The sequence below is a fragment of the Aliirhizobium wenxiniae genome (assembly GCF_014201355.1).
GTDB lineage: Bacteria > Pseudomonadota > Alphaproteobacteria > Rhizobiales > Rhizobiaceae > Neorhizobium > Neorhizobium wenxiniae.
Map to the genome: position 1 here is coordinate 114311 of NZ_JACHEG010000010.1, position 55944 is coordinate 170254.

The window sequence follows — 55944 nt, forward strand, 5'->3', positions numbered from 1 at the left end:
TTGGTCGGCATGTAGGAGGTCGCAGCGTCATCATCTGCTTTCGTCTGTTCGTCTCTGGTCCGCGATAGCGCAAGGATGTTTCCTGCTGGCGTCCGTTCTCGTGACATGGAGCTAGGCCGCCTCCGTCTGGAGCAGACCTATGAACTCGTTATTGATCCGCTTCACCAGATCGATAGCATCGAGAACACTTTCGGAGGCGCGGCGCTTGGCGGATGGAGCCAGAGCAGGATTGTTTTCTATGGTGGCCAATTTGGAATAAAGGGAACCGAAGCCGGCACCGACGTCACTGAAATGGTTCCTTTTGCGGACGACGGTTTCAACTATGCGGATCTTACCACTGCTCAGAATTGCATGTACCTCCGGAAGTGAACGGTTATGCTTCAGCGCAATCATGTCGACATAGTTCCAGATCGCGGCAAAGGGGATTGGTCCCGCTGCTCGTTTCTTCGAGATCTCCGTCAGGATCGTTGCGACCTTTATGGCCGATGTCGCCGCGGTCGGTTCGGGAATGATCGGGATTAGGACAGCGTCGCATTCATGATAGACCTCGATCGCCCGCTGATGGACATAGCCACCGACGTCATAGATACGGATGTCGGCTTCGGGCCCCTCGGCGAGACGCTCGTGGAAGCGATCGCCGGGTGCGACGCGCAAATGGAGCAATGTGCCGTCGGTCGGTAGAAGACCACGCTTCATCGAGACATTGTACCATCGTGTCGATGACTCTTGCTCGTCGCAATCGACGAGAAGCGTGCGATGTCCCTGATGTGCGAACTCAGCTGCGAGATTAACGTTGAGCGTAGACTTTCCCGCTCCTCCCTTGAAGGTCGAGATTGCCAATGAGAGTGGTTTGACTGCCATGATATTCCTCAATCCGACGTAGGTGATGTGCCGCGGTCAAAAATCCCAATACGACGGCGCCGGCTCATGAAGGTCACCGAGTGGTCCGCTAACTTTGGCGCGTCGTTCATTCTGTTGACGTGAGAGCATCACTGACATTTGCACCTCTTCATCAAGCTCACGCTGACTTTTCACAGGCGGTGAACCCGGCCAACCCGCCAGAATGGGCAGGCAAAGCAGCGTGAAACTCATGATCGTGGCTGCCTTGAACAATGGCGAATGAGCATAGAGATCTGAAGCCGATTGCCAGAGCGCCAGAGTCCACTCTGGAGGAAGGAAGGCATAGGAAAATGCCAGGACGCCCCAAAAGGTGATGAAACATGCCGGCATCAGAAAAAAGGGCGCTACGACCGCAAGATATGCAAGCAGAATGAGGAACCAGACTGCTCGAATCATAAACTTTGCGATCTTGAGGGCTGTGCTCAATGCCGCCATCCGCCTTCCTCCTTCCATTCATATGAGTGATTGTCACAAATTACACCGAATTTTTGACTTTCACCAGACTTGCACTGCAGTATAATTTTGTGCATTGTCGTCGCAGCAAATAGTTGACGGATGCGAGCATGAGACATGACGCATGGCGGCTATATCGCCCTGTTCTAATGGTACTTTCTGGTTTGGGGACCACGCTCTTCGACGTCACTCGAGCGGCAAGCGTGCAAGAAGTCATAGGGGCCGATCAGCGCGCCTATGCTGCAGGAACCGATTTGATCCTGTTGCCTCAGTCTTCGCTTGATACCACATCGATCGCCAAAGCTGTTGATCTTCAGAGCGTGACAGCTGCAGGGGTATTGAGCGGGAGCGTGTCTCTCGCCACCAATGCAACTTTTATCAGGACTGCCTGTGCACAGGCCCGCCAGACAGCTGCGGGCATCCAACTCGGCCATACGTGGGCGGTGTGCTTGACAGTCTCACCTGCTGCAATGATTTCCCTGCTCAACAAGGCTGGGCGCCATTCTGGAAGTGCGTTTCCGTGCCACAAGTTCAGTCGAACCCGGGGAACGACTGCCGCGCACGGCAGCGAATACATTTTTTCGGAAAATGGAACCGTTCAGTCGATGACCGAGAAAATGATCGGCAGAGGTATAGCGTCTTCGGCGCGGGACGGTGACGGTGACGGTCGCACCGCTTTTGTGAGCTACGCACGCACCGAAGATGGGGCACGCTGGGCCAAAGCCGGCATTTGGCAGAACCGATCCGTCCAATACCCATACGGTGAGCGATATCGCTCCCAGCATTTAACCATCTGATGTGGAGGAGAAACGTGATGTTTATTTCCACGATTTTTGCATCCGGCTTGTACGTGAGCCTCTACATGTCGGAGCGGATCATACCAACCGGTGGCCATTCCTCGCTGGTCCACACTCCTTTGATTATTCGAAGTCAGGCAGAGCAGGATGATGCAACCTCGTCGGCAGTTACAATGTCTAATACCGCCTTCACTCCATTCCCAGCCAGCGCGCAATTCGAGGCAGGTGACGCCTGGGTTTCAGGCGGACGTCGCTATCGTCTTTACGGTATTCAGGCTTGTCTAAGGGGAACCCTCATCACGGATGCGAATGGAATGGCTCGCGATTGCGGCGAGCTGAATGTTATCATGATCCAGGCGATTATCAGGGACACAAAGCCTGTCTGCCAAGAAGTGACAGACATCGACCAGAACAACGTCGTGGTCGTTTGCCAGACCACAACCGGTGAACGCAGATACGATCTCGCAACCTACCTTATCGCCCAAGGGTGGGGATTTGCGGCGATGAACGACCAAGGTCAACTTATCGTTCCTGGCTACAGAATTGCCGAGGATAGCGCCCGGTCCGCTCGCGCGGGCCTGTGGGCCTCATCCGACCTACCCCATCCTGTTTCAGTCCTGCAGCAGCAGGGAGGTAACCGCCGATGAAGGCTCCTTCCAGACTTCTATTCGCCCTGCTCCTCTTACCCTCTCCTTCAGTCGCCCAAACACGATCGACCGATCTTCCGCGCCAAATGTATGGGAGAGTTCAGGTTGTCGATAGCACGACCTTCAAATTCATTAGGAACAAGCAGCTCGTACGCTTAGCGGGATATGAAGCCCCTCGGATCAGGCAGACGGCAAACAGCAACGGTGTCTGTTGGCCTGCGGGCGAAGTATCTCGAGCATGGATGGTTCTGAGAACACTTGGCCGGGATGTAAACTGTGCGCCGATCGGGCGGGATCGCAACAAGATTCTGATCGCCCATTGCTTCGTCGGAGAAACGAACCTCGCCGCGACAGCGATCTCCGAGGGAATCGGATACGCGTTCAACTATCGCGATGAACCGCAGGTGCCGGCCTATTTCGATATCGAACGGAAGGCACGTGGATTGGGCTATGGCGTTTGGTCTTCGCCTGACCTGCCGACCCCTTGGCTCTACTCAGCGTCGCTGGGAGAAACTGTAACGCGGGATTCCGAACGGCCGGATACTCTGGCCGGTCTGCCCCTCCTCTCGCCGGTCGCCAATAAGATCGATGATGTCAACGATGCGCATGGAGGCTAGATGCTTCGCTTAATCAAGGTTCTTTCGATCACGATGTTCCTGGTCGCATCGAGCGAGGCGATCGTCCTCGCGCAAAGTGCTGCCACGCAGTCGCAAATCCAAAAACGCGACCCGAACGTTTGTGGTGCCGCAGGCGCTGCTTGCGACCCAGCAGAAGTCCAAGAATGGAAAGCGGTTGGCAACCGATTGGCGGATCTTTCTTCGGCCGATCTCAGTCAATACGCCTATGCATGCGTGGAGCATCGGGACTGGAGGCAAGAGTGCGAGACGGATCCGATCGCCGTTCTGAAACGGCTTGACATCAAGGGATATTGAATAATGTCGACGAGATCGTCCGTCGGATGGTTGATCGCTGTGGCGCCGGTCTCATTCTTGTTCGGTTCGGCCGGAGGTTACGCGGTGCATGATCAGCTCACTGAGGCTCAAGTCGCTGGACTCACGCTGGAAATCTCGCGTTTGAAGGAAGTGGCCGATCACCCAGCCATCGACAGGCCCACCGATCAAGAGGCGACCGCCGCGATCGCGAAATCAGGGCGAACGATGGAAGTTTCGGAATGTAAACCTCGCCAGGCAGTGCCTGATCGTCGGGCGCAATCCGCAAAACCAGTCCACAAGCCTCCGCTTGGCCTCTGCCGGCGATATCGAGACGTTCTACTGGATCGACGGCGATCTAGGTTATGCGGTCACCGGTGGGGTCACCTGCACTGGAATCATCACCACAACCGCTGGAACATTCTCCGGATCGAGGCAGCCTGGAGTGCTTTCGTTCGCGAAGATCCGCGGTCGCTGGGAGAAGTGCAATGATACAGGATGGAGGCATTGGATGAACCGGATGCTTTTTGCCTTCTTGGCGCTGGCCGGCTCTGGACTTGGACTGATCGCGACACCAGCCAAATCAGAGGAGGCGTCATGGGGATGCCAGATCCTATTATGCGCGGCCTCCCAAAATCCGTCTTGGCATGGTGTAGGCTATTGCATTCCACCCATGACGAGGCTCATCTCGGCGATGAAAAAGCCAGGCTTCTCATGGCCGGTCTGCCATGAAGCAAATGCTGACAAACCCGGCCATGAAGCCTTCGACGAGTGCCCGGCTGGTACGACGATCGGATATGGCGCCCAAGGGGAGAATGGCTGGCAAGGAGAGCCGGACCAATGCATCAAGACGGTCAACCTGTGCCAATCTTTGGGCGGTCGAGACACGAGCACATGGAGACGCGGCTCCTCCAGTGATGCTTTTTACGGTGACAGCAATAGCTGTATCCAGCAGAGCGGAACGCCACGGCCTCGTCGAGCAGATCCCTATTTCGTTGACATACCCAACGATCAGGGCGTGAAGCAGAGATTCTGGTTCAATCTTAACTACTAGGCGTTCAGATGTCGTATCAATCCGGGAGGTCCCTCTTCGTTTTCTTGCGCCGCGCGAGCAAAGCGGCAACGCGCGGGAGGTCGGTGTCGGTGACTGCTAACAGCTCCTCGATAGTGACGTTCCATTCCCGGGCCATTTTATCGAGAGTGGACAGTTTAACGTCACGCATGCCGCGCAAAACCTGCGACATGTATGCCTCCGTCACGCCGAGCTGCTCGGCAAGCTCCTTGGCCCGCGCCCCGCGATCGCGCTTCAGGCGATCGATCCCGATGGCAAGCCGATCTGGGAGTGAAAGATCGTCCAGGATCGAAGGGTCGATCGATTCGACAGCTTCGCGAGTCTTCACACGCGGCATTGGCAGTCCTCTTTCGAACGATCTGCGATCGCCGAACGGTGTTGAGCTGCTGCCCACAGATGGCGGAGGTTGGACGCTTCTGCAGATCGAAAAATTGCACGGATCATAACACGTCCAAAGTCGAGTACTTCAGGCGAGTTCTTACACCGGGGTGATATATTCCCGCAAGAGGACGGCACGACGGACCGGGTTCCAAACTTCTCTATTCCCGCACTGCTTGCCCTGTCCCGGAGGCCGCAGGGAATAAAACACAATCAGAGGAAATAAACTACGTTGTCTGATTTCCTGGGCCAATACCGCATTAGAGTCCGAAGCCTGCTCAGCGCCGCTGCCGTTCTGACAGCCGTCTTCATCTGCGCGAAGTTTGCCACTTCCGATGTGCTGATGTTGGGCTACACGATGGTGGTGCCGGTTTTCGTATTCCTCTCCGCCCTCATCGAAGATGCCAGTGTCCGAACGCATCGTAGCGGCTTGCTGGTTTGTCTCGAGATGGCGATATCTGCAGGTGGCGCAGCGGGCGTGGGATACCTTGGATATCGCCTTTGGCTCCTCGGCTATTAACTGTGTCGCTAGATGCGGATCGTTGTGCGCAATAGCCCCGGCCATGAGCTCGACACTCTCACAGGACAGGAAGGGGCCGCCCTTCGTGCGTGGTACGGAAACGCCGCATCAAAGGAGGACGAGGCTATCGCTCTTGCAGTGATCCAAAGGGCAAAGCTGATGGACGGCTGGATATCCTGCAACTGTGTCACCGGGCGGTTCCGACCATTGTTGGCGCCGATCCAGCAGGAACACACTTTCACTCTACGCCGGCTAATCTCAAGAGAACCTGGCGGTCGGCACGACGAAGAACGGCCGAACCATGCCCAAAGCTGCGCATTTCATATGGACAAGGACGGCAGCCCAGCGCTTATCGACCGCGATTTTCATATCCGTCCAATTCCGAAGTCTGAAAGGAGCTATGTCGATCCGCTTCCGGCTATCCCCGATCGTCTTGCCGATCTGTCAGATCGCGGGCTTGCTCGGCCGAGCGAGAGAAATGATCGCCCGTCGAGACTCGGTAGCATTCTGTGGCGCATCCTCGACAAGGCGCAGATCAACATCATCCCGCCGTTGCAGCAACGACCGCAATTCTCGCTTGGAAGCCAACTTTCCCGACTGCGCTCTGCCGCAAAGGAATTACGGGTGTTACGTACTTGGTCCCTCAACGCCCTGACATCGACATGGGCGGGAGACTACTGGGATGCCGCAAGCCGTTGGCAGGGCTTGCTTTCTCAATCGCGCCCGGATTGGCCACCGGCGGTTCGACGCACTGGATTTATGCTCCTATACGCGAAGAGCGTGTCCGCCCGTTCTATCACGCCGGTATCGACTGCGCGGACGATAGATCTCATGGGCAAGGTCCGCCAACCGCTGCGAGGCGACCCCGCCCATAGGGGACCGTATCTCGTTCTGCTCAACGCTGATTTCGGGGATGATGACGACGGACCGGCCAGGGCGGTCCACGCCTATGCCCAGCCCGTCTATAATTCCGATACGCTCTTCCCAATCGAGTCGGAGTTCGAGCGACACGTGTCCCATTTGCTGTTCTGGCTGCAGGATGCTCTGTTTGAAGCGATGCCCGACCTGCAGATAGGGATCATCAAACCGCTTTTCGCTTTGGAAACCGAGACCGGCCTATGCCGGCCGGACTTCATCCTAGAGGCGACCTATCGAGATAATCCGACTGTCGCGCTCGTTGTTGAGGCAATGGGCATGGAAACCGACGAATATAGGGCCGCAAAGGCGAAGACATTGCCGCGGATGGAGCAGATCGGACCGGTCTTTTTGATCACTCCCTTGGATCTTGCTAAGGAACACTCAGCCGGATCCGCTCAGCGCGTTATGCAGTGGGTCATTCACCGAGTTCGCCATGCGAAGACAGGACGGTAGTTCCACGCTATAGGTCTATCGAGTTTCCATCGCCGGTGTTTGCCCAATTCTTGCAGCAAACTTATCATCTGCTGGTCGCGAGGATGTTCGAGGAGGTTCACGTGCAGAACATCCGAACGAATACCTAGGTGATCGTTATCTCAATTATCACTCGCAGAAGTTTAGGAAGGTCCTTGTGCCACTCCCACTTTCGGTAGTTGCCTAGGCGTGATGCGTGGCTATACCTAACTTCATCGTTTGCGAAAGGGTAAAAAGACATGGAAACAGTCGTTTACGGGTTCCAGATTTCCCCGGACTTCGATGACGAATTTGTCTTCGCGGCAACTCAAGAGCGGTGCCAGGAGGAATGCGTGCAGCATCGCAACGATATCCTGACTAGCAGTGATCAATATGGCGCTCATAATCCCCTTGGTGCGATGGCCATATATCGATTTACTCTGAAATCACTATCAACAAACGAACTCCTAACCGTGCTTAACGACGAACACCTCGACCTGTTGAAGAATGCTGTTGTCGAAAGGAAACTGGTTGCGGTCGTTGCGGAATAAAAAATAGGAGGCCTCACCCCCGGGATCGAAGGGTAAGTCTTTGTAAGGGCGACATCGTCGCTCCCGCGTTGCAAATTGCGGCAGACCTAAGCTTCGATCGAACCGAAATCCTCACGTAGAGGATCACGCGCGGCGTCGGCGAATTCCATCAAATGTTCCCTTGATTGATCGTCCGAAAGTCGATCAGCTAGGTTTCGAAGCAGCAGCTCGACATCGTTGTTGAGTTCGACCGGATCAATTGACCCATCATCTGTTTGCTGAAAAATCGCCTCATTCAGGGCCTGAATGTCAGTACCGAAGACCTGCTTGACATCCTGTCGGCGCAGGAGCTGTGAACTCGAAGGTTTGCTTTTATTGGTGGAAGAGGCAGGCGGCGATTGCGCGTCGTCACCTAAGCTACCATGAGGTCCCGAGTAGATCCTCCTGTTTAAAGTCTCCTCATCGACTTCAAGATCAATTATACCTGTGGCTGGCGGCACTCGCTCCACTCTCTTCGGCTTTTCACGGCGTTTCGAAGTCCGCTTGGGCTGCGGACCGCTTACTGGCGTATTCACTGGTGGCTCGGTCTTTGCAACGCCAACCTCACGGGTCTCATCAAGATCGAGGCGCTGTCGAAGCTCATCGATAGAGGAGATGTAAACGTGGCGCACGCCATCTTTGGCGTTAAATCTTAGTAGTTGAGCAGTTGATGGAGATTTTGCGCCATGCTCGATCGTCCATTCCACCGGCTCCATCCGAGGCTTTGCCACCGGCTTGAACCTGCGGACCTTGGCAAACATCCGCTCCCCACCGGAATCGAGCTTCATGATCCGCATCAGCGGCATTCCGGTCACCTGCAGGATTGCCTCTTCTGGCTTCATCATCATCAGCGTGTTGACCGGAAGGAGATCGACCGACACAGGCACTTTCGAGATAGAGCGCTGCCTGCGGCCATGCCGATGCGAGTAAGAGGACTGTTCGACCCATTCGGTTGTCTTTCCCGCCGCAATGGACACTGCGGTCGCATCCTCCTGGTTCTGGAAATTCATGAACAGCTTGATCGTCGAGGCCCCCATCAGGATCTTCTGACCGGACCGTTGATAGAGCCGCTCGAGCTGGGCGCCATCTTGCAAGATAAACACGAAGCGAACGCCGTTCTTGCGAATGAGCGGCGCCAGCGTCAGTACCGTATCGATGCGGCCTCCATTGCCGAACTCGTCGAGCATCATCAAAACCTCATGCTCACCATTCGGCAAAGGCCCCAACTGCACCAGCTTGTCCGCCATTTGCTGGATGAACATCGAGATCAGCCGCTCATAAATCTGGATGGCGTTCCAATCCGCCTGGATGAAGATGGCAAGCTTGCGCTTTCTTATCGTGTCGATCGGGATCGTGGTGATCGACGTCAGTGCCTCGACCAAAGGATTCTGCAAGAAGTTGAGCTTGGCCACGATCTCCGCGGCGATGCCTTCGCCGAGCTTCTCGTGGCGACCTGCAAATTTGGTCAGCTGCATGCGGGTCTGGTCTGACAGTACGGCCTCGTAATTCTCGAGCAGCTGAACGATCGCCTTCCGCTCGTCGGACATGGAGTTGAGGATGCGATAGAGCTCGCTTAGCGATTTGCGCGTGTCTGGGCATTCCAGGACAAAGCCGAGCATCGCTGTCAGCAGAATTCTGGCGCTCTCTTCCCAGAAGTCGGATGAATCCGATCGCAAACGCTCCGGAAGCAGCATTTGCGTGAGCTTCTGCAGGTCGGTGATCCGCTGGTTCGGCTCGGTGCTGATCAGATCAAGCGGATTGTAGCCATCGGTGAATCTGGAACCGGGCGCCAGAAGGAAGATGTCATAGCCTTTGTCCTTGAGATAGCCCGAGGTCTCGTCGAAGAGCTCGCCGCTCATATCGAGAACGACCTGCGATCCTTCAAAGCTCATCATCGTGGGGATGACGAAGCCGCGCGATTTGCCCTGCCCAGGTGAGCCGATGACCATGACATGCTGGTCTCCGTCGTTGCGCAGAAGCAGGCCCTGTTTCAGGCCGAGCACGATTCCATGCTTGTCTCGCAGCCGAAAATCGGCGGCATCCTTAAGCGTCGCGAGCCTCGCTCGCCCCATGATCATTCGCTGACGCTTCTGGATGGCAAAGCCGATCGGAAAGCCCACCAGGGCACCGGCAGCAGCAATGCCCGAAAGCGCAGCAAAAACGGTCTGACGGGAGGGTTCGTGATACGCCCCGGCCATGTCCGTCGCACCAAAAGGTGCCTGATACATGGCCGCAAGATGATTGCCGTAATAGCTGGCGATTGCGGCGTGTTCCCCTGCCTTGGTCGCGACCATGTAAAAGGCGATACCGTAGACGGTGACGCCGGCATAGGCGGCGGCAAAGATCATCGCAGTCAGCGCGATCAAGCTGAACATCGACCGGACATGCAACAGATAAAGGATCTTGCGCGACAGGGCCTTCCCGCCTTTCAGCATCCATAGGCTCAAAATGAAGAACAAGAACGGTGACGCCAACACGAAGGCGAGAATACTCAGACCGACAGTGTTTCTGGTGTGGATGACCGACCACGTGTAGTGCATGGCATCGGCAAAGCGCACTGCACCGACATAGTCGAAATAAGACCCCTGCCCGAACGAGACGATATAGGCGTCGTAGATCGTCGCGAATATGAAAAGCCAAAGGCCGGCGGCGCCGAGGACCACGAATGGGAGGGTGATCGGTAACACCTTCTGTAGGCCAGTCCATTTCGGCCGCTCAATCTCGCTGTGTATGGACACGCTTGCCATCTTCATCGACCTCATCGGCAAAATAGATTTCGCTGACGCCGCGGCCGCCGACGGCGTCGCTCTTCTTCAGCTGGACCACGATTGGGATGATGGAGCGGATGTAGCGAATGATATCGTCCCGCTCCATCCGCACATTGCTGTTGAGCACCAGTGTCGACAGGCGATTGAAGGCATGGTGGGGCGAGTTTGCATGGATCGTCGACATCGAGCCGGGGTGACCGGTATTGATGGCATTTAGGAAGTCGAACGCCTCGTCACCTCGCAACTCGCCCATAAAAACCCGATCAGGTCTCAAACGCAGCGCAGTGGCGAGGAGATCGCCCATTGTCACTTTCGCCTCTCCCTGTCCGCCTTTGGAGACGAGCAGCGACACGACATTTTCCTGGCGCGGCTCAAGCTCGGCAGTGTCCTGCATGAGAATGAACCGCTCCTGATTGGGGATGGCGGTCAGCATCGTGTTGAGGAAAGTGGTTTTGCCGGTGGACGTCCCGCCCGAGATCAGCATGCTTCGATGATTGGTTGCGGCGAGCTCAAGGAAAGCCCGGACCTGTCGAGCTCGAAGCAGCCGGGACAGTTCGACATCAACGTCATCGATATAGTCGTCACCCGTGACTTTGGTGAAACGGAACGCACCAGCCCGCTCGTAGTCGTTCAGGTCGAACCGACGGATGAACTGCTTACGGATTGAAAACGCATGGCCGGTCGCCGAGGTTGGGTTGAGGACGAACTGGACACGCTCTCCGCCTGTGAGGGTTGCCGAAAGCAGCGGGTTCTGGGCATTGACCGTTTGCTTTGTGAACGACGCCGCACGGGACGCCATGTGGCGGATCGCCTCCTGGTCGAGGCCTTCTACCCGTTCCTTCACCATTGTGAGATGGCCGATCCTCTCCAGCCACACTTCTTCGTCGGCCTGGCAGGAAATCTCGACAACGCCAGGATCATCGAGGAAGCGTCGGATCGGCTCCAGAGCCTCGGCCAGAAAATGGTGCTCGGCCGAGATTGTAGGACGGGCGTTCATCTGCCACCTCTTTGCTTGCGCAAGCGGTCGAATTCCTCGCGGACCGGATCTGGATAGAGGCCGGCAAAGTCCAGGTCGCGTGTGACGAAGACACTGATATCGGAGCCCTGCGGGATATGGATGGTGGGCCGGATGTTGCGACTGTCCTGGAAAGCCTCGCTGCCCAATTGCTGGATGCCGGAAGCGATCGTCTCGGCGGCGATCTGTCGGGCGCGATCCTGGGAGGTATCGCCGCTATTTTGGGGTATCCGCGTGACGCTGCCGTCACCGTTGACGACGGTGATGTACTGGTTCTGCTTCTGACCAAGCTGGGCAATGTACTGGGTTGCCCCTCCAATCAGTGTCATCAGTGCCGGCGGACCGAAGCGCTCCCAATATTTCCGGTCGACGATCCCGGTCATCCCCGAGCGTCCGAGCCGGTCTGTTCCGTAGGAGCCGAGCTGTACCGAAACCCCATCTCCCCGGATCATTCTCGTCCAGATGATCAGGACCCGCTCCTGCCCACGATCGACACCGGATTTGTAATCCCCGATCAGGGACGAACCAGCGGGGATGAGGATACGTCGCCCGTCGAAGGAATAGACATCCTCCCGCACGATCCCCTTCACCATGCCTGCGAGATCGGAATTGATAGCGGTCTCCAGCGTGCCGCGGATCATCGTGCCTTGCGGTATCCACGCGTCCGTCCGGCGGTTTTCGGTAGCGACCGAGACCTGAACACCCTGCCCGCCCATCGCTTTTAGAAAGGCCCTGTCAGGATCATTGGCTCCATCGGCTGCGCCACGATTGCCGGCTGCCGACACTGCGTCAGCACCTGAAGCCGATCCCATGCCGAACGACGCAGCAGATACTCCGGTCACCGTGGCCTGAACAGCTCCTTGGGTCTGGTTGGCCTGGTCGAATACCATAGCCGAGGAGCGCACGCGCTCTAGCAGCTTGGCCTGGCGGGCGAGCTCGATGCAGTGGGGATTGTCCGGATTCTTGCCTCTGGTGCAATCGACCTCCGCTGGCGGAAGTGCGGGTGCAGCAGCAGGTATGACGGGAGCTGGCGGCGGTGGAGGTGGCGGAGGCGGCGCCTCCGGCACCTGCGCTGTTGGTAGCGGCGGCGGTGCGGGCAACCTAAAGCCCTCATTTCGAGGTGCCTGCACCGGGCGGAACTCTTCGCGCGGAGTGTTGTCGACAACTTGCTGCTGTTCGCCGCTCGAAAGCAGGAAGTAAAGGACAACCCCAACACCGGCGATCGCCGCAACCACTGCGAATGGGCGCATCAGCCCGATCCCGGCCCGTCTGACCGGCCCGCCGAGGGAAGTATCGCCTTCCAGCGAGCGATAATTGGGCGAATTGAAGTTGGGATCCGACATGCTGCCCTCCTATCGTGATTGCGATTGTTGCTGGCCGCTAGCACTGCCCATGCGCTTCGGGGCAACGGCGCCTTCAATCGGTGCGGGGATGTCAGCGGGCACGGTCCGCAGATTGAAGAGACACGTCTCTTCTTCCGTCCCGTAGCGTAGCGACCATTGTCGCGAGACCTTGTCGATGACAACGTAGTCCGCTTCCCGCCGATAGTTCACGAGGCTCTCCCTGCGCTTGGCATCAACGATGAAGATTGCGGGAATGTCACTAGTGAATTTCATGAAGGTCTTCAGCCCGTCATCGAAAACCCAGAGGGGCTTGGCAGCGTCGTTACCTTTGAAGCCATAGTCATAATTGACCTTGTCCCGACGGATGTTCTTGATGTTCGGATTGCGCTGAGCATCCTGTGCTTGTTTCCAGAGCTCCGCTGTTCCCTTCAAACCAGCGTCTTCCGGGTAGGTGAATTTCAGCTTGAATGTCTGGTTCTGCATCGCCTTGCTATCGTTGACGCGCAAATCGAAGGAATAGGTGCGTTTGGTCGTGACCACGGAGAGGTTGGTCGCAGCATCCTTCTCCATCGGCTTCAGGGTCAACGATCGCCTATCGGCAGAAGTGAGGATTTGCCAGGAGACCGTGTCGCCGGCGACGACCTGCGTGATTTCCTCGTCGGCCCCAAACAGGATGGTGGTCACCAATCCATAGGTGCCGGTCACCTGGAAGACCTGTTCGGCGGAATAGGGAAGCGAGCGTATCCGCGGATCGAGCCTGCCTGGTCGCGCCAGCAATTCGGCGCTCGCGATCGTCGGCTCGAGAAACGACAGGACAGTGAGTGCAATCATCCATCGTTTCATGGCACCAGCCCCGATGGCATGTTTTCCGGGACCTTGGCGTATTCCGTCACGACAAAACCGAGCGGATTGTAGAGACGGACGCGATTGCTTGCCGGAAGATTGATCTGCCGATATCGCACCGTCGCTGACCAGCGGTTGACCACATCGCCACCACGTTGCCGCTCCCGTGTTTCAAAACGCACCGACATGGTCGAGGCATTGAGCGGATTGACCGAAAGTATGTCCGGACGGATATCACCTGTCGCGCCCATGGTCTTGACCGGCCCCCTGGGATTGCTGGGGTTCATCCAATCCTCGTAGTCCTTGAAGGCAGAGGAATTCGGCTCCGACCAGAGCGCGATCATGTCGAAATTGTCGGAGAGGTAGCGGGGATCATAGGTCTCGCGGCGGATCACATAGTTTCCGACAAAGGACGCTTGCACTGCCTGAAGCTCAGAGACGCCCGAGCGATCCTTGTCGAGTGTCGTGACGGTTTCCATGTAGCCGGTATTCTTGTCGACGATCAGCGGCACGACCTCGGTGCGCACAAGCGGGAAGAGCTGTGCGACCGAGAACGACAGGATGCCGGCGACAGCCCAGCCGGCGATGGCAAAGACCAATAGGATCATCCCGATCAGTGTACGCAGAGACCGGTTCTTCTCGCCCCAGGAATGGTGTTGATCGTAAATGTCTTGAGGACCTACGACCCTATCAGTCGGCTCAGTCTGCACCTGTTTCTTGAAGAATGCCAAAATCTATCCCCGAAATATCTACTGTGAAAATGTTGTCGGCTGAGGGCTTGCGGCCATGGTTCCCGCTTCATCCGCCGTTGCGCCGTCGCGTGGTCAACATTCTACCGAGCCCGCCAGTCGCCGCCATTGTGCCACGGCCGACAAGCGCAGATGCCGTCAACGCACCTCGCGGCCCAGCAAGCATGCCAAGCGCAACAGCTGCGGCTTGACCGCTTCGTGACGAACTCGACAGGAGTGCATTTCGCGTCGCCCCATAGATGATGTCGGCACCACCGCCCCTCGGGATGTTCGCCATGGCTGCGCTGTAAGCGAAGGCTTTCGCAATCTCCGGCACCTGCAAAATGAAGTAAGCAATCAGCGCTAGATAGAGCACCATGGCGACCACGATCGCGAGTGCGTTTTCGCTTGTGGCCATGTCGTCGCTGATGGTGTCCATCATGCCGATCAGGAAGCCGAACGAGAGACCAGCCATGATATAGGTGAAGAGAAGCATGAACATGCCGAAGGCAATACCCTTCACCCAAGCCTCGAACACGAAACGAGTGATGCCGAAGAAATAACAAAGGATGGCGATCGGACCGATCGCCAGCATCACGGCAGTGATCATCTTGGCAAACAGCGTTACGCCGGTGAGGATCAGCAGCATCGGCAAAAGGCCGAAAACCAGCACAATGAAGACCACGACGGCACCCGTGACGTTCGGCAGCCATCCTGACTCGTAGGAATTAAACAGCTGCATGGCGAAGTTGTAGACCTTGCGCGCCATGGACGCGACCTGGCTGGCAAGATCCGAGCCTGCTGCCTGTCCACCCATCGCCGAGGAAATCGCCGAGCCAAGATCCTGTGGTGAGAAGAGCACGAACTGGCCGATATTGTCGTAGAATGTTGCCCAGGACATGATCAACGCATAGGCAAGTGCGACCTTGAATCCCGCAATCGCCATGTCGGCCAATGAAATTCTGCTCTGCCCGAGGGCTGCCATCAGGAAATACAAGGCAAGGAAAATCGCCAGAATGGCGCTGACCAGGTCGCCGTTTGCGGCGAACAGGCCCCACGCCCGCTCCAGCGATGCCTCATTGATCTTGTCGAAATATCTGAGCGCATCGCCATAGAAGTTGATCGCGTAGCTGACTGGATCCATCTCGTCCCCTGACACCCTGTGGGTGGGCTAGAATTCCCGGCTAGAAGTGATTGACCGGTCGCATCGGGCCGCAGTCGTGCGGCAACACCGCATCGAACGCTGGCGCTGATGTGTCAGGCTTCGGCTCCGTGCCGTAGCCGAGCGTAGGTACTGGGCTGTCGTCGGCCGAGCATTTCGCCAGTTGCTCGTATTTTCCGGCACAGCCGCAGAGAGCGATTGTAATGCCGACCATCATTGGGAGAACCTTCACTGGGACTGCTTCTCGAAGGCCTTCAACTGATCGCGCACGGACGCGGTCTCAGTGCCGGTCTCGCCATTCCGGAGGACGCTGTCCGGGAGTGTGGCGAAGGTCTTCAGGTTCTGCGACGAGGTCGCTAGCGCTGCCCTGTATTGCTGGTTCAACAGCATGACCTGGTTGTTGAGCGAACCGACGGCCTCATTGGCGGTCTGATTTCCCTGCAGAACCATCTGTGTGTTCTGCTCCAGCGCGCCTTTCAGGTCCTGCGCCGAGCCGATCTTTTCGGTTGCCTGCATGAAGGAGTTCTGGCGGTCTTTCGTCGCGCTGTTCATCGCTTCTGTCAGAGCCGTCAGGGTGGTCAAGGCATTGATCCCCTGGGAATAAGCCTGATTGGCGCCGGATAATTCACCGCCTTTGGCCGTGTCGACGACCATCTTCACAAGGTTGAGACCATTGATCAGTTTGGCGGCCGTGTTCCGGAACTGGCTGCTGATGCCGCCGAACACAGCCTGGTTGCTAGAGAGTATTGAGTTGAAGTCGGGAGCCTGCCCCATGCTGAAACCGTTTCCGGTGGCGAGCTTGGCGAACTGGCTGGCGTCCTGCGTGCGGTCCCCGACAATGGCCTGAAGGGTTTTCGTCGTGTTGTCCATGACGACCGACGTGTCCTGCTGGATCTGCTTCGACAGCCGCTCGATTTCCTGTGCTGCCGCGATATTGGCCGAATCCTTGACTGGGACCTGTGCGAAGGCGTGTGGCGTGGCAACCAAACCGAGCCCGACGGCAAGAACAATCTTTTTCATGAGCCTCTCCTTTGCTGTTTCGTTAGTTGACTGTCGGCCGAGCATCGACAACGGTCACCAGACCAAGCGCCGGATCCTGCAGTGCCGTGAAGGTCGCGGTGTCACCGTTGGCGCGCGCCGCATCCTGAAGGTCCTCGAGCCAGCGACCTATCTGTTCGGAAGTGGCATTCGCCGGAACGGCAAAACAGCGCGTACCGCCCGTGTCGATGATCGTCGTGGGGCACTGGATTTGCGCCATGACCAGCGATCCATCGCTATCCTTGGAATTGCCTCCGCCCGAACCACGCAGGCTCGCCGAAGACGATTGCAGCCCGGACTGGAGGCGCTGGAGATATTGCTGATTTGCTTCGAGCGATTTCTGGGCGAACGCATTCCACGTCGTCGCGCGTTCGACCTGCGCCTTTGTATTGCGGTCGACGGCCTTCTTTAGCTGTTCACCACAGCTCGTGGTATCGCTGACCGTTTCCGGTTCGGTCGTCTCGGTTCCAGTTGGCGCCCGGTCGCCATTTTCAGCCTTGTTGCGCTCATAGTAGGCCGAGACCTTTCTGACGTAGTCCTGGGTCTCCGGAATGTCCGGGATCTGGCCGTTTTGAAGCGACTGGCGATACGGACCGGCATTGTAGCCTGCGGCGATCAGGTCATATCGGTCGCCGAACATGCCCTGCAGCTGCTTGATGTATTTGACCCCGCCGCGGATATTGTCCTGCGTGTCGTAGGGGTTCACACCGAGCCCCGATGCGGTCCCTGGCATCAGCTGCATCACGCCGGTCGCTCCTACTCCGGAACGTGCCGAATGGCGAAACCGCGATTCCTGTTCAGCGATTGCCATCGCAAAATTCGGATCGACACCCTGCCGGATCGCCTCGCTCTCGACCATGCGGGCGACTTCCTGTTGGCTCGGGGTTTTCTTTGAGGGGCTTGCTGGCGAGGTCGCACCGGCCATTCCCTGTGCGGAACAATCAGCCGGCGCACCGGATCCCTGCCCCGGAGCGAGGCTGTCGGTGGTCCCGCCGGACGCCCCTTTCACGGCTTGCGTATCGGCCTGGTAGGGTCGGTAGCTGTCGCGGGTCGCCTCGTCGCTTTTCAGGCGTGTATCGTCGAGCACCGGGACCTGCGCGCGCAACGCCGAGGGCACGACGATGGTCGCGAACGCAAGCACGCCGACGGTTGCCAGTTCAGGAAGCCTTGGCGTTGTCATCGGACACGTCCCCCTCCCAGTCGCAGAATTTTGACAGCCAATCCTTCGGATCGTCGCCGTATTCGTCGCGGAGCATCTCGACTTCGCGAACCGTATCCTCCCGCCCGGAAAGGACCTTTATGAACTCAGGCATGTGGGACATGTCGACACGCGCGATGACGCTGCTTTTGGCCTGTTTGATCAGCATAAAGCGAGAGCTCGGATCGCCGTTCTTGACCCATTCGAACTCAGCCCTCGATAGGCCGAAATGCTCCATGTAGGAGGTTTCATCCGCCTTCGGATTGGCGAAGAAGATGTTGGTGGAGGTCTGTTCGATGATGGTGCGGCTGACACTGGACTGGACGACATCGTCGGCCGACTGCGTCCCGAAGATCACAAGACCATTCCGCTTTCGGATGGTCTTGAAATAATCCTTCATGGTTCGCTTGAACTCGTCGTCGTCGAGCAGCTTCCACGCCTCGTCCATCAGGTTGATGATCGGCGACTTCCCATCGTAGATCTTGTCCAGCCGATGGAACATGTAGAGAAGTGCCGCGGTGCGAACCGTCGGGTCGTCGAGGATCGAGGTCATGTCGAAGCCGATCATCGGACGGGAAATGTCGAGACTGTCGTCGGCATTGTCGAAGAGCCAGGCGTAGGGCCCCTTGTCGACCCACTTGTCGAGCCTTGCGATCAAGCTGCCTTCGGTGCGCTCGCTGCCGGCAAGGAGCGCCCGCAATGACGAGAAGCGCCGGTAGGATCGGTCCTTGGTCTTAAGAACGGACTTGATGGCATTGCGGATGATCGCCTCTTCCTGAGGCGAGAGGTTCTCTCCCTCCTTTGTCGGGTTCAGCATGAAGCTGAGCAGACCGTAGAGAAAGACGCGGTTTTCCTCGGTGTCGTCGAGAAGCAAGGGGTTCCAGCCCGAGGGCTCGCCAGGCTCAAGCGCCATGTAAGTGCCGCCCGCCGCCCTGACCATGATGTCGAGGCCCCGATCCTTGTCGAAGACGATGGTCTTCAGCCGCGGGCTGACCCGGTAAGCCTGAAGGATCAGGAAGGACATGATGACCGTCTTGCCGGAACCTGTCGGCCCGAAGACGGTCGCATGTCCCACATCGCCCTGATGGAAGTTGAAGAAGAATGGCGTGCCGGACGTCGTCTCGAAAATCGTGATCGCAGGGCCCCAATGGTTGCCATCCGGCTTTCCATAGGGATAGGCATGAAAACTGCTCAATCCGGCGCAGTTCAAAGTGGAGATCATTGCACGGCGAGCGATATAGGCCTGGTTTCCGGGCAGCTGCGCCCAGTATGCCGGTTCCGCGTTGAGATCTTCTCGCACATAGGATGCCCCCAAGGCGCCAAGCTCATTGCCGATCAGTGCTACCGCGTCGTCGAGCTGCGCGATGGATTTGGCGATCGGCATGACGGTCAGATGATGTTCTGTGAAGGCGACACGCTTGCGGGCGAGCTCATCACGGGCGATGTCGAGATTGGCCTGGACACTCGAACCGCCCTCATCCGCCTTCGACATCTGGCGATCGAGGCGCTCGATCCTGCCGCGCGCGGAGATGTCGTCGACGAAGGACATCGATTGGGTCAGCACCATCTCGAATGGCAGTTTCAGGACATAGTCGAGCATCCCGGCCCCGGTCTCGGGTGGATACTCCTTGAGCGATACCATGGCGGCAAACCGATCGTCGCCAGTCACGTCACCCTGCAGATGAATGATGCGATTGCCGATCGAGGTGCGGCGCGCCGGCAGCATTTCATCGATCGGGATATTGCCGAGACGGACAGGACGCACCCGGCCCCCGTTCAACAGCGTATAGAAGAACTCGCATTGCTCTGAGAACCAGACCTTGCGAGCGCCCTCCTCGAGGACGGCATCGTCAGCAATCGCCTTGTAGATCGTTCGACCGTTCCCGAGATGGGCCTCGATACGCTGGACGTCTCGCAGAACCTTCGGGCTGTAGACCGCAAGAGACTTTTCCAGCGCACGGGTTCCCTCGACCAGCCGGTCGCGCATCGCCCGGAACTGCTCCTTGCGGACGACATTGCCGCCGATGCCCATGACGCGAGAGAGCGTCGAACCCTTTTTGAACAATGGCCGGACGACCAGCGAGACATAGGTATCGTTGACGAACATCTCGTTCCTGGAGATGCTCGACTGATACACGTCGTCGAGGCGTTGCATGAAGGGGTCGGTAAAGGTCGATGGTAGCGATGGCGCAACCTTGCGCCTGACAACATGCGTATAGAGTGCGAAATTGCCGATCGACGAGATGGCGCGGAAAGCTGCGTTGCGCTGGCGCTGCAGCATGTTGATAGTTTCGATGTCGGCGGTCTCGAAGGAAAATCCGGTCAGTTGGATGGTCGAGACGAGGCAGTCGTTCTTCAGACGGATGATACCGTTTTCGATCGGGACATAGAAAGGGACGTGGGTCGCCACGTTTCTGTCGGCGAAGATCTCCCAACCTTTCGACAGACTGCCCTTCAAGGATCGTGCCATCGTGCTCATCGCCTAGACTCCATAGGTCCTGGCGCCACCGCCCAGCCGACGACCGAGGGGATTGACGCCGCACATGCTGAGCCGCCCGACAATGTCGAAAAACCACAGGTCGAGCTTGACGGTAAGCACGTATAGAATGCCGTGAAGGATGATGAACGTGGCCGGAAACCAGAGGATCGAGCCAAGGATCATGAACACCATCAGCGAAACGAAACATTCGGCGAGAAAATAGGTGTAGGGGATACCCATGACCGTCGGCGGACGTGTCAGGGCAAGGATGACGGGATAGGACTCGATGGTTTCATCGGTCCCGTCGATCGTGGTCCCGGCGCCGGCCATAATCAGGCCCCTCCGCCAGCGATGAAGTCGACGAGTTCCGCTGCAGCAAACATGCCGGCAAGGCTTCCGCCGACACGAAGCAGGGCGCCCCAGGACCAGAAGCCAAAGGCAGCGGCCATGAACATGCCGATGAAGGCGACTGCGCCAACCGACCGACCGAAAGACCCGGTGAAAAACTGGACGAGCCTATCGGCCGCATTCTCCAGAGCATCCAGGTTTTGAGCCGCCGCGGGTTCAAACTGCACCAACACAAGGATCGCGCTGGCTGCGACGACGCACGCCGTGTTGCCAAGAGCCTTGCGCTTTGCAAGCCAATACCAGGCGGCTCTGCCGTTAAACATGCCGATCTCGATAGCGACTGCGGAGTTTTTCATGGGACTACCTCTTCGTTGACGATCTTCACGGGACCACCGTCAACGATGTGGCCATGCTCCTGCGGAGCCGGCCCAAGCGCTGCCGATGGTTCTGCGACTGAGAAAATAAGCATGGGCGACTTGGCGCGATCGGCCCGGACCCTGTGGGCAACTGACGAAGCACTGGCCTGGGACTGGATCCCGGCATGAGCCGTCGGGGGAACTGCGGGCATCCCGGTGTAATATCCAACGACGCGCGTGACATAGTCGGCGGTCTCCTGGATCAAGGGAAGCGAATGGTTGGCATCGACGCGCAGCTCACCAGCGTTATAGGCCGACGCGATCAGCACAGGATTGCGGTATTTGCCGATCAGAAGACGCAGGAAGCGTGTTCCCGCGCGGATGTTCTGTTCGGGGTCCGTGAGATCGGTTGCTCCGAAGGCGCTGCCGATCTGCGGCATGACTTGCATCAGGCCGATGGCACCGGCCGGACTGGCAAGCTGCCGATCGAAGCCGGCATTCTCGGCACGCATGACGGCGAGCACCCAGTTCGGGTCGACCTCTTCTTCGGCCGCGATCCTGACAGCAAGGGCAGCATAGGCTTCGGGTATGCCATCCAGAAGATCACTTCGTGGCGATACCCTGTGGGCTGCCTGCAGCCCTCCTTTATCCACCTCGGGACCCATTTCGGCCCGCCCATCCCCGAGTGAGAATACGTCGATCGAGGAATAGGCGGCGCGCCGGCGTTCGCCACCCTCATCGTCACTTGGCGCCGGAGGGAGAACCGACTGATACGACGCGGGGCGTGCCGGTGTGTCTGCGATCACAAGCGGTGGATATTTCGAGGCGGGCGCCAGTTCGCTGAACCGCGCCACGAGGCTCTCCGCGTTGACCGCTGGGGCAGAAGCAAAGACCGGTCGGGACGCATTCGGGAGGCCCGTGGATGTCGGCGACAACCTTGTAGATTTCGGCGCTACGCTTGACTCCGCTGGAGGTCTTTCCGCGCTTCTACCGGGCCGGATGTCATGTTCGCTCCCGAGGCTCGAGGCATACCCTGTGAGGAGAAACACCGAGGCGATCGCGGGCCAGATTGAGCTCCGTAACCTTATCCCTTGCGGTAACCTCTTGAGGTAAAACGAGCTGCGATCCATTTTCGAACCAGTTCAAAATTACACTGCGGTATAAGTTTTGAACTGCATTCCTGCACGGAAATCAACCTAAAATGTCACTTGCGTATAATTTTAGCACCATCGACTTTATGACTGACCTCTAAAAACAAGGGGATTTCAATCGCCTACGCGCGACCATCGATCCGCTGTCCAACGGTACCGAACTTGCTCCTGATCCCCGAATATCTTGGAGAGACGGACCGCCGCGCCGCCCTTGACCAGCACAGAGCCAGCATCTGCTCCTGATCGCGCCCCGTAGATTTCGCAGACGTAGTTTGGCAGCTCTTTTTGAATGCGCGGCGCCGGAAAGCAGGACGAAACCTGATAGCGGTGGTCGTCACCAGACGCATATTCGCGCCCAATCTGTTGAACGGAGCCTAGCCGATGGCGCACAAAGTCGGTGCCATATTCCAACTGGCAGTCAACGATCGTCGCGCCGTGGTGCCTGCAGGCCGCGAGACTCAGATAGGCGTAGGGTGCAGGAGGAAGCGGACGCTGGGGCGGAATGGTGCTCGCGCATCCTGCCAATGACGATGTGAAGGTCGAGACAAGAAAAAGCGTCCTTAAATTCTGCATGTCGTTACTCCTGGGTTTCCCGGCGATAGCCAGCGTCGGTCAATGCGTCGATAAAGAGGTCGCAGGCGAGCGAACAGAAGGGAGATGCGAGCTGAGCCAGATGAAGCTCGGTCAGGACAAGACCGAGATCAGAAATGGCGGCGACAGCGCTTGCCAGATCGCCGCTTACGCCATCACAAAGCATCTCCTGCCCCTCGTGACCCTTGATGATCAGCGCGTAATCGCCTCGAGCAATGCTGTGCCAGAGCTCGACAGTGCCGGTCTCTCCGGCGCGGCTTTCTGCGTCGCAGATGAGCATCAGCGAATAGTCGGGGTGCGGTATCCGATGTTCCTCGACAGTCGTGCCGACCCTGAACTCGGTCAACTCCACATGAGAAGAGAAGATAAGGAGGCCTTCGTTGACCAGCAGGCGCCGCGCTCCCAGCCGAACGAAGCCGTTCATCGCTGCCGCCCGAATTGAAGCTGAAGGAAGCGCATCGCGGCAATGCTGACAAATCGACCGCATACCGCCGTCTACCATGACGAAGGAAGCGTGAAAGCGATCGACGATGAACCGTTCTATATTCTGGGTTCGACCGCCTAGGCTTTCGACAAGGGCGTATCCATCGAGCTTTCTCCATGGCTTGGAGAGCAAATCAACGTCGGGCCTGAAACCAGCATCGTTTACGAGAGAGGCTGGTCCAGCGACGATCGCGGCCGATCTCGTCTGGGCACCGCAACCCGTGCAGTCGATCGCGACAGGGACCTGGAACCATTCCTTCGTCAAAACAGATCGAGCGTTTGTCAGTTGCGGCCACCACCAAGAAATTACACTGCAGTATAATTTCTATCATCGTGACTTCTGTCTCTCAAGACATTTGCGCGTCGAATATGCCGGGTAGCACTTTTGGATCTCGCCGACTTGGTAAGGGCCCTCACCTTTCCGGTCGCCAAGTCGCTCAATGGGTAAGGCACTGAATGAGCGATAGCCTCATTCGCTCATTCACCGATACGCTCAGACGCCAATCGGCGTATTTACCTATAACCCGGTTCGCTCAATAGGCGCGGCACCGATCCGCCGATGCACCGAGACGCGCATTCACCGAATCTCCGATTGCGGTATTTGCTCATAGCCCTATCCGCGGATGCCTCGTTCGCATCTTCACCCGTTCGCCTACTCACTCCTTCACCCATTGACGCATTCGGCGAATACGCGCCACGCCTATTCACCTATTCACCTATTCACCTATTCACCCATTCACCGACTTGCCGACTTGCCGACTTGCCGAAACGCTCAACCACGCATTCGCCGATCGCAATTGACGACGGGACCCCCGTCTCCCAGCCGCATCTTTGCCAACTGCTGCAGCATTGGAAAATGGTCCATCAGCCCCTCCTCCTCAGCGGATTTCTGAAGGCCACTAATGCCACCCACAAAAGGCAACGTTGCACTCGCCCCTCGGGCGAAACGGCTATGGGTATACCCATAGCCTATCCTGCCATCTTACCCAGCCATCTTACCCAGCGATCTTACCCAGACCGGTCAGACAGCGTGCCCGAGACGCAAATGCTGTTGCAGGTCGTCAGACGATGCAACAGCGATCGGAGGTATCACCGACGATCCGCGTCGCAGGAACAGCGCGATGTCTGACCGGTCTGGGTAAGTTTCCGAAGCGAGCCGTGGTCGCGAGCAGCCGGGATGTTCGGGCCGCAGCGATCAGACATCGATGGCTGCTCGCGACGAGACAGCGAGCGCACCGCGGGAGGAGATGGGCAGATCGAGCGGATACCCGAAGGATGAGGGTGTAGCGAAGGCTGCCCATCTCCTCCGTATTGTTTGGGGAAGTCGCGGCAGCGTCCGTCTACCGGCCCGAAGGTCGGGCGGGTCTCGACCCGCTCCCCAGGGAGAAGAGACCACGGCCCCACCGGGACTGTGCCCATATCCGGCGATCAGCCGGCGGGGGTGCGCGAGGGGTTCCCCCTTGCGATGAGGCGGCCGGTCGATCCGGTCGTATCATCTGGCGAGAGTGATCGTTACCGGAGGCGGAGACCGCGAAGCGGGCTCTGTGAGAGGTGCTGCGCGCCGCGAATAGAGCCCGGTCGGCACAGGCCGGCTCGCTTGATCGGAACACCGTCTCTCTGATGCGGCCGCCCCATCACGGAAATGAATCGATCATTGCCGACCGATTCATAACTGTCGTTGGACGGGAATTTGCCAATCGACGATTCTGTCGACATGATCTCACAACCATACCAGCTCTATGTCGAGCGATCTGATACGCTGAAAAACATGGCCCGTTACTACGCCATGGATATCTCAACGACATTGTTCGGCCACGCCTGCCTGACGCGGCGATGGGGCCGCATCGGATCTCGGGGCCAATCGAAACTCCATATCTTCGAGGATGAGAAGGACGCGGTTTCGCTGTTCCTTGATATTTTGCACCAGAAGCGCCGCAGGGGCTACCAGCCATCCCGGCGATAGCTCCCGTGCTTTGTCCTGAATGCCGGACGCATCGTTGCCAAGCGGAGCTTCGTGCCCGGTAAGTCGGTCGAACCGACGGACCGGGCAAGGCCTGACGGCGAAAGCCTCCCTCAGAAGGGAGGCTCAGCGGAGACCTGCCCCTCCTGTTCGGCAATGATCACTGAAAGCTCGGCGCGTGCCAGTTCCAGTTCGAGCTCGAGATCGCGGCGCTCGACAGCGTCGACCGATGCATTCAATTCCAGGCGCAGCTCTTCAATGTGTTGTTCCAGAAGCATCTTCGTCTCCTTGACGTTGTGAATGACGACGCCCGCGGTCATGAGGGGTCGGGTCGGGTCAAGGTTCGCGTCAGCGACCGGCGGAGCCGGCGTGCGGAGGAGCCGATTTTGTTGAAGCGGAGGGAACCGGAGTGGAGGCAAAATTGGAGGTGCCGCGCGACCTTGAGGCGGCGCGATCGCTCATGGCATCCTTGGCAAGACTGAGCAGACATTCCCTCACCGTATGGCACCCATTCAATGGGCACGGCCGGAAACACCCCCTGTTTGGGTGCTGGTGGCCTGAAGTTGTGGACATCCGGCATTTCCAGGCTTTTGTGCTGCACTGCGCCAGTGACACGCCGGAATTCCCCTGCAAGGGATTTTGGATCAATGATGCGGAGACAAGAACATGACGACCACAAACGAAATTGCAGACAAGATCGCTTCCGACCATAGCCTGACCAAGGCACAGGCCAAAACCATCGTAGAGTCGGTGATCTCCTCAATCACCGCTGCTGCCGTTGCCGGCAATGAGACAAGCCTGCCGGGTTTTGGGAAGTTCAAGGTGAAGGATACCCCGGAGCGTGAAGCACGCAATCCGTCGACCGGCGCGACCATCAAGGTCGCCGCCGCTCGGAAACTGGCATTCACGCCGGCCAAGGCTCTGAAAGACGCCCTTAACAAGTGATGGCACCGAAATCATAGCCAAGAGGCCCGGTTATCCGCGGTGCCTTCTTGGCTGTGAAAGGACTACCTACCAAAATTCAGCCGCGCTCCAGTCGGCACCACAAAGTCCGGGTCAAGCTCGGTCCGGTCCGGCTTAGCTGAACGACAAAGGAGAAGCCCCGCCTTGGCCGGCGGGGCTCGATATTGTGCGGATCAGATCTCGCGCTTCGGGCGGTTCCAAATGAGAGCGTATTCGCCGTCCGTTTCGCTTGGCCACAGGGCAGCTGTGATCGGTGCGTTGAAGCTCGGATCGTCGAGCTTTACGGAGATGTACTGCTCGCCGTCATTGGAAACCGCCTTCCAGCCGGCGCCAACCTCGACGCCGTTGCCGGCGGTGATGCGGAAATCCGGGGCGTCCCGTGAGACCCGTTCGATCGGGTTAAGGCGGGCCTTCATGCTGACGGTGAGGGTGCGAACGTTGCCGATGATGGAGTTGTTGCCGCTGGTGGTGAATTCGCCGATGACTGCCATTGTCGTGTTCCTTTTCCGGTGTGTTCGGGCCGCGCCCACCGCGGCCTCGATGGCGGTGTCAAGACCGATGGCGATCGCCGCCGCACCCTTGGGCCGGAACGTCAGTGGAGGGCGGGCGGGAGCGGCTTTATTGCCTCGCGAGGAATGCGAACCTGTTCGCAGGGGAAGAAAGTTGCGGACGGCCGTTGCGGTCCAGGCGATCGAGACGAAGTCGGCCCTCGGTCACACCAGTCCCATCGAGGTCTGCGTGGGTGTTGTCCGTCGTTGCGGATGGGCAGGCCACGACCTGTGCTCATCGGCAGGCTCGCGACCGGCGTGATACGCAAAACCATGGCTCCGTGCCCCCCCGCGACTGCCTGGTAACGCTGACCGGTCGACATGAGACCGCACGCCACTGTTTTGCCTCCACGAGAATACCGTTGCGCTTGCGCTGGTTCGCCGGGCTCCCCCGTTCGCGGAAGCCTCTCGACTTGTAACGCTAGACACCGCACAGGCCTTATTGCCGCCGGATCATGCCACCGGATCGTCGCGGGGAACAAGGTCTCGGTCGTGGTCCGGCGCGAAGCGATCTCGACCTGAGCCCATGGTCGTGGATTGGACCCCGGCCCCGAGCGACAGCGCTCCGAGCCGGATCGTCAATGTTGCGGGGTTATCGACAAACTCGGGCTTGAACAACCTTACGCCGCCTCCGGTTCGGACGCCGCCTGCGGCTGAAGGTCGTGGAGATAGGCGACGGCGCGCTGCGCATGGGCAGCAGCCTGGAAGATTGCGCGCTTGTCAGAGCCAAGGATTGCAGCCCAACTCTGGATATAGGCAGCATGATCAGGCCTCGGCTCCAGTTCCGGGACGATCCCCAGATCGGCACAAATCATGGCAGCTCCGAGCTCCACGAGCACCTCTTCGAAGGCGCGTTCGCGCCGATCCTTGTGATAACGGGACAGATCCCGGTTCAACCGATGAGCTGCAGATGTCCAGTGCAATGTCTCATGCGCGCGGATGGCAATGAATGAGGCCATGTCGCGGAATTGCGCCGGCTCGGGAAGTTGGACGTGATCGGTGGGCGGCGAATAATAAGCCTGGTTGCCGCCATAGCGGACGACCGCACCGGTATTGTCGAAGAAGCGATCGGCATGCTCGATGCGCTCAAGCGGTTCGGCAATCGCGTCTGGAGCGCAGTAATAATGGTCCGGCAATCCTTCGATTTGATCACAATTGAAAACTGTGTAAGCCTTCATAAACGGGATATCCCGCTCGATTTCGCCACCGCGTAAATCGGATTCCGTCTTGGTGAAGCGGCTCGCATAGACAACGCTGGCACCGCTTTCGCCCTTGCGAACATGGGCACCCAACTCGTTGGCCTGACGCAGGGTCATCCAGGTCGCCGAATTGAACCCGTAAGCGACGCTCTCAGACCATAAAAGCAGGACATTGAGACCGGTATAGGCCTGTCCGTTATGGCGGAGCGGTCGGCTGACCCGGCCCGTCATATTGCAAGCGCTCCATGGCTTGATCCAGGGGCGCACGCCGTTTTCCAGATCGGCGACGATCCGATCGGTAATGCGGGCATAGATGTCGATGCGGGTGGTTTTGGTCTTCCTGCTCATGTTCGAACCTCCATTTACCTGAGGTCCCGTCGGTCGCGACCCCGTCACGGCGGGCCGTTTGCAGGAGCGGTCAGGGGGCAGGCGCACCGGAACGGCCTCAACGTATGTGGAGGACGGCGAAGCCGTTGCGGCCTGCATCCGGCTCCTGCAGGACCGAGACCGGGACGGGGTTGCGAGCGACGCCCGGGACCATCTGTCTTCCTTCTTCCCCTTTTTGCCTTAGTCATGATCATGGTCGCCGACATGGAAAAGCCGCCCGGGGTTGGGCGGCCGCGCATTTCAGAGCTGCATTGAAGGGCGGAGCCTGAGCTCCGCCGGTGGGATCGCCTCAGTCGAAAGCCGACATCTGGGCCGCGGCCGCTTTGCGGTCGAGCGTCTGGCCGGGATTTTCGACCGGTCGGTCGAAGGGCTTCCAGACCTCGCCGACAATCTGCTCGTAAGCGGCGACAGCGCCTTCCGCCGCCATCCGCAGGGCGTGGGCCTGGATGCCCATGTCTGCGGCGAATTCGCGCTTGCGCTGGGCGGCGCTGTCATAGCCGACCGGGCCGTCGAGATCCTCGTCGCGGGCTTCAGCGGCACCCTTGGCGGTGGCGTCGCGCGCCTCGGTGACCGCGCGGGAGTAGAACTGGCCGGCGCCATGGGCCGAGCCGACATAGGCGCCGACGATCCGCTGGAGGTGGATCTGCATCGCCCGTTCCCCGAGGCCATCCGAGAGGCCGCTGGCCGTCTCGATGATCAGACGCTCGTGCATGTCGCGGATGCCGTCGCTATCGAGGATGGCAGCGCCGAAGCTCTCTGCGATCTTCAGTGCCTGGGCTTCATCGGGGCAGGTCAGGCGGACCATCTCGACGGTGGCGCCCTTACGGAGCTGGAGGACGCGGGCCGATGGATGCGACGCCTGATGTGAGGATTGCCGGGACTGGGTTGTGGGCTTTGCCATGATGGTTTCCTTTCGTTATCTGCCGAGGCGGTTTCGGCCCCCTTGGCCGGCCTGTCCTTCGGTGCGGTCGAAAGGGGCCGACGCAAGCCGGCCGGTTCAGGGTCCGGGCGCGCCAGATCGAGCGAAGCTGGGGTGCGGGCAAGCGGGGCTAAGGCCCTGCGATGATCCGCATTCCTGCTTTGCGACAAGCGGCATGACCGGCCGCCCCGCGGCGCGATAGCGGCCTTGAAGCGGACGGGCGTTGGTCCAGACCGCCACGAAACCGAAGGGCAGACCGACCAAGGGAGCAACCTTGCCGGTCGAGATGACGGGGCTAGCCCAGCACATGCATGACGACCATGCCACGATCGGACAGGATCGCCGATGACGACGAGGCAGTCTCAAGCACGGACAGCGTCAGCCCTGTAGCAGTTCCTCATGCCTGGACGATCGCTCATGCCACAGCCCTCCCCTGCCCCGCGTTGCTGGCGACCTCGTCGGCGGTGACGTCCTCCAATACGGCGGAGGGATAGCCGTGCCGGGTGAGCCACTCTTCCGCTGCTTGGCGGCTGGCGGCTAAATGGACGAGTTCGGCATTCTCGCCGGCTCGGTCGAAAACGCGGCAGCTTCCGATGGCTGGGACTTCGATGATGCTGAAGCTCAGGCTGCTGTCTAGCGAAAAACTCCGATAAATGCGGATCGCAATGACCCCGCCAGCCCCATGATCGCCTTCGTGCAACCTGAAAGTGGCCGGCACGATCATGCTGCCGCGCCGATATTCGCCCTGACGGCTGACCAGTTGGCCGCTGCTGTTGTGGCTTCGCCATGCGGACAGCCTTTTTCGGTGACGTTCAGGTGGGCGAGGCGTGCCGTCGGACCAGGCCAGAACGGAACCGATCGGGGCCAGAAATGCAGGATGAGTTGACATGGAAAACTCCTGGATGAATTTGGTCGGTGGAGACCGAACCGCCGCCAGTGGCGACCACGGGCGGCGGTTGGGTCGTGGAGAGAAGCGTGCGTGCAAGGCCGCTATTCGGCCGCGATACCGTAAGCGCGCTCATCCTCATCGAGATCGGGTTCATCGACGCCGGCCTCGGTGGCATCGCCATCATCTGTGGCCTCACTTACAGGATCTCCGTCGGGATCACCGGCGCCATCGAGGTCGGCGTCATTCGAGAGGCTATCCTTATCGGGCTCGGCCTTGTCGAATACCTCCCCGTGCTTTTTCAGGTTGATGATGTCTGCAGGGTCGGGCGCGAAGAGCGCCGAAGCGTGGACAAAGCGGTCTTCAGCAAAGTGGCTGGCGAGTTCGGCCCGCGTCTCCCGCACCCTCTGACGCGGCGTCACATTCGCATCCTTTGCGACCGCCTCGAGCGCCTGCCTCGACAGGCGCAGAAGGAAATCCTCCGATCCCATATTGGGAAGGAAGCCGTCGGCGCCGATCGTGTCACCGGCAATCCGGGAGACGACGCCGCTGTTCGACATGCCACGCCGGCAAGACAGGACGTCGATCAGCATGGAGCGCGCGACAACACGGAGCGTTTCCATGGTTATGTCGAGCTTACCGTCATCCGAGATGAGGCGGGCGGCATGCCGCCGGAGACGGCCCGGTCCGATCACCGTATCGCTCGCGCCGGAATCGACCCGGACATTCAGGCCCGCGAATGCGATAACGAGCAGCCCCATCAACGTGTCGTCCTCGATCGGCGCCCGCGATAGAGCGTCGTGCAGAGCATCGGTGCGGAAGTCGCCGATCATGTCCTGCCCCTTTTGCGTCACGTCGGGGCGTGCTTTCGGATTGTCGATCACAGCACTACCGTCGCTCCCACCGCTGGCCGCAGTGCCTTTGGTCTTCTTCTCCTCGGGCATACGATACGCGACGGACTGCACCTTGCCTTCACGGTCGAGATACATGCCGACATGATCTGACTTCGAAGGCTTGCCATAGACCCGCTCAGCCTTTTTCGGGAGCTCGGGCTGCCCCCAATTGTTGACGTCTACGATCGCGCCCTTCTTTGGAAGATTGACCGTCATCCATTCTTGCTGTGCTCCGAGAAACGCCTCGACATTCGTCGTGTACCGGCTGTCCTGGTCGGCGGGTGCAAAGAGGTCCTCGACCCATTCGATCCCATAGGCGCTTGCGAGATCGTCGCCGAAGCTCGCATCCTTGGCGAACATGCGGGTTTTCGAGAGAGCGCGAGCGATATTGTACCAGTCGGCACGCTCTGTCTTTTTGGGCTTGTTCGCCTTCCAGACTTCTTTCTGTTCATCGAGCGACGCCGCGGCAATCGTGCGAAGCTGCTGTTCGTTCGGCATGTCGCCGAGCGCCATGTGATCGAGCATGGCGGCCAGGACATTGGCGAGAAGCCGAAGCTTCCGGATCTGGCGAACCGGAAGCGCCAGCGCTACGCCGATCGCCTCTTCGGTCCAGCCGAGGGCCACGAGCCGTTCGATGCCACGCCATTGATCGATGGGGTTGAGGGGCTCGCGAGCGATATTTTCGACCATGGACTGCATGGCACCGTTGTCGTCGGCGGGATCTTTAACGAGGACCTGGATTTCAGCGAGATCTGCTGCAATGGCAGCACGCTTGCGCCTATGACCTGCCTGGATGACATAACCATTGCCGCCGTTAGTTTGCGGCGAAACAACGGGAGGCTGGATGATACCGACGGCCTTCACCGTTGCCAGAAGCAGCGCGTCGGACTGGGGCGACGTTTTTGTCTGGCGCGCGTCGTCGGGGTTGTCATTTAACGCACGTGGGTCAATCGTGATGAGATGCATGTGTTTTGCTCCTTGCGGGTTTCGGAGCGGCGGTCGCCACCCCTTCCTGCTTTCAGTTCTTTCCGAAGACATCTCCCGGACCGCGGGGCGAACGGTCCGGCGCAACTGCGCCCGAGCGGCCCTGCCCGGCAGGAAGAGCGGGGCCTTAAGCCCTGCGAGACCGACGGGCAGGGTTGAGGAGGGGGCGGTTGAGCGAAGCGACGCCGGGACAGGCGATCTGCGAGAGGGTTTCTTCCCCTTTCCTTTTCCCTCTTTCATTCCCATGGAGCTTGAACCGGCCGCCCCAATCGAGCATGTCTCGGTAGCTAAGTCGGCGCACTTGGCGGATTGATTTTTTACGAGGATCTTCGTATATATGCCGAAGACAGGTTTCAAGGAAGCGAAGAGAAAGGTTATCACGGCGCTGCAAAGCGGGACTTTCCAGCATGAGACGACGCGCTCGAATGTATCGACGAAGAACCTGCTTCATGGGATTGGTAACGGCAGAGCAGATTTGTGACGTCCTCAAGCGCTGCCAGGAACAAGACCATCAATCTTCACCGCATCACCATGCGCCGTCGATCGAAGTCCACATCATCCAGCGTGATGGCTGGTACATCAAATTCTACTTCGTTGACCCGGATACGGTGTTCATCAGCGTGCATCAATGAGGCTACCCATGAAGCTTTATCAGCCCGGCGACACGAGTAATGCGATCTGCCCTGACTGTGGCAAGCTCGTTTCGACGACCTTCGCCTACCGTGATGTGCCGTTCGATGACGGGACAGGCGTGGTGAAAGGGATCCTCGCGGCAGTCTGCGACGAATGCGAGGCCGTTGTGTCGATCCCCGCACAATCCACGCCTGCCATCCGGCGCGCGCGGGAGGCAGCCGATATCCCGCTCGAAGTCAGCATCCCAGCTCCCGAGATCGAGATTATCGATGCGGCTGCCTACCGGATCGATCCGGATGCAACGACACGATTGAGAAAATCGCTGTTCGCTTTCTACCTTCAACGCCTTCGACACGACGAAAGCGCTGCCGGAATGCTTCGACGCGAATTCGAAACCTGGAATGCGGCGAAGATCGAACAGCGCAATCGGGTCGGCAAGGCTGTGAGGATCCCACAGCGCAGACTATCGTTCAAGATCTCGCCCAAGACCGATCGGGACGTCCAGTGGCTCATGAAGGCGATTGGGATGAACAAAACGGACACGGTCAGGAGTGTGATCATGGAGATCGAACGGGATCTTCTCGCGCCGAAAGCGCCCAACGGCCTGCGCCATCTGCAGGACATCGCCGCGGTCGTCAACGCGTAGGCCTGCGCTGAAATCCTGCGCCGCCTGCTGTTGCATTTGCGATCATCGCGCGTGACAAGACGTCTTTCATTGCTCGTGCCAGACGACGATTTGGAATATATTCTAAGAGTCAGGCGGACGTGATCACTGAATCCGGCATCATGTTCAAGGAGAGATAGAATGGCATCTGCTGTACAGACATTGCCGGACGCAATGGTCTCACCAAAAACAGGCGAGGTTCTGCGTCGCGACGTTCGCCCGTTCATCGTCAGCTACAAAGGACGGAGCAAAACGGTCGACTTGCCCGGTTATTATCGAGCCAAAGAGGATGACGGGGTCCATGTTGGTGACGACATGAATGTGACCGACATTGCCTTGCGCGCACTCAAGGAAGACGTGGAAGGCATTCCCGCGCCAACGGCGATCAAGTGCGTCAGCCACTGGCCGAACCTGTCGCTGCGCAAGGCCGGCGGCATCCTGAAAGTCGGCGAGGACGCTTTCGACAAATACACGCGCGGCTTAGTCGAACCAAGCGGCCCGACCAGCCAGTTGCTGGGGGTTCTGGACCGCCATTCCAAACTCGTCGATGAACTGTGCCAGCAGGCGAGTTAAATTGGCACGACATAGGCGGTGTCCAGGCAAAGCCTCCCACGACGCTTCAGCAGTTGGCACGACCGAAAGAGGCATCGACGCGACACGATGCCACTGAATTTCTGCGAAAACGCTGATTAAAACTCTCGCCACTCCGGATTGGACGCCGCTCCCTTCCGGATTGGACGGGACGATTTCCAAATAAGAAGCGCTCTGACGAACCAAGAAAAAAGGGCCGACGGAAAACCGCGGCCCATAAAGTGTGGAGATCTTGAACCTCCAGAGGGGAACAGCTGTTGCGGCGGAACTGGGAGGTGACCGCCATGTGCATCAGCTGTGAGCGTTATGATCAATTTCTCAGCATAACGCACCTAAATTTTGCGCATTCCAGCTATGCAGCATTGTCCGCACCGTCACCGGTAACGTCGGAAGCAAGCTGTTTTTCGATCTCTCGCAAAGACGTTCTCTTTTCGGCCAGTTCATCCGCAAATGCGAATTCTCCACCCTGCCTCGACGTGTAGGATGCAAGCCTGCGCCGATAGTCGTCGAGCCGGCTGAGATAATGCCCACGTTCCTCTTCGAACCCGTCGAGCGCATGTTCGAGCCGGGAGATCGCGCCAAGCGGCGTGACGGTTACGGGAACGTCGATCTCATAGTCTGCGCCTGTGCGCTGCAGAACCGTCTGATAATGGTAGTTGTCGCTACGCCCGAATTTCTCGCCCTCGTAGACGAGATCAAAGCCGCCGATTGAGGCGAGGAGAACCTCACCCTGGCTCTGAAGTTGGACGAGGGTCAGGATTTCCTTCATCAGCACCCGGCCCGCGTCCTTGCGTTCGGTCAACGTCTTGCCTTTCACAAGCATGGAAAACGCGTCGCCGCCCGTTGGATGACGTCGCGCGATGTCCTGGCCGATTTCCTCGATCCGCCGGCTCGCCGTGGCGATCTCACGTTCCGCGTCGGAAACCTGACGGCGCACAGCAAAGAGATCGTCGTCATGGGCGGCGCGCAGTCGCTCAAGCCGGGCGATATCAGCTTCAAGGCCCGCCTTTTGCATCAAACGCTCGTCGCCGGAGGCGATCGCCTTCGCCATGGCGAACTGGTTAGCCTGTCCCTCGTTCAGATCGTCCAGCCTACGGATCGAGGTATCGCCGGACAATGCTGCTGCAATGAAGCGCGCCTTGCGCTCGTTATTCTGCCACATGGTCGCGTCGAGCGAGCCTTGTGTGGCATAAGCATAAATATCGACCTCATCGTGCTGATTGCCTTGACGAACGATCCGGCCTTCCCGCTGCTCTATCTGCGAGGGCAGCCACGGCACGTCGAGGTGGTGCAAGGCTTTCAGCCGAAGCTGCGCATTCACTCCGGTTCCCATGGTTTCGGAGCTGCCGATCAAAAAGCGGACCTTGCCGGCGCGGACATCACCGAACAGGCGCTGCTTCGCCTCGGTCTTTTTGAAGTCCTGCATGAAAGCGATTTCCGATCCTGGCACGCCGAGCCGGATAAGCTCATCGCGGATCCAGCGGTAAGCAGAAAATCCCCTGCTCTTCTCGACATTGATCGTGCCGAGATCGGAGAAGATCATCTGCGCTGCGCCGTCCAGCTCATAGGGCTTGCCGTCCGGTCGACGATAACTGTTTTGCGCAGTCTCCTGCCATATGCGGTGGGCATTGCAGATCAGGAGATTGAGCTTGTTCTGGGCCTCGTCGTCCATTGCCGGCATGACCAGGCGCAGGTCGATCGCGGCGTGGCGGCCATCGGTGATCACCGACAACAGAATGTCGTCGCCAGGCTGAGCCGGCCCCTCGCGCATCTCGATCGCCTTGATCCGGCCTTCCAGCATTTGCTGGTAAGCCTTGAAGGCGAGCGTCGGCGCTGCGGTCACGATCTGGCGTTTTCCAGTTGCGATCTCCGGGACCTTTACATATTGGCGCAGGTCCTCCGGCATCACCACATCGGCAAAAGCGCGGAACATGGCGATCAGCTCGGGCACGTTGACGAAGGAAGCGAAGCGCGACACCGGCTTGTATTTGCCCGACGGCTGAAGTTCGAGCTCGGTTTTCTCGTCGCCAAAATTGCTCGCCCAGGCATCGAATTCGTGCAGGCCGCGCTCATGCAATGCCTCGAAGCCGAGCAGTCGCTGGATCGAGAACATCTCCCCAAGGGTATTGGTGATCGGTGTGCCGGAGGCCAGCACGAGTGCCCTGCCAGGGTTTTTCGTTTCGATATACCGGCTCTTTACATAGAGATCCCAGGCTTTCTGCGATCCATTCGGGTCGATCCCCTTCAGCGTGCTCATATTGGTCGCAAAAGACAGCTTGCGGAATTCCTGCGCCTCATCGACGACGATTTGATCGACGCCTATTTCCGAGATAGTCAGAAGATCGTCCTTGCGCGTGGCGAGCGCCTTCAACCGCTCCTGAAGCCCCTCTTTCAAGCGTTCGAGACGTTTGCGCGAAACATGATCTTCGTCAGCAACTTTTGCGAGTATATCTTCGTAGAGCTGGAGTTCATCCTGGATCATCTGTTGCTCGAAGGCAGATGGCACGCCAATGAACTTGAAGGCTGAATGGGTGATGACGATCGCGTCCCAGACCGCAGTTGCGGCCCGCGACAGGAACCGGGCTCGCTTGTCCTTGGTGAAGTTCGTCTCATCGGCTACGAGAATATTGGCCGAGGGGTAGAGAGCAAGAAACTCCCGCGCCGCCTGCGCGAGGCAATGTCCGGGAACGACCAGCATAGCCTTGGCGATCAGGCCGAGACGCTTCTGCTCCATGATCGCTGCCGCCATGGTCATCGTCTTGCCGGCGCCAACGGCATGGGCAAGATAGGTAGACCCGGACGAGATGATCCTCCAGATGCCACGCTTCTGATGGCCATAGAGCGAGAACGCGCTGCAGGCGCCGGGGAGTTGGAGATGCGCGCCATCGAACCTGCGGGGCGCGATGTTGTTGAAACGATCGTTATAGACCCGCGCCAGCCGATCGGTCCGATCAGGTTCCGACCATACCCAGGTCTGGAATGTCTCCTTGATCTTCTGAAGTTTGTCGCGAGCAGCTTCGGTGTCAACGACATTCAGCACCCGACGCTCTCCATCGGCGTCCTTGAATGTATCGAAGATCTGTGGGACCCGACTGTTGAGGGCGTCGGCCAGAAGTTCGCCGGCATGACGGCGGCTGGTGCCCCATTCCGATGTGCCGGCCGCACTATACCCGAGCTGTCGCGCCTCTACCGTCCAAGAGCCGAGTTCCGGCATGTGATGGATTCGGATCTCCGTGTCCATGGTCTCGCGCACAAAATCAATGACATCGGGTGCCGGGATCCATGGTGCGCCAAGCCGGGCGGTGATGTCAGATGGGCGCAGATCGGCGGGCTGTACTACCTCTAATGCCGCGACATTGCGCTGAAACGCCGGGTCGAGCTCGGCTGCAGACTGCGCAGTGGTAAGCTTGGTGCGAACCGGGCCGGACAGGTACGCGTCGGAAGTCTGCCACGATCCATCCGCAGGATCACAGAAGATCGCATCACCAAGGTCTGAAACCACTGCATCGCGATTGCGATGCATAAGCTCGGCAATGTGATCGATATCGACGCGACCTCGCTCATTCAGCACCACGGCTAGAGCATCCATGGCCGAGGTGATGACGGGTGCGGCCGGCGGTGAAATCACCCGCTCGGAAAAGATCGGGCCCGGTCGGGCGGTGTCGGTTTCGAGGTCATAGTCCTCGATCGAGGCGACCAGCCAGCAGTCCGGATCGTCACGGAACGGTGTAAGGTTCGGCTGGCGATGGGTCTCTTTGACTTCGCCGGTCCCGGCATCTTCCAGAATGGAGACGACAGTGTGGTTGATTGGCCCGAAATCGCGCACGAAACTCGACCAGGCGATACGCAATCGCACCTGAGGATCGCGCCACGGCTGATCGGTTTCCTGCGCCTTCAGAACCTCGCGAACGGCATCGCGGATCGGGAGCAGCTTGCTGATGATCCGCAGATGTTTCTCAGAGATTCCATCGCCTGCGCGGCCCTTACGGACGGTCACCGGTACGGCCGATCCGCCGAGCATCTGCATCAGGCCCTTCGACCGGTCGAGGAGGAAGCTGCCCTCGCGGACAGCGCGATCCTCCTGCTGAAGGTCGACGATCTCGCCGAGCTCGTCCTCCAGATCGAGATCAATGGGCGTCGGCTCCCCGTCATAGAGATCGATGGGCAGCAGATCGATGGCAGCGGCAAGAGCGGCTTCGAGATCCGAGCCCGCGAGCGGCTGGCATGTGTAGGTCTCGCCGAACGGCCCGGAGGTGAGGGCATGGGTGCCGAGCACGAAATCGGGATGGCGCACGAACCAGCGATTCACGCGGATCGCCCCCTCGTCGCCGGTTGCGGTCTGAACCTCACCGACATCGAGCCAGGTCTGATCACCCTCCGCCTCACCAACCTTGCGCTTGCGGAAGAAGAGGACGTCGACGACGACATCCGTGCCGGCATCGCGACGAAAGCTGCCCTCGGGCAGCCGGATTGCCGCAACCAAGTCCGCTGATTTGGCGATATGTTCGCGTGCCGTCGTGTCGCTCTTGTCCATCGTGCCGTGTGAGGTGACGAAGGCGGCGAGCCCACCGGGCTTCAGGAGATCGATCGACCGGGCGATGAAGTAATCGTGTAGGCGAAGGCCGAGTGGACGATAGGCACGGTCCGAGCGGACAGTGCGATCGGAGAAAGGCGGGTTGCCGATAGCGAGATCATAGATGGGCGCAAGCTCGGTGCGGGCAAGATCACCCGTGATGATCCGAGCCTTCGGCTGCAGGATCCCGACAATACGGGCGGTGACCGGATCAGTTTCGATGCCGGTGACATAGGACTTATCGCGGTAAACCTCCGGCATCAAGGCTGGGAAAAGCCCCGTGCCGATGCCTGGTTCCAGCACCCGTCCACCCCGCCAGCCGAGACGCTGAAGGCCGGCCCAGATCGCCCGAATGATGAATTCGGGTGTGAAGTGGGCATATTGGGTGCAGCGGGACAGGCTCGAATAATCGCGACCCGAGACGGCGGTCTCCAGCGAAGCGCCGAGATCGTCCCAGCCCTCGCGAAACTCCGCCTCGCCCGGACGGCGGAACATGCCATTGGCAAGCTCGCCTGCACCAAAGCCGGTGAACCGGACCAGGCGCTTCTGCTGCTCCCGTGTTGCCGGGATGTCGAGCTTTTCGAGTTCGTTTGCAGACAGAATTGCCGCAACATTGATTTTAGCGCGCTCTTTCCACGATGGAGCCAAATCGCGGGCCTCACCAACTTCGAAATAGAAGTTTGCTCGTTGGCCCTCTCTCCTCGTGCGCGCGGCGGGACGGAGTGCCGCTGCGGGCGCTGTTGGTGTCGGGTCTGGATCGTCGTCCTGCGGGCCAGTCTCAAAATCGCCGGCGAAAGCGGTCACACCAAGGGCGATCCCGGAGGATAGCGAGGTGTTTCCGAACATATCGAACGTGAAGGGATCGTCATGTGCCATTGCGGAATTCTCCTACGGTTGGACATGCGCCGGCATCCGCAACGAGGTCACGGCAAAACAGGCGCTAAACTGTGAGGCGGGTGACCGTAGCGGTCGGTGTCAGAGGCGGATGAGGTCGATCGTCATGGCCCGGTCATCCCTGCTGAAGCGCATATGCGTTGCGTCGGGCGCGGCGCTCATCAAACGTTCGAGTTCGACGGCGTCGAGGAAATCCACGCCGTCGTCGCCACCGAAGGTGCGGCGCTTGATCTCAAACCAGTCGTCGCTCCGGGTTGGGTCGCATTCCCGCGCGTAGACAACGAGCGGACGTACCCCGGCAAGTCTGCCATTCGAGCAGAGATAGACACCGTGGTCGCCGACCAGCCATAGCCCTGGCTTACGGTTGTCGATCTCGGAAAGCCCGCCATGCGGGTCGCGAAACCCGCCATTGGCGTTAGCGTCAGCAATGCCTCGAGCAATGACATTGCGCACAGCCTCAATGGAAAAAGTCAGCATCGTCCCGCCCCTCACGCTGCAATCGCATCGGGAAGATGGCGAAGCTGGACCGGGACTTTGGCTTTGATCTCATCGGTCGTCAGACCAGCAAGCAGCTTCAGGATGGTCCCGCGACCAGGGCTCCATAGCGTGACGGTGCGTTGGCCTCTATCCGTTTCAGGCCAGCGATCGCCCGCATATCCGCGATAATCGTCCGCGGTGCTGGACCAGATATGCTCCAGACGTTCGTCACGGGTCATCGTACGGACTGCTTCACGCTCGACGATGGCGGCACGCATGCGATCAAGAGAGCCTTGATCGGACAGATCGCAATAGGCATGGAAGTATCGCATCGTTCCGTCAATCCAGAGCTTGAAAAAGACGCTGGTGATCGAGCCGGTGAGATATTCGCGCAAAGCAAACAGATCGCCACGCATGAACAGTGGCGGCAGGATCTCGAACATATAGTCATGCGAAGGCTGGTTGATTTCAAACCATTCACCGCGATAAAGAGCGCAATCGTCACCCGCCCATTGGTTGGGGCGCTGAATGTGGCGGTCGAACATGCGGAACATTTGCCGGCGATTGGCGATGCACTGATAGATCTTGCGGATGGAAGTTTCGCTCATGTCGGGCTCCTTTGGGCTCGTCCGGGCCTGAAACGCAGCCGATCCTCGCGGTCGCCATCTTCTCTTCAGCCCTTCTGGACCCCTCCCGTCAGGCCGCCTCACCGTTCCAGCGGGTCAAGGGCCGGCAAAGCCGGGCGGAGCTTCACCCTTGACGCGCACGGCGGGCATGCGGCAGAACTCCTCCGCGCCCCTCCCCTTCCCTCTCCATTCTTCTTTCCCTTTTCTCTTTTTCCCGGGCGCGCAGCGCGTCATTCCAGTCTTCCTCCGGCGGGTTCAGGCGCAGCCAGTCGCAGCCGGCCACGTCTGCGATATCGCGCAACCGGCTGGCGAATGTCTCGCCCTGGCTATTGGCATCCGTCGCAGCGATGAGCCGGACACCCGGACGAGCTGCAAGCCTTCGTATCGCCGTGTCGGTGGTCGGCGACCAGCCGCCCCCGGTGCTGAGATAGAGACTGCCCTCGCGAAAGCCCTCGAAAGCTGCGAGGCTCATGGCATCGATCGCAGCTTCGGTCACGCAGAGCCGCAACGCATCCTCGGCACCAAATCGGAAAAGCACCTTCGAACCGCCTGTGGCAAATCCACGCCAGAGCGGACCGCGTTCTTCCCAGCCTGACACGGCTCCTTGGTCGTTGAAATGTGCCGCCCATATGCTGCCATAAGGCCCCTCTCGAAGCAGATCGGCTCGCACTGCGGCGCGAATGATACTGTCGGGAAGGCTGCGTTCGGAGCGAAGATAATGCCACGCCGCCGAACCTTGCCACAGCTGGCGTCGCTCGGCCCAGCGGGTTTTAACGGAGGCGGCTCGAAGGCTGCTTTGCGCAACCCGGGGAAAGTTGGCCCTTGCCCGGCCTGGTCGGGCCATCACAAACCCGATCAACCCCACCACGCGCTCGACGGCGTCACTGAAGGACAGGCCATCCAAGTGTTCCGCAAGACGAAATACATCGCCCTTGGCGTCGGAGAGGGGATCGAACCAGCCCCTCCCTTCGTGGATGACGATGAAATATCCGCGCCGCGCCGATATTTCATCGCCCGCCGCGTACTCTCCCTTAGATCGATTGCGAAATCAGCCTGTTCGAGCACAACAGTGCATGGGACACGGTCCCGTAGGTCTTCCAGTTCCTGTCTCTCCATTCTTTTCCCGGGCCAGAGTCCCGCCTCTCCTTAATCTTCCTTTTCCTCACATTGCGTGGGGCCTCTCTGCTTGCCGCGAAGAGCAAAGGAGGCAAGGGCGCGGATGGCGGGTCTCAGGTCGGGCAACATGTTCCAGCGGACAATACCAGCCGCGGCGAAGCCTCCCTTGCCACCTGCTGCTCGCAAGCGGTACCAAGGGTAATTTCATCGGTAAACATTCACGCAATATCAATGTGTTACAGTGATGACCGCGGTCAACCGGCTGCCCGTGCTAGGTTTGCATTCATGAAAGTGGGGCCATGATCGACGATCTTCTCGATTAGTTTCGAAAAATGACACGATCATGCCATTCAGTACGTTTCCGGGTCCAAATATGTCATTTAAGTAGGAGGAAAACAGATCGACCCTATGCAACACCTCAAAAACCAAAAAAATCCGGCATCCCGTTGGATATAAGTTCGGGCTGCACCCACTCTGACGGCTAGAGGCTCACCCTCCCAATACGATCGCATTGGCTTATCGGCAAACTTAGCGATCCCCACAAGACGAAGCAGAGAAAGATGCTCTCTTCAGCCGCGCGCGGAATTGATAGTGCCGGGCATGTGCGTGGATAGACGATTTCTCTATCTCCCTTGACCAATACCCTATCAGCTGTAATGGCCGGCTATAAGGAAGGCGCCCGCGCAAAAAATATCTGTTTCGATTGCGATCTGATTGACGGACCGCTCCTCGGTCTATCAATCGCTGAGCAGGCCTCAGCGTCCCGCTCGTCTCCGGACTATTTACAGATCTTGCAGCGTGGTTGTGCAATCACGGCGCTAAACCGATGACTTGAGGTGGGCGGATCCCCCAACATGCCGTACCCCGTCCCCACCCTGACGAGCCACAGCCCACCATGCACGTTGCTCACCAAGAAAAACCAAGCGCGTTGCGAGCCGTTTGAACAATCATCACAAACCACCTCGCGGTGTAGAATTTCCATCCGGGCATCTTCGCGTCTACAGTCTCGGCAACGCTCTTGCCAATTCTCCCTCACGGAGACCTAGACATTCGTACACAAGCGATTGACGAGATGTGGCCGTTTCGGAATTTCGAAAAGGAATAATTATCAATCAGTTAGGTTGATGACCGCGGTCAACTTCCTCGTAGGGCTTCTGAAACGAACAATGCAGAGTAGATCGCACTAACGCTGGCTAGACCTAACCGTTCGCACAAATTTCAACTATCGGCCGGCGTCCAATCATGCTGCGCAAAACCGCCATTTGAGAGACGATGGGTAACTCGGTCCGTTTTGGAGAAAAAAATCCCGCCGTCTTCCTCATCGCGTTGCTTGGTTTCCGTTCCACACCAATTCACTTTCGCTCGTGCAGGTTTGCCGGTGGTCGCTTTTCTTGCCTCATCAGTGTAAGTATCATGGTTCAGGCTGGCCGCCTCATCATCGACGGCATGCTTTGCCGCGATCTGTGTGGATCGCAGTCGGCCCGACGCTCGCCGGGATCACGACGGACAGCATCCGCTAAAGCGTCAACAGAACCACGGTCCGCACCGACGTTCCCGCCGCTCGGGGGCGGGTTACCAACCAAGCGTCAAAGACGGACCGATGCCCCTGGACGACGAGTCCCCTTCCACGCGGCACCCCGCGAGGAGTTTATAGCAAAGCGTATTGTATACCCCGATCGGCCTTCCCCGAGCGCGCGGCCGATGCCCTTCCTGCAGGCAAGGTCTACGACGTAGACGCGGTCTGCGACGTTCCTACTAAACAAAAGGTCGAAGCTGTCATTCCGTTCCGCCCAACCGCCGCGTGAAGATCGGACATGAACAGATCCTCAATAGCCAGCCCAACCGCGTCCTCGGCATGGTCCATCTCGCCTCTGCCGGGTACTGGCTCAAATTTGACTACACTGCCTAGCCGCCTCAACATAGTCATCGCCTTACCCGGCTTTAAGGTACGTCTGATTATTCGCCTTTAAGGCAGCCATCACCATAGGCCCAATTGAAAACTCGGCTCGCTCTGCGCGTCTTGTCAGGTCGCGAAGGTAGGCTCCCGCTGAATTGATCATGTTGGCGCGCTCGAGAATACATCCCATCACCACCGCGGCATTTTCAGGCCCAATAACCTCGCAGGCATCCTGGTAAGCAGAGGCACTTACACCGAGCATCGATCTGATCACCACCGCGGCTGACATGAGTTCGCGCCAACTGCTAACCGTGCCGCCCGGTGCATAGTCCGATACTTGCGGGCAGGCCTTTAGCACGAGGGAAAGCGGGAACGACTTCAGCGGCTCCCTCGACGTTTCAGATACCCTCAGCTTTGCGCCCTGCTCCTTTTCAGAGCTAGGTTCAAATTCAATAATGGAGTCTGTTTCTGAATTCTGTATGTGGCGCTCAAATTGAGCATCATTGGTGCTATGATTTACAGAATTATCTCTGCTTTCGAGACAGTTAAGGATTTCATCTTTCAGCATTTCCATCTCATCGAGGATATCAGTCAATTCTGCAGTCGTAGGCGTTCTGGGCAGTCGTCCGACAAGGTTGATATAGGTATCTTCGATGAGTTTCCAATCGCCGTCAGCTCCTTCTTCCATCGCCGCCGTGATGAGTTTACGAGTGTCGCGCCGGCAAATTGTCAGCTTTTCTTTCGCTCTGCGGTGGGCGGCGCGTGCTGCGATGACATCCTGGGCAAGCATAGCAAGTTCTTCAGAGCGGAGGAGGAGAGGGGACAGATCGAAGCCAAAGGCTTGATCAACATCTCCCGCCGCACTCTTTCTGGAAAAGCGCTTACCGTTGGCGCTATCGCGACGGACGATAAGCCCCGCTTCAACAAGGGCAGCCAAGTGGCGTCTCAATGTCGATCCCGGCATCGAGTGCGCGCGCAGCGACAATTGCATGTTCGATGGGAAAACAATCAACTGCGCATCTCCGCGCAATTCATTTTCAGGGTAAAAGCTCAGTAGGGCATCGAGAACAGCGAGGCTGTTCGATTGGATTCCCAGCGCTTCCATTGCTGCGGATGCGTCTCTAAAAACTTTCCACTTGTCTGCGATTTTGCCGGACTCGATTAGCTTGGCCGCTTGCTGCCGCCTCACAAGAGCGAGCGTCATCGGTCGCCGCCCAAAAGGCGTCGTCACACTTTCCGTTTGCATCGTCTTTCACCTTTGAGCAGGCAAAAGAAATTCGTTCGCCAAAATGGCGCCTAGACTCTTGACGATGATTCTCGGAAATGCGATTCTATCTTTGCTTAAGAGATAGGGGCTTCCGAGGCGGCGACGTTTTGGGGCCTCTTTTCTTTTGCGGTTTACGCTTCCTTCTTAAGTTGACTGTTTGCGCGACGCTCTTCGAAGAGCGCAACTGCGTCGTTTAACAAGAATGCAGCGAAATCAGCTGCTTCCGTTCGATCGATCGTTATTTCAAGTTTGGTTTTGCTCTGCTTTACGTGAGCAAGGCGCTCCCCAGACTGTGCAGATAGCACCTCTGGCAGTCGCACGGTGCGACGCGGTTTCAGCGTGGCAACAATAGCTTTAAAACGATCTTGCGACGGCATTCGCTGCATGTCCTCGCCGCGAACGATCTCAATGGCATCCTGGCCGGAGGACTTCTGAACGAGTTCCGCCAACTCCTGCCAACTACGTCGACCTACGCCCGGAGCCGGTCCAATGGCGTCAATCAAATCCACGGGAATTTGGTCGATAAGGGCAAACATGCGAGAAATCTCCGCCTTGTCCAGTGACATGGCAGAGATGATGACTTCGCGCGGGAAACGTTTCTTGAGGTGGTGCGCAAAACGAGACTTCTCTATGTACGAAAGGTCCTCTCGCTCATTGTTTTCCTGACCCTGAGCAATGACGAGCTCTTCGTCGGTGAGGCTCCGCACGATTGCTTTGACGTGCTGGCCAAGCTCTTGAATCGCACGCAAGCGGCGGTGACCAAAAGCAACTTGATAACGGCCTGCTTCTCTCGGGTGAGGGCGCACTAGGATCGGCACTTGCTGACCCTGGTCTCGGATTGATGCGAGGAGTCCTGCGATGTCGCCCGGCATGCGGTCGCGCACAAAGGATGGTTCCACCACAGCCGGGTCGAGCTCTATGACCGCCTGACCTTCAGACAGGCGCCGCTCGATCTCATCGGCACGTGCTTGACGAGCCTTCTCCTCTCGCATTGAGTTGGCAACTTGGCCCACCAACTTGTTATCTGAGACTGCTGCTTTGGTCGGCATGTCGGCGTCGACCTGGATAAGGTTTAAAAGGTTTTTTCTGCTCATGTCGGTCTACCCCAAGCTTTCTTGATGAGTGTCTCGATCTCGTCATTCACGCTATTCATGGCCTCCAGGGCCCGGTCGTAGGTGCTGCGGGTGAATTGGCCACGCTCGACTTCATAGAGTGTTTGATTGGTTAAGCCCGCGTCGGACACTGCTGTCGATTTCAACATCGGGAAATTCAACACGTGTGCCCCAAAAATTGACCGAAGATATCCCACCATCTGGTTCTGAGGCCCGTCCGACGGCTCAAACCTTGTGACAAGGTACCGTAGCCAGGCGAAATCGACATTCCCGCCGGCTGCGGCGACTTCGCGCAGCAGGTCCGCGACCATCGCCAAGAATTGGTTCATCGACATAACATCCAGCATCTGAGGATGTACCGTGACGAGAACTGATGTTGCTGCGGTGAGGGCAGACAGGGTCAGGTAACCGAGTTGTGGGGGACAATCGATAACTACGACGTCATAGTCCGCGCTAACTTCATCGATCGTATCGCTGACGCGCTGGAAGAACATGACGTCACCGGTTTTACGGGTCATGAGCGCACGCGGAGTATCGTGCTCGAATTCCATGAGTTCAAGGTTGCCGGGGACAAGGTCCAGGCCAGGGATGTTGGTCTTGCGGACAAGCTCCGTGAGCGGCCGACGTTGCTCGTCGTATCGGATCGCGCCGTACATTGTCTCGTTGTCTTTAACATCAAGTTCCGGCTGATGGCCGTAGAGTGCTGATAGACTCGCCTGCGGATCGAGGTCCACCGCCAAAACTCTATAGCCGCGCAGCGCGAGATATTGCGCAAGGTGCGCAGATGTCGTCGTCTTGCCGGAGCCGCCTTTGAAATTCATGACGGAGATAACCTGAAGCTCCTCACCATCCCTTCGATGAGGCAGGTACCGACGATCCGCTCGTCCTACTTTATCGAGATGCCGCCGAATCTTATCGATATCCTCGACTGAGTATGATCGGCGCCCTCCCGGGGTCGTGCTAACTTCAAGTCCATCGATATCGTTGGATACCTGACGGAGATAGACTTCCTTCACGCCGACAAGCTTTGCGGCTTCCGATGGCTGAAAATGCCTTATCCCCTTCTGGGCAGTCGGAGGAAACGTGCTAACGTGGTGCGCCTGAAGTTGGATAGCAAGGGCCGAAGAATGCCTGTCGATAAGGCTCACCAACGTGTCGCGTGGTTGTGTCGTAGCTTCAGCCTTCGTTTTCATATTTAGCCCAAAAATCGGTAACAGCGCTTTGTTGCGGTGAAATCCACTATCGTCCGCTGTTGCAATAAGACGCGATTCTACGTGCTCGGCAAGCTATTTAGGGTTAACAAGATCTTAAATTCGGCGGCACACCATCTTATGCAACGCAAAATTCCCCAGAAAACCAACGTGTTTCAGCTCATTTCGTGCTTCAATGGTCGTTAACGGGCCCTCAAAAAAAGAGTCGATAAGTCGGCTAAGCGTCTCCTAATCCCCGTCCGCTGGCGAATCAGAGTAACGAATTTGACTGTCACGCCGCTTAACGGCAGGCGATCTCGAGGAGGGGATGAAAACGACGGCAGGATCTTCACGGGAAGTCGAAGCCTCCCGATGGACTAGGAGTCTAAGTCGCGACCATTCCCGATGAGTGTTGACCCGAAACCTCGTTTTGACGGCGGCACGACCAATGGGCCGAGGTCGGAAGTGCCTGCCTCGCGACGTCAGGTTATGAGAATGATGCGTATCGGTCAGGAAGATATGAAATTGGCCCGTACGATATCGCACAGAGCGAAGGCGACTGTCCATCATCAAGAAAGAACAGTCGCCAGTTCGAAAGCGTACGGGGGTAATGAATTCCGTACTCGTCTTTAGAGCGATCCCACAGATGTGGAGGTGAACGAGCTACTCCTAAGAAGCTTAAACCTCCACCTGGGGGAGGTAGCGCTTAAGCGACAGACGCAACTGCAAGAGACCGTGTGGAGGAGAGTGGTGGAGGTTACTGCTACTGCCCTACAAAAAACAGAAGTAACCTCCACTCGAAGTGCCCGACGTGCGGCGGCGTGGCGGGCACAATGAATATATGCTTATGCCCTGAAGAGTAGCGCAATCGTTATCAAGATAGGTCGCTGGGGTGGGGGTGTGGAAAACTGAAACGGCAGCGATCCGTTCACTCGATAGCCTCGGATCGCTGCCTTTCCTCGTGCCAAATCAGGCAGGCCACATAACTCCAACACGGCTGGAACAACAATAGCCAAGAGTAGCAAAAGGCGGTCTGCGACCAAGCACCCCAATGCAACTGCAAAGCTAAAATCTCGCTGTCGTGTGCTGGATGACTTGAGATCGGTAAACGATTCCGGTCCGGCTGCAGGCTGCAGCAACGGCGGGCCTCGACACCGCTCAGCTTTTTACGCATCAGAAACGTCTCCGATACTCGACGCCGGCCCTGCATGCCTCTAATACCGGGGCGAGATGTGGATGATGGCAGCTTTCGTAGAAGGCGCGTATCTCGACCAGCATGTGCTTCGGCATGGCGACGAAAACTGCCAACCATTGCAGCGTCCCTGGCTGACGTTGGCGATCGATGTCGCCAGCCCCATGGTGGCCGGCTTTAACCTGAGCCTTGACGCCCGTCGTCGACTTCCGTGGCTTTGGCAATGCGACACATAGTTTGCTGAAGGCCTCGTGGCTCGCTGAGCGAAACGTGGTCGGCGATTGGCCGTCCATGGTTTGCGCGCCGCCATTCATCTCGTCAATGCTCGGGAGTTTCGGGGAAAAGCGCTGGCGTGGGTCTCGCGATTTCCGACGCTTTTGTGCAAAAGAAATGCGTGAGAAGAAGTTCAATTGCAAGCGTGGTTTATGGCCTTAGTGCTGCCTCCCCAAGCTCGAAATGCAAATACGAATAAGTATCGGGGCTATTGGCTGCGTGAAACTCGCTCTGATGGCCATCTTCGGCGGAAGTGTGAAAATAGGGAGCTCGGATGAGGGGAGGGGCTAAGAAGCGCTTTCGGAGCAAAAATATTCCCGACAGACTTAATAGTATTTCTTCGCCTCCGAGAGAGGTGAGGCGGGGGTGCATTTGCCGGCAAGCCGGTCGATATATTCGTCGGATCTTCCCTTCATTGCGCTAGGTGCCTTTTAGCGGGGGAGGGTGGTCGAAACCAGAACGTTTTCTTACCGATATACGCCGGTTGCTTTCGCGATCACGGATGATGTACACGAATCCGGCAAAGTCGCCGATAACGGCCACGGTCAACGGCTCACCGCGAAAGGTCCTTGGAATACGCTTGTCCTCTGAAACGCATATTTATCGGCTCGTACTAGTCCCTGAGCGTGTGTGTACGCTAATGTACGTTCGGGGGATATTCACTGTATAACCTGCGCATGTTCTGCGTTTTCGTAAGATTTTGGACTATCGCGATCCGATAACTTAGTCGTGATACTTGGCGCGACACTCGATTCTCTGGTGGAACATCTGGTTAATATTTCCGTTAACTAAAGTATGTTTGGAGGAGAAACAATGTCGTCCCACATTGACACAGCAAGCATCGATCAAAAGGCGCTGAAAGAGGTCATCAAAGTTGCTGATTTCGTGAACCGATATCGGCTGACTAGCGATGAGCAACTTAGGCTGACCGAACTCTTTGGCACGTTCGCGACCAAGCAGGAGCTACTGATGAATGCTCGTCGTGGTCCAGTGTGTCGTTACTGAACAAGGTGATATCTAGCGGCTTCATCATCACCTTCAATTTGCGAGGACCGCGAAAACCAGCAAGCCACAAATTGACAACATCGCGTGCCAGTTCGTCCAAGTGCGGATCAGGCGCGACAATGCCGCGATCCAAACGAATGTCTTAGAGCACGGCTTTGAGTGTTGTGAGATCGGCTGGGTCCAGCGCTTCGAATGCCGTGAAATACATGCTTTGCCCCAATTCCTCCATAGCGTAACAAAGACAGAGGGGGAGCGAAAAGATGCGAGAAGTTGCAATAGCTTATATGCGATCGACTTTATCCAAGTTGACTCGGTCGCGTATTGAGAACAAAACAGGAACATAATCCTATTGTGGAGGCCGTTATGTCCGCTGTTCAACGCATCGAAAAAGTCGATATCGATAAGGCGCTAAAGGTTTTGGACGCGTTCGGTGGAAACGCGCTGGCGGCTCTTCGGTCAGTCATCGCCGACGCGGAATTCCTATACGACCAGCTTGAAACAGCCAGCTTTTACCTTAGCGGCTGGATCGCGCGTGGCTGGAAGCCGTCGTTCGAGCGTGATGGTTGATGCAATCGATCGACGCCCTGTTGGAGCAGTTGCGGGTGCTCGACACGCCGATCAGCAGGTTCGACATTGGCATGCCACTGCTCGGGGCAGGGCACAGCCAAGACCAAATCTTGAATGCGTTGTTCTACCTCGAAGCCAAAAAGCAGATCGAATTACCGCCGGGAAATCGGCTCAGGCTATTTAGTTGTTAGTCACTCATATTTCTTGACAAGGCGCAATCTGCGCCCAAATATTCAGCATCTGCCTAAAATTAAGAGCAAAGCGGCAGGTCAAGGAGTGTGTCATGGCGATCGATATTCTTGCGAGCGCACCATTTCGTGCGCCTGTACTTGTGCGTATTGGACACGGGTCATCCGAAGCGGTTGAGAGTGCATCCGATGCTATTCATTACCTTCAGCATAGGTGGCCTCATGAACGTGGCGATCACTATCGCCGCGCGGTGAAGGTCTGCAAAGAAGCGGCGCAAGGGTCCGTGCCAACCGAAGTCGCGAGAGAAGCATTCATCTCAGCTGCGATAGAGGCGTATGTGCTCGCATAGTTTCCGGGGAGTGCTCTCTGCCGCGCGGATTTGAGAGAGGTGCGCGGCAGAGAGACACCGAGCAGTCATTGGGTAGAATGACCGTCTCTAAGGCGAACTGAGATTTTCATTCAGAGTTCCGAGCGCCAAGCTGAATACTTGGCTGATACCCCTGTCGCCGATGTAGAGGTCAGCGACAGGGAGCACCACAGCCCAACCACGGCAATGGAGCGGGCTATCTCAAAAAGGTAAACCCCTGTCGGAGGGGGACAACGACAGGGGCTTATGGGGTTATCGGAAGGTTGCAATCAAATCCGATGCGGACATAACAGCACGTGCTTGATTTAGTTCCGCTTGCTCCCGCCATAAAGGCTCTTCTTCGTGATACCGGCTGCCGTCAGCCGGTATTTCGAGACGGCAGAGAATTCGCCATCCGCTTCGACCAGGCCTTCGTTCTTCGCTTGGATCGCAGTCTTCAAACCGACGCCATCAGGCAAGTTTTTGAACGCGCGTGGTCCGAGAGACATGATGAGGATGCGTAATCGACTGTATGCCATGCTAAATCGCTATGTCTTTTGTGTTCCGATTACCGCAACCCCCACCGGGTTTAGCCGGTGAGGGGAGCAGTACAGAGGACAGCCGACGTCCATGCGAAAGGCGTCAGCTGTTTTGAGGAACCACGACTTTTTGCGATTTGTTCCGGGAAAAATTGACAAAAAGAAAATTCCGCTACGGTTACGGGTCAGAAGAGCGCTACGGGGTCTAGTTTGAGCGCTCGGCGAGGGGAAACCAAAGCGATAGCCGAAGAACGAAGCTTTCGTTGATCGGGTCCCAATCTTCCGGTTTATCGTCAGCTTTCTCCACAAATGTCGTCGGCGACATGGGCAATCAGCTCTTGGCGGGATACAAAATTACGCTGGCACTACGATGAAAATGACGATCATTGTCACTGCTCTTGCCGCGCCAGCATTGCTGCTCTGACTTCCGAAGATTGCGAACCACCATTTGGGTCCTTGGTTTCCCTGAGCCAGTGTTCCTCCTATCAAGTCAGGCCATAGACGACAAAGCCGATGAACAGGGCCGCAACGAAGATGGCACCTGCTGCAATTAGTCCGACACTTCCACCACCAAACTTCGGTTTTCCGGGCCGCCGTGACGCTTCGACCCTGTTACGTAGAAATTTCTTATCGTCCAAAGGACCCTCCTGATGCTTCGCTATTTGGTTGTCGCTTGGCGTGTCGCGCAATGACGGCCTTCCTCACGCTCTTGCGGTGGAGTTTTGTCCACGTCGACAAACTCGCGGTACCGGCTGGCACCTGCGGCTCCGCCTGCCTCGTTGCCCGCGCCCTGCCGATCGATACCTCGCGCCTCAAATTCAGTCCGAGAGCTTGTCTGTGCACTTGGATTTGGGCGGGATAGGTCCTTTTCTGACATCAATGTTCTCCTTTGCGATGCGAAACGAACAAAGGTCGGGTTGGATAGTTCCCCTCAGCAGCTTGAACTCGGCGGGTTGGCTAAGAGCCGCCGTTTTGCCCCGTCGCGCTGAGAGCATTCCTACATCTGCGCAGCTTAGAAGCTTAGGGAACTGGAAAGAGGAACGGCGGTTTCCTTGTAACCCGCTCGGCAGATGATAACCGTACCCCCTGGACAGGATTGAAGATGGACGAAGAACAAAATTCTATCGCGACAACTCTTGGCGTGGCTGCCGACTTCGATGCAGCGCAGGAGGTGTCTAGGCGCATAGGCTTCCTGAGCGGCTGTCTGCGCAATACATCCGGCCGAACTTTCGTTTTAGGCATAAGCGGCGGTGTCGATTCTCTTGTTGCAGGTCTGCTTGCCCAAGCCGCATCGAAAGGACTTCGCGATGACGGCTACCAGGCACGGTTCATAGCGGTCCGCTTACCGTACGGAGTTCAAGCCGACGAGGCGGACGCCCAAAGATCTCTGGCCTTAATCAAACCGGATCGTGTCGTCACCATTGATATCAAGCCAGCTGCTGACGCGACGCTTTCCGCGGTCGATGGCGCGGATCTTTTTGGTGCCGATCGAAAGGACTTCCATTTCGGGAACATCAAAGCCCGTCAACGCATGATTGCACAATATGCTTTGGCAGGTGCAACGGGGGGATTGGTGATCGGGACCGATCAAGCGGCCGAAGCGCTGATGGGATTTTTTACTAAATTCGGGGATGGTGCAGCTGACGTCCTGCCGCTCGCAGGTCTCACCAAACGGCGGGTGAGGGCTATCGCAGAACATATGGGCGCCCCACGGGAACTGGTGTTCAAGGTGCCAACCGCGGATCTCGAATCTGATAAGCCACTTCGTCCAGATGAAGAGGTTTACGGCGTCACTTACGACGAGATCGACGATTTCCTTGAAGGAAGGCCAGTTGGAGAGCACGCGCGCCAGGTGATCTTGAGAACCTATTATGCCAGCGCGCACAAACGCTCCCTTCCAGTCGCGCCAAACAGGTAATCTTACAAAATCGGGTGCTGATACCGTGGGGCTAGGATTTTTTGCGCCAATTCGGGAGCGTTAGGGTCGCGATGGAACTAGCGACGGTCTCCTCGGTTCGTGCCGAGGGAGGTGAGCCATGGACGATAGTAACTGGATCCACCTGTGCATCGACATGCAAAGGATGTTCGCTGAAGAGACACCGTGGCACGTGCCGTGGATGCGTAATGTCTCGCCGCAAGTGCTGGAGGTGGCCCAGCGAAATCCGCACCGGACGATCTTTACGCGTTTTGTCTCGCCGAGGCGCGCCGAGGACATGCCCGGAACTTGGCGACACCATTACGAGAAATGGGATTCTATGACTCTCGAGGTTCTCGGACCGGCAATGGTCGATCTTGTTCCTGCGCTGAAGGCCTTGGTTCCGCCGGCGAGAATCTTCGACAAGATGACCTATTCTCCCTGGACAACAGGAGAGCTTCATCGGGTACTGGCGGGGGAGGGGTGTAGCACGCTCGCGATCTCAGGCGGTGAGACGGACGTGTGTGTTTTGGCGGCTGCCATCGGCGCGTTAGACCTTGGCTACCAGGTTATTCTGCTCAAAGATGCGGTCTGCAGTGGGGCTGATGAGACACATGATGCCTCACTCGAATTGTTGGGTGACCGGTTTTCAGTGCAACTGGAAATCTTGTCTACGGAGGAGTTTCTCGGTCGGGTGCCATCACGGGCATGACACTATGGGCAGGGCTCTCGCGACCGGCGGGTGGGAGTACTGGAACGCCGCATTTGACGGACCTCGCCTAGCGGCAGCGCATTGAGGCAAGTGTATCCTAGAACTGTGTGTTAGCCCCCTCTGATTAGCAACGGGGGCATTTACGAATGTCGTTTAAGCAGGCCAATCATGACAATCATAGCGACCGCTGCATGGGCTATTTCCCAACCCGCGGCTAACCGATTTAGCGAGCAGGGTAGCAGCCTGACGCGATATGCGTCCGTATTCAATGGGGTGGAGATCAATTCGACTTTTCACCGCCGGCATCGACCATCGACGTTCGCGCGCTGGGCTGACTCCGTGCCAGACAGCTTTCGGTTTTCAGTCAAACTACCGAAGGAGATTACCCATGTTCGAGCAATGCGCGAGATCGCGGAGCCTTTTGAAGGGTTTCTCCAGGACATCGTATCTCTCGGAGAAAAACGCGGGCCTTTGCTTTGCCAGTTGCCACCGTCACTCGCGTTCAATGCAGAGCATATTGAGACCGCCTTCAAGGCTATGCGGTCTGCGGACACAGGACAGATCGTCATCGAGGTCAGGCACAAAAGCTGGAAGTCGGACGAAGCTGCGTATCTCTTGAGAGCCTACAGAATCGACCCAGTCTTAGCCGATCCGTCCGTGGTGTGGACACTAGAAGATTTTGCCGTACCTCCACGCTATGTGCGCCTTCATGGAAGGCCTAAAATCTACTACTCGAGCTACACGAGCGACGAATTGCGGGCATTTTCGGAGCTTCTTACACCTGGGGCGTGGTGTGTCTTCGACAACACCGCCTCCGGAGCAGCAGGAGAAAATGCTTTAGAGATGCTCGACTTACATCAAGCGCCGGGGCGTTTGCCTCATGAGGCTCCATCAGTAAAGCCGAGCTAATCCCATCGACAAAGCACCGGTACGCGGTAATCCGGCTTGCATTACTTGGCTACAAATTCGTTATCGCTGCATTGAGTACGGTACGATTGGCGGCGTCATATGCCAGCGCCGATCAACTGAAGGACGGCGGGCACCGCATTACCTACAATCAACGTCATGACATGCGGCGATGCGGTGGAACAATACACGCGCAACGCGTGTTCGACCTCCAAACAAGTGGAGGATCTGTTGTGTCAAATTCTGGACGAGGTCGTAAACAAGACCGCGCACGAGTTGCCGATAGCCAGAATCATGAGGTTCGATATGAGGCTCACCAAGAAGGCGTCTCCAAGGACTTAGTGAAAGACACTATCAAAGAGATCGGGAACAGCCGCGAGAAGCGAGAACGAACTCGATCGAATGATTTGAGCGGAGAAATCTGATGGATGCCTATTCGACCGATTTCATTTCACTAGCGTCAAGCCGCATGGTCCGCCAGGCGGTACGGCAGCAGCCCGCCTACCGGCCACCTCGAAACGAAGGGATGTTTTCCCAACTTCTTGATCGCCTTTTTCAGGCGGAACACGATGAGGCCCGAAAGAAAACGCGCTCGTACCGTCCCAGTCTGCACGACGAGTAGAGCCCAGAGGTCTGGACAAAGAAGCACGTCGCTTAACTTTGAGAGGAAGGTCCTATGCGCGATGAAAACACCGCAGTCTCTGCCCACAATCAAGGGACGAGCACTACCGAAAATCGTTTCGGCTCGTCCGTGGAAAGCCAGGCTCAAGTAGAAGATGCGGCCACCGTCGCCACCGGCACTGATGCCGGTGAAATGCTCACCGTCTATCGACTTGAAGCAATCGCGGCTCCTGACGATTTTCGTTGGGACAATGCCCCATCCCACGGGACCGTTGTCGTCGCAGCCCGGACAGCCGGTGACGCGCGGATCGTCGCAGCGGGAGCTGAGCTGGACTTTCAGGAAATCGACGCTCTCCCTGCCGAAGATGTCTCGACCCGACACGCGAGCGCATTCAGAGACGAGAAGCTCTACACGGTGATCGAGATTGAACATGGTCGATCGGATCTCAAGCGAGGAGTACTTGATGGTGACATTTCAGTAGATACAATAAAACCTACCCAAGTTTAGGCTCGTGCGCGACAGCTCTTACGGACTAGGGTTGCGCATTGACCCAGCGGCGGACCCATCGCCGATCGTGGATCGCGGTCATAGTGGGTGTGTCATCCGGGGCAGGTGCTGGCCCAACCATTCTTGCAGCGAATGTCGACTCCAAATCTCCCGCACAAGCTGGGTCAATAGATACGGTCTGTCTGCATCGATAGAATGCATGAGCATCATTGCGCGAAGAAGGCCGTCGCGAAAGGGATCGGCCCTTTGCGGGCTA

General features: G+C 57.8%; 59 protein-coding genes and 1 pseudogene (1 of these 60 running past the window's edge). 25 read left to right on the forward strand and 35 right to left on the reverse strand.

Annotated elements, in window-relative coordinates:
- From HNQ72_RS26745 to HNQ72_RS26755, 3 genes are all read right to left on the reverse strand, one after another.
- A protein-coding gene (locus tag HNQ72_RS26745; RefSeq protein WP_244654571.1) for a hypothetical protein crosses the window boundary here: on the reverse strand, positions 1-11 show its beginning. The gene continues 298 nt to the left of window position 1, outside the view; the window shows 11 of its 309 coding nt (coding positions 1-11); its start codon is at positions 9-11; its stop codon lies beyond the left edge, outside the window.
- Positions 12-111: 100 nt separating this feature from the next.
- On the reverse strand, positions 112-861 hold the full coding sequence (locus HNQ72_RS26750) for a ParA family protein (protein ID WP_183997060.1): 750 nt from the start codon (positions 859-861) through the stop codon (positions 112-114).
- Positions 862-897: 36 nt separating this feature from the next.
- Entirely contained in the window at positions 898-1335 is a 438-nt protein-coding gene (locus tag HNQ72_RS26755) for a hypothetical protein (protein ID WP_183997062.1), read from the reverse strand.
- A 128-nt stretch (positions 1336-1463) separates the two neighbouring features.
- Between HNQ72_RS26755 and HNQ72_RS26760 the strand changes: the two genes are divergently transcribed.
- The 6 genes and pseudogenes from HNQ72_RS26760 (at position 1464) to HNQ72_RS26780 (ending at position 4780) form a co-directional block, all read left to right on the forward strand.
- Entirely contained in the window at positions 1464-2150 is a 687-nt protein-coding gene (locus HNQ72_RS26760) for a nuclease (protein ID WP_183997063.1), read from the forward strand.
- A 17-nt stretch (positions 2151-2167) separates the two neighbouring features.
- The gene (locus tag HNQ72_RS26765) at positions 2168-2797 is read left to right on the forward strand and encodes a thermonuclease family protein (protein ID WP_183997065.1); all 630 of its coding nucleotides are present in this window, start codon (positions 2168-2170) and stop codon (positions 2795-2797) included.
- An 86-nt stretch (positions 2798-2883) separates the two neighbouring features.
- Positions 2884-3414 carry a thermonuclease family protein gene (locus HNQ72_RS26770; protein WP_244654587.1) on the forward strand — a complete coding sequence of 177 codons (531 nt, stop codon included), beginning with the start codon at positions 2884-2886 and terminating at the stop codon, positions 3412-3414.
- Entirely contained in the window at positions 3415-3729 is a 315-nt protein-coding gene (locus HNQ72_RS26775; RefSeq protein ID WP_183997069.1) for a hypothetical protein, read from the forward strand.
- A gap of 262 nt (positions 3730-3991) precedes the next feature.
- Positions 3992-4111: pseudogene (locus tag HNQ72_RS30770) on the forward strand (anti-sigma factor family protein); the annotation flags it as partial.
- 135 nt (positions 4112-4246) lie between these two features.
- Entirely contained in the window at positions 4247-4780 is a 534-nt protein-coding gene (locus HNQ72_RS26780; protein WP_183997244.1) for a hypothetical protein, read from the forward strand.
- A 16-nt stretch (positions 4781-4796) separates the two neighbouring features.
- Here the strand turns inward: HNQ72_RS26780 and HNQ72_RS26785 are convergent, their stop codons facing one another.
- Positions 4797-5135: a helix-turn-helix domain-containing protein gene (locus HNQ72_RS26785; RefSeq protein WP_183997071.1), complete on the reverse strand. Its 339-nt coding sequence runs from the start codon at positions 5133-5135 to the stop codon at positions 4797-4799.
- A gap of 273 nt (positions 5136-5408) precedes the next feature.
- Between HNQ72_RS26785 and HNQ72_RS26790 the strand changes: the two genes are divergently transcribed.
- The 3 genes from HNQ72_RS26790 to HNQ72_RS26800 all read left to right on the forward strand — a co-directional run bounded on the left by HNQ72_RS26790 (position 5409) and on the right by HNQ72_RS26800 (position 7615).
- A complete protein-coding gene (locus HNQ72_RS26790) occupies positions 5409-5696 on the forward strand; it encodes a hypothetical protein (RefSeq protein ID WP_183997073.1) in 288 nt (95 codons plus the stop codon).
- A 12-nt stretch (positions 5697-5708) separates the two neighbouring features.
- Positions 5709-7067, forward strand: coding sequence for a hypothetical protein (locus tag HNQ72_RS26795; protein WP_183997075.1), 1359 nt, complete (start codon positions 5709-5711; stop codon positions 7065-7067).
- Between the two features lie 257 nt (positions 7068-7324).
- Positions 7325-7615: a hypothetical protein gene (locus HNQ72_RS26800; RefSeq protein WP_183997077.1), complete on the forward strand. Its 291-nt coding sequence runs from the start codon at positions 7325-7327 to the stop codon at positions 7613-7615.
- Positions 7616-7701: 86 nt separating this feature from the next.
- Here the strand turns inward: HNQ72_RS26800 and HNQ72_RS26805 are convergent, their stop codons facing one another.
- The 15 genes from HNQ72_RS26805 to HNQ72_RS30775 form a co-directional block, all read right to left on the reverse strand.
- Complete coding sequence (locus tag HNQ72_RS26805) at positions 7702-10380, reverse strand: type IV secretory system conjugative DNA transfer family protein (RefSeq protein ID WP_183997079.1); 2679 nt, start codon at positions 10378-10380, stop codon at positions 7702-7704.
- Positions 10349-11398, reverse strand: coding sequence for a P-type DNA transfer ATPase VirB11 (gene virB11, locus HNQ72_RS26810; protein WP_183997081.1), 1050 nt, complete (start codon positions 11396-11398; stop codon positions 10349-10351). The genes HNQ72_RS26805 and virB11 overlap by 32 nt, the downstream gene beginning before the upstream one ends.
- Entirely contained in the window at positions 11395-12759 is a 1365-nt protein-coding gene (gene virB10, locus HNQ72_RS26815; protein WP_183997083.1) for a type IV secretion system protein VirB10, read from the reverse strand. Before virB10 ends, virB11 begins: the two co-directional genes overlap by 4 nt.
- A 9-nt stretch (positions 12760-12768) precedes the next feature.
- A complete protein-coding gene (locus tag HNQ72_RS26820; RefSeq protein ID WP_244654570.1) occupies positions 12769-13590 on the reverse strand; it encodes a TrbG/VirB9 family P-type conjugative transfer protein in 822 nt (273 codons plus the stop codon).
- Between the two features lie 8 nt (positions 13591-13598).
- A complete protein-coding gene (locus HNQ72_RS26825; protein WP_244654586.1) occupies positions 13599-14210 on the reverse strand; it encodes a VirB8 family type IV secretion system protein in 612 nt (203 codons plus the stop codon).
- 190 nt (positions 14211-14400) lie between these two features.
- A complete protein-coding gene (locus tag HNQ72_RS26830; protein ID WP_183997090.1) occupies positions 14401-15474 on the reverse strand; it encodes a TrbL/VirB6 family protein in 1074 nt (357 codons plus the stop codon).
- Between the two features lie 40 nt (positions 15475-15514).
- A complete protein-coding gene (locus tag HNQ72_RS26835) occupies positions 15515-15724 on the reverse strand; it encodes a hypothetical protein (RefSeq protein WP_183997092.1) in 210 nt (69 codons plus the stop codon).
- Positions 15721-16512, reverse strand: coding sequence for a conjugal transfer protein (locus HNQ72_RS26840; protein WP_183997094.1), 792 nt, complete (start codon positions 16510-16512; stop codon positions 15721-15723). Before HNQ72_RS26840 ends, HNQ72_RS26835 begins: the two co-directional genes overlap by 4 nt.
- 22 nt (positions 16513-16534) lie before the next feature.
- Positions 16535-17710, reverse strand: a complete 1176-nt coding sequence (locus tag HNQ72_RS26845) for a lytic transglycosylase domain-containing protein (RefSeq protein ID WP_183997096.1) — start codon at positions 17708-17710, stop codon at positions 16535-16537.
- A complete protein-coding gene (locus tag HNQ72_RS26850) occupies positions 17688-20207 on the reverse strand; it encodes a VirB4 family type IV secretion/conjugal transfer ATPase (protein WP_183997098.1) in 2520 nt (839 codons plus the stop codon). Before HNQ72_RS26850 ends, HNQ72_RS26845 begins: the two co-directional genes overlap by 23 nt.
- Before the next feature lie 3 nt (positions 20208-20210).
- Positions 20211-20537, reverse strand: coding sequence for a VirB3 family type IV secretion system protein (locus HNQ72_RS26855; protein WP_183997100.1), 327 nt, complete (start codon positions 20535-20537; stop codon positions 20211-20213).
- Between the two features lie 2 nt (positions 20538-20539).
- Complete coding sequence (locus tag HNQ72_RS26860; RefSeq protein ID WP_183997102.1) at positions 20540-20911, reverse strand: TrbC/VirB2 family protein; 372 nt, start codon at positions 20909-20911, stop codon at positions 20540-20542.
- Positions 20908-21765, reverse strand: coding sequence for a transglycosylase SLT domain-containing protein (locus tag HNQ72_RS26865; RefSeq protein WP_244654569.1), 858 nt, complete (start codon positions 21763-21765; stop codon positions 20908-20910). The genes HNQ72_RS26860 and HNQ72_RS26865 overlap by 4 nt, the downstream gene beginning before the upstream one ends.
- Positions 21766-22176: 411 nt before the next feature.
- On the reverse strand, positions 22177-22635 hold the full coding sequence (locus tag HNQ72_RS26870; RefSeq protein WP_183997104.1) for a hypothetical protein: 459 nt from the start codon (positions 22633-22635) through the stop codon (positions 22177-22179).
- A gap of 4 nt (positions 22636-22639) precedes the next feature.
- The gene (locus tag HNQ72_RS30775; RefSeq protein WP_244654568.1) at positions 22640-23077 is read right to left on the reverse strand and encodes a hypothetical protein; all 438 of its coding nucleotides are present in this window, start codon (positions 23075-23077) and stop codon (positions 22640-22642) included.
- A gap of 1773 nt (positions 23078-24850) precedes the next feature.
- Between HNQ72_RS30775 and HNQ72_RS26880 the strand changes: the two genes are divergently transcribed.
- Complete coding sequence (locus tag HNQ72_RS26880; protein WP_183997106.1) at positions 24851-25099, forward strand: WGR domain-containing protein; 249 nt, start codon at positions 24851-24853, stop codon at positions 25097-25099.
- Between the two features lie 110 nt (positions 25100-25209).
- Here HNQ72_RS26880 and HNQ72_RS26885 read toward each other — a convergent pair whose 3' ends face one another.
- Positions 25210-25374 (reverse strand): hypothetical protein, encoded by a 165-nt coding sequence (locus HNQ72_RS26885; protein ID WP_183997108.1) that lies wholly within the window; start codon positions 25372-25374, stop codon positions 25210-25212.
- A gap of 388 nt (positions 25375-25762) precedes the next feature.
- Between HNQ72_RS26885 and HNQ72_RS26890 the strand changes: the two genes are divergently transcribed.
- Positions 25763-26041, forward strand: a complete 279-nt coding sequence (locus HNQ72_RS26890; protein ID WP_183997110.1) for an HU family DNA-binding protein — start codon at positions 25763-25765, stop codon at positions 26039-26041.
- Between the two features lie 191 nt (positions 26042-26232).
- Here the strand turns inward: HNQ72_RS26890 and HNQ72_RS26895 are convergent, their stop codons facing one another.
- The 5 genes from HNQ72_RS26895 to HNQ72_RS26915 all read right to left on the reverse strand — a co-directional run bounded on the left by HNQ72_RS26895 (position 26233) and on the right by HNQ72_RS26915 (position 31857).
- Positions 26233-26550, reverse strand: coding sequence for a DUF736 domain-containing protein (locus HNQ72_RS26895; RefSeq protein ID WP_183997112.1), 318 nt, complete (start codon positions 26548-26550; stop codon positions 26233-26235).
- A gap of 677 nt (positions 26551-27227) precedes the next feature.
- Positions 27228-28154 carry an ArdC family protein gene (locus tag HNQ72_RS26900; RefSeq protein WP_183997114.1) on the reverse strand — a complete coding sequence of 309 codons (927 nt, stop codon included), beginning with the start codon at positions 28152-28154 and terminating at the stop codon, positions 27228-27230.
- 328 nt (positions 28155-28482) lie between these two features.
- Positions 28483-29094 (reverse strand): hypothetical protein, encoded by a 612-nt coding sequence (locus HNQ72_RS26905; protein ID WP_183997116.1) that lies wholly within the window; start codon positions 29092-29094, stop codon positions 28483-28485.
- 433 nt (positions 29095-29527) lie between these two features.
- On the reverse strand, positions 29528-30001 hold the full coding sequence (locus HNQ72_RS26910) for a hypothetical protein (protein WP_183997118.1): 474 nt from the start codon (positions 29999-30001) through the stop codon (positions 29528-29530).
- Positions 30002-30102: 101 nt separating this feature from the next.
- A complete protein-coding gene (locus HNQ72_RS26915; RefSeq protein ID WP_183997120.1) occupies positions 30103-31857 on the reverse strand; it encodes a ParB/RepB/Spo0J family partition protein in 1755 nt (584 codons plus the stop codon).
- Positions 31858-32324: 467 nt separating this feature from the next.
- On the opposite strand from HNQ72_RS26915, the gene HNQ72_RS30450 reads away from it, so the two are divergent.
- From HNQ72_RS30450 to HNQ72_RS26930, 3 genes are all read left to right on the forward strand, one after another.
- A complete protein-coding gene (locus HNQ72_RS30450) occupies positions 32325-32507 on the forward strand; it encodes a hypothetical protein (RefSeq protein ID WP_210319729.1) in 183 nt (60 codons plus the stop codon).
- A gap of 8 nt (positions 32508-32515) precedes the next feature.
- Positions 32516-33154 (forward strand): hypothetical protein, encoded by a 639-nt coding sequence (locus HNQ72_RS26925; protein WP_183997122.1) that lies wholly within the window; start codon positions 32516-32518, stop codon positions 33152-33154.
- Positions 33155-33313: 159 nt separating this feature from the next.
- On the forward strand, positions 33314-33745 hold the full coding sequence (locus tag HNQ72_RS26930; RefSeq protein ID WP_183997124.1) for a type II toxin-antitoxin system MqsA family antitoxin: 432 nt from the start codon (positions 33314-33316) through the stop codon (positions 33743-33745).
- A 370-nt stretch (positions 33746-34115) separates the two neighbouring features.
- On the opposite strand, the gene HNQ72_RS26935 is transcribed toward HNQ72_RS26930, so the two are convergent.
- From HNQ72_RS26935 to HNQ72_RS26970, 8 genes are all read right to left on the reverse strand, one after another.
- Positions 34116-39212 (reverse strand): DEAD/DEAH box helicase family protein, encoded by a 5097-nt coding sequence (locus tag HNQ72_RS26935; RefSeq protein WP_183997126.1) that lies wholly within the window; start codon positions 39210-39212, stop codon positions 34116-34118.
- Between the two features lie 99 nt (positions 39213-39311).
- Positions 39312-39707, reverse strand: a complete 396-nt coding sequence (locus HNQ72_RS26940; protein ID WP_183997128.1) for a DUF3085 domain-containing protein — start codon at positions 39705-39707, stop codon at positions 39312-39314.
- Positions 39708-39718: 11 nt separating this feature from the next.
- Positions 39719-40315, reverse strand: a complete 597-nt coding sequence (locus tag HNQ72_RS26945) for a DUF1419 domain-containing protein (RefSeq protein ID WP_183997130.1) — start codon at positions 40313-40315, stop codon at positions 39719-39721.
- A 142-nt stretch (positions 40316-40457) separates the two neighbouring features.
- Positions 40458-41177, reverse strand: a complete 720-nt coding sequence (locus HNQ72_RS26950) for a DUF3991 and toprim domain-containing protein (protein WP_308422367.1) — start codon at positions 41175-41177, stop codon at positions 40458-40460.
- Between the two features lie 2203 nt (positions 41178-43380).
- Positions 43381-44592: a plasmid replication protein RepC gene (repC, locus tag HNQ72_RS26955; RefSeq protein ID WP_183997132.1), complete on the reverse strand. Its 1212-nt coding sequence runs from the start codon at positions 44590-44592 to the stop codon at positions 43381-43383.
- A 152-nt stretch (positions 44593-44744) separates the two neighbouring features.
- Positions 44745-45707: a plasmid partitioning protein RepB gene (gene repB / locus HNQ72_RS26960; protein ID WP_183997134.1), complete on the reverse strand. Its 963-nt coding sequence runs from the start codon at positions 45705-45707 to the stop codon at positions 44745-44747.
- Positions 45704-46918: a plasmid partitioning protein RepA gene (gene repA, locus HNQ72_RS26965; protein WP_183997136.1), complete on the reverse strand. Its 1215-nt coding sequence runs from the start codon at positions 46916-46918 to the stop codon at positions 45704-45706. Before repA ends, repB begins: the two co-directional genes overlap by 4 nt.
- A gap of 925 nt (positions 46919-47843) precedes the next feature.
- Positions 47844-48089, reverse strand: coding sequence for a hypothetical protein (locus HNQ72_RS26970; RefSeq protein ID WP_183997138.1), 246 nt, complete (start codon positions 48087-48089; stop codon positions 47844-47846).
- 65 nt (positions 48090-48154) lie between these two features.
- Here HNQ72_RS26970 and HNQ72_RS26975 point away from each other — a divergent pair, with 65 nt between their 5' ends.
- The 5 genes from HNQ72_RS26975 (at position 48155) to HNQ72_RS26995 (ending at position 50490) form a co-directional block, all read left to right on the forward strand.
- On the forward strand, positions 48155-48343 hold the full coding sequence (locus tag HNQ72_RS26975; protein WP_183997140.1) for a hypothetical protein: 189 nt from the start codon (positions 48155-48157) through the stop codon (positions 48341-48343).
- An 850-nt stretch (positions 48344-49193) separates the two neighbouring features.
- Entirely contained in the window at positions 49194-49385 is a 192-nt protein-coding gene (locus tag HNQ72_RS26980; RefSeq protein WP_183997142.1) for a hypothetical protein, read from the forward strand.
- Between the two features lie 363 nt (positions 49386-49748).
- Positions 49749-49952, forward strand: a complete 204-nt coding sequence (locus tag HNQ72_RS26985; RefSeq protein WP_183997144.1) for a hypothetical protein — start codon at positions 49749-49751, stop codon at positions 49950-49952.
- Positions 49952-50143 (forward strand): hypothetical protein, encoded by a 192-nt coding sequence (locus HNQ72_RS26990; RefSeq protein WP_183997146.1) that lies wholly within the window; start codon positions 49952-49954, stop codon positions 50141-50143. The genes HNQ72_RS26985 and HNQ72_RS26990 overlap by 1 nt, the downstream gene beginning before the upstream one ends.
- Before the next feature lie 92 nt (positions 50144-50235).
- The gene (locus tag HNQ72_RS26995) at positions 50236-50490 is read left to right on the forward strand and encodes a DUF982 domain-containing protein (protein WP_183997148.1); all 255 of its coding nucleotides are present in this window, start codon (positions 50236-50238) and stop codon (positions 50488-50490) included.
- Positions 50491-50813: 323 nt separating this feature from the next.
- Here the strand turns inward: HNQ72_RS26995 and HNQ72_RS27000 are convergent, their stop codons facing one another.
- Together HNQ72_RS27000 and HNQ72_RS27005 are read right to left on the reverse strand one after the other, a co-directional pair.
- Positions 50814-51026: a hypothetical protein gene (locus tag HNQ72_RS27000; RefSeq protein ID WP_183997150.1), complete on the reverse strand. Its 213-nt coding sequence runs from the start codon at positions 51024-51026 to the stop codon at positions 50814-50816.
- 485 nt (positions 51027-51511) lie between these two features.
- The gene (locus tag HNQ72_RS27005) at positions 51512-51664 is read right to left on the reverse strand and encodes a hypothetical protein (RefSeq protein ID WP_183997152.1); all 153 of its coding nucleotides are present in this window, start codon (positions 51662-51664) and stop codon (positions 51512-51514) included.
- Positions 51665-52128: 464 nt separating this feature from the next.
- Between HNQ72_RS27005 and nadE the strand changes: the two genes are divergently transcribed.
- From nadE to HNQ72_RS27035, 6 genes are all read left to right on the forward strand, one after another.
- On the forward strand, positions 52129-52944 hold the full coding sequence (gene nadE / locus HNQ72_RS27010) for an ammonia-dependent NAD(+) synthetase (RefSeq protein WP_183997154.1): 816 nt from the start codon (positions 52129-52131) through the stop codon (positions 52942-52944).
- Positions 52945-53062: 118 nt separating this feature from the next.
- Entirely contained in the window at positions 53063-53653 is a 591-nt protein-coding gene (locus tag HNQ72_RS27015; protein ID WP_183997156.1) for a cysteine hydrolase family protein, read from the forward strand.
- A 168-nt stretch (positions 53654-53821) separates the two neighbouring features.
- The gene (locus tag HNQ72_RS27020; RefSeq protein WP_183997158.1) at positions 53822-54562 is read left to right on the forward strand and encodes a DUF72 domain-containing protein; all 741 of its coding nucleotides are present in this window, start codon (positions 53822-53824) and stop codon (positions 54560-54562) included.
- Positions 54563-54792: 230 nt separating this feature from the next.
- Positions 54793-54984, forward strand: coding sequence for a DUF3606 domain-containing protein (locus tag HNQ72_RS27025; protein ID WP_244654584.1), 192 nt, complete (start codon positions 54793-54795; stop codon positions 54982-54984).
- Positions 54984-55181 (forward strand): hypothetical protein, encoded by a 198-nt coding sequence (locus HNQ72_RS27030; protein ID WP_183997160.1) that lies wholly within the window; start codon positions 54984-54986, stop codon positions 55179-55181. Before HNQ72_RS27025 ends, HNQ72_RS27030 begins: the two co-directional genes overlap by 1 nt.
- 54 nt (positions 55182-55235) lie before the next feature.
- Positions 55236-55688 carry a hypothetical protein gene (locus HNQ72_RS27035; protein WP_183997162.1) on the forward strand — a complete coding sequence of 151 codons (453 nt, stop codon included), beginning with the start codon at positions 55236-55238 and terminating at the stop codon, positions 55686-55688.
- The last annotated feature ends 256 nt before the right edge of the window (positions 55689-55944 follow it).

Bases quoted from the DNA above. Each gene is read 5' to 3' on its own strand.
- HNQ72_RS26785 (WP_183997071.1), bottom strand. From the start codon at position 5,135: ATGCCGCGTGTGAAGACTCGCGAAGCTGTCGAATCGATCGACCCTTCG.
- virB10 (WP_183997083.1), bottom strand. From the start codon at position 12,759: ATGTCGGATCCCAACTTCAATTCGCCCAATTATCGCTCGCTGGAAGGC.
- repA (WP_183997136.1), bottom strand. From the start codon at position 46,918: ATGAAAACGAAGGCTGAAGCTACGACACAACCACGCGACACGTTGGTG.
- HNQ72_RS26940 (WP_183997128.1), bottom strand. From the start codon at position 39,707: ATGCTGACTTTTTCCATTGAGGCTGTGCGCAATGTCATTGCTCGAGGC.
- HNQ72_RS26800 (WP_183997077.1), top strand. From the start codon at position 7,325: ATGGAAACAGTCGTTTACGGGTTCCAGATTTCCCCGGACTTCGATGAC.
- HNQ72_RS26795 (WP_183997075.1), top strand. From the start codon at position 5,709: ATGCGGATCGTTGTGCGCAATAGCCCCGGCCATGAGCTCGACACTCTC.
- HNQ72_RS26825 (WP_244654586.1), bottom strand. From the start codon at position 14,210: ATGATCCTATTGGTCTTTGCCATCGCCGGCTGGGCTGTCGCCGGCATC.
- HNQ72_RS26930 (WP_183997124.1), top strand. From the start codon at position 33,314: ATGGCATCTGCTGTACAGACATTGCCGGACGCAATGGTCTCACCAAAA.
- HNQ72_RS26775 (WP_183997069.1), top strand. From the start codon at position 3,415: ATGCTTCGCTTAATCAAGGTTCTTTCGATCACGATGTTCCTGGTCGCA.
- HNQ72_RS27000 (WP_183997150.1), bottom strand. From the start codon at position 51,026: ATGGCATACAGTCGATTACGCATCCTCATCATGTCTCTCGGACCACGC.
- HNQ72_RS26970 (WP_183997138.1), bottom strand. From the start codon at position 48,089: ATGCGTAAAAAGCTGAGCGGTGTCGAGGCCCGCCGTTGCTGCAGCCTG.
- HNQ72_RS27030 (WP_183997160.1), top strand. From the start codon at position 54,984: ATGGATGCCTATTCGACCGATTTCATTTCACTAGCGTCAAGCCGCATG.
- HNQ72_RS26860 (WP_183997102.1), bottom strand. From the start codon at position 20,911: ATGAAAAACTCCGCAGTCGCTATCGAGATCGGCATGTTTAACGGCAGA.
- HNQ72_RS26935 (WP_183997126.1), bottom strand. From the start codon at position 39,212: ATGGCACATGACGATCCCTTCACGTTCGATATGTTCGGAAACACCTCG.
- HNQ72_RS26880 (WP_183997106.1), top strand. From the start codon at position 24,851: ATGATCTCACAACCATACCAGCTCTATGTCGAGCGATCTGATACGCTG.
- nadE (WP_183997154.1), top strand. From the start codon at position 52,129: ATGGACGAAGAACAAAATTCTATCGCGACAACTCTTGGCGTGGCTGCC.
- HNQ72_RS26905 (WP_183997116.1), bottom strand. From the start codon at position 29,094: ATGGCAAAGCCCACAACCCAGTCCCGGCAATCCTCACATCAGGCGTCG.
- HNQ72_RS26900 (WP_183997114.1), bottom strand. From the start codon at position 28,154: ATGAGCAGGAAGACCAAAACCACCCGCATCGACATCTATGCCCGCATT.
- HNQ72_RS30450 (WP_210319729.1), top strand. From the start codon at position 32,325: ATGGGATTGGTAACGGCAGAGCAGATTTGTGACGTCCTCAAGCGCTGC.
- HNQ72_RS26990 (WP_183997146.1), top strand. From the start codon at position 49,952: ATGCAATCGATCGACGCCCTGTTGGAGCAGTTGCGGGTGCTCGACACG.
- HNQ72_RS26945 (WP_183997130.1), bottom strand. From the start codon at position 40,315: ATGAGCGAAACTTCCATCCGCAAGATCTATCAGTGCATCGCCAATCGC.
- virB11 (WP_183997081.1), bottom strand. From the start codon at position 11,398: ATGAACGCCCGTCCTACAATCTCGGCCGAGCACCATTTTCTGGCCGAG.
- HNQ72_RS26845 (WP_183997096.1), bottom strand. From the start codon at position 17,710: ATGACAACGCCAAGGCTTCCTGAACTGGCAACCGTCGGCGTGCTTGCG.
- HNQ72_RS26890 (WP_183997110.1), top strand. From the start codon at position 25,763: ATGACGACCACAAACGAAATTGCAGACAAGATCGCTTCCGACCATAGC.
- HNQ72_RS26870 (WP_183997104.1), bottom strand. From the start codon at position 22,635: ATGCAGAATTTAAGGACGCTTTTTCTTGTCTCGACCTTCACATCGTCA.
- repB (WP_183997134.1), bottom strand. From the start codon at position 45,707: ATGAGCAGAAAAAACCTTTTAAACCTTATCCAGGTCGACGCCGACATG.
- HNQ72_RS26985 (WP_183997144.1), top strand. From the start codon at position 49,749: ATGTCCGCTGTTCAACGCATCGAAAAAGTCGATATCGATAAGGCGCTA.
- HNQ72_RS26975 (WP_183997140.1), top strand. From the start codon at position 48,155: ATGGCAGCTTTCGTAGAAGGCGCGTATCTCGACCAGCATGTGCTTCGG.
- HNQ72_RS27015 (WP_183997156.1), top strand. From the start codon at position 53,063: ATGGACGATAGTAACTGGATCCACCTGTGCATCGACATGCAAAGGATG.
- HNQ72_RS26820 (WP_244654570.1), bottom strand. From the start codon at position 13,590: ATGATTGCACTCACTGTCCTGTCGTTTCTCGAGCCGACGATCGCGAGC.
- HNQ72_RS26895 (WP_183997112.1), bottom strand. From the start codon at position 26,550: ATGGCAGTCATCGGCGAATTCACCACCAGCGGCAACAACTCCATCATC.
- HNQ72_RS26780 (WP_183997244.1), top strand. From the start codon at position 4,247: ATGCTTTTTGCCTTCTTGGCGCTGGCCGGCTCTGGACTTGGACTGATC.
- HNQ72_RS26855 (WP_183997100.1), bottom strand. From the start codon at position 20,537: ATGGCCGGCGCCGGGACCACGATCGACGGGACCGATGAAACCATCGAG.
- HNQ72_RS26805 (WP_183997079.1), bottom strand. From the start codon at position 10,380: ATGGCAAGCGTGTCCATACACAGCGAGATTGAGCGGCCGAAATGGACT.
- HNQ72_RS26950 (WP_308422367.1), bottom strand. From the start codon at position 41,177: ATGGCCCGACCAGGCCGGGCAAGGGCCAACTTTCCCCGGGTTGCGCAA.
- HNQ72_RS27020 (WP_183997158.1), top strand. From the start codon at position 53,822: ATGACAATCATAGCGACCGCTGCATGGGCTATTTCCCAACCCGCGGCT.
- HNQ72_RS26850 (WP_183997098.1), bottom strand. From the start codon at position 20,207: ATGAGCACGATGGCACGATCCTTGAAGGGCAGTCTGTCGAAAGGTTGG.
- HNQ72_RS27035 (WP_183997162.1), top strand. From the start codon at position 55,236: ATGCGCGATGAAAACACCGCAGTCTCTGCCCACAATCAAGGGACGAGC.
- HNQ72_RS26910 (WP_183997118.1), bottom strand. From the start codon at position 30,001: ATGTCAACTCATCCTGCATTTCTGGCCCCGATCGGTTCCGTTCTGGCC.
- HNQ72_RS26770 (WP_244654587.1), top strand. From the start codon at position 2,884: ATGTATGGGAGAGTTCAGGTTGTCGATAGCACGACCTTCAAATTCATT.
- HNQ72_RS26980 (WP_183997142.1), top strand. From the start codon at position 49,194: ATGTCGTCCCACATTGACACAGCAAGCATCGATCAAAAGGCGCTGAAA.
- HNQ72_RS26995 (WP_183997148.1), top strand. From the start codon at position 50,236: ATGGCGATCGATATTCTTGCGAGCGCACCATTTCGTGCGCCTGTACTT.
- HNQ72_RS26755 (WP_183997062.1), bottom strand. From the start codon at position 1,335: ATGGCGGCATTGAGCACAGCCCTCAAGATCGCAAAGTTTATGATTCGA.
- HNQ72_RS30775 (WP_244654568.1), bottom strand. From the start codon at position 23,077: ATGAACGGCTTCGTTCGGCTGGGAGCGCGGCGCCTGCTGGTCAACGAA.
- HNQ72_RS26885 (WP_183997108.1), bottom strand. From the start codon at position 25,374: ATGCTTCTGGAACAACACATTGAAGAGCTGCGCCTGGAATTGAATGCA.
- HNQ72_RS26925 (WP_183997122.1), top strand. From the start codon at position 32,516: ATGAAGCTTTATCAGCCCGGCGACACGAGTAATGCGATCTGCCCTGAC.
- HNQ72_RS26765 (WP_183997065.1), top strand. From the start codon at position 2,168: ATGTTTATTTCCACGATTTTTGCATCCGGCTTGTACGTGAGCCTCTAC.
- HNQ72_RS26840 (WP_183997094.1), bottom strand. From the start codon at position 16,512: ATGAAAAAGATTGTTCTTGCCGTCGGGCTCGGTTTGGTTGCCACGCCA.
- HNQ72_RS26915 (WP_183997120.1), bottom strand. From the start codon at position 31,857: ATGCATCTCATCACGATTGACCCACGTGCGTTAAATGACAACCCCGAC.
- HNQ72_RS26750 (WP_183997060.1), bottom strand. From the start codon at position 861: ATGGCAGTCAAACCACTCTCATTGGCAATCTCGACCTTCAAGGGAGGA.
- HNQ72_RS26830 (WP_183997090.1), bottom strand. From the start codon at position 15,474: ATGGATCCAGTCAGCTACGCGATCAACTTCTATGGCGATGCGCTCAGA.
- repC (WP_183997132.1), bottom strand. From the start codon at position 44,592: ATGCAAACGGAAAGTGTGACGACGCCTTTTGGGCGGCGACCGATGACG.
- HNQ72_RS26760 (WP_183997063.1), top strand. From the start codon at position 1,464: ATGAGACATGACGCATGGCGGCTATATCGCCCTGTTCTAATGGTACTT.